General features: G+C 46.9%; 63 protein-coding genes and 2 pseudogenes (1 of these 65 running past the window's edge). 48 read left to right on the forward strand and 17 right to left on the reverse strand.

The features are described from left to right. On the forward strand, positions 1 to 310 hold a 310-nt coding region (locus tag KTG14_RS17875), incomplete at its 5' end, for a transposase (RefSeq protein ID WP_254178203.1). 76 nt (positions 311 to 386) lie between these two features. Here the strand turns inward: KTG14_RS17875 and KTG14_RS15355 are convergent. Next, complete coding sequence (locus KTG14_RS15355; RefSeq protein ID WP_216971716.1) at positions 387 to 1,031, reverse strand: SDR family oxidoreductase; 645 nt, start codon at positions 1,029 to 1,031, stop codon at positions 387 to 389. Positions 1,032 to 1,202: 171 nt separating this feature from the next. Here KTG14_RS15355 and KTG14_RS15360 point away from each other — a divergent pair, with 171 nt between their 5' ends. The 3 genes from KTG14_RS15360 to KTG14_RS15370 are packed head-to-tail and all read left to right on the forward strand — an operon-like array spanning position 1,203 to position 2,955. Further along, on the forward strand, positions 1,203 to 1,412 hold the full coding sequence (locus KTG14_RS15360) for a hypothetical protein (RefSeq protein WP_216971717.1): 210 nt from the start codon (positions 1,203 to 1,205) through the stop codon (positions 1,410 to 1,412). 12 nt (positions 1,413 to 1,424) lie between these two features. Then, positions 1,425 to 2,435 carry a S66 family peptidase gene (locus KTG14_RS15365; RefSeq protein WP_216971718.1) on the forward strand — a complete coding sequence of 337 codons (1,011 nt, stop codon included), beginning with the start codon at positions 1,425 to 1,427 and terminating at the stop codon, positions 2,433 to 2,435. A 16-nt stretch (positions 2,436 to 2,451) separates the two neighbouring features. Beyond that, positions 2,452 to 2,955: a GNAT family N-acetyltransferase gene (locus tag KTG14_RS15370; RefSeq protein WP_216971719.1), complete on the forward strand. Its 504-nt coding sequence runs from the start codon at positions 2,452 to 2,454 to the stop codon at positions 2,953 to 2,955. A gap of 35 nt (positions 2,956 to 2,990) precedes the next feature. On the opposite strand, the gene KTG14_RS15375 is transcribed toward KTG14_RS15370, so the two are convergent. The 5 genes from KTG14_RS15375 to KTG14_RS15395 form a co-directional block, all read right to left on the reverse strand. Continuing rightward, complete coding sequence (locus KTG14_RS15375) at positions 2,991 to 4,004, reverse strand: PQQ-dependent sugar dehydrogenase (RefSeq protein ID WP_254178204.1); 1,014 nt, start codon at positions 4,002 to 4,004, stop codon at positions 2,991 to 2,993. A gap of 247 nt (positions 4,005 to 4,251) precedes the next feature. After that, on the reverse strand, positions 4,252 to 4,578 hold the full coding sequence (locus KTG14_RS15380) for a hypothetical protein (RefSeq protein WP_216971720.1): 327 nt from the start codon (positions 4,576 to 4,578) through the stop codon (positions 4,252 to 4,254). Between the two features lie 18 nt (positions 4,579 to 4,596). Then, on the reverse strand, positions 4,597 to 4,809 hold the full coding sequence (locus KTG14_RS15385) for a hypothetical protein (protein WP_216971721.1): 213 nt from the start codon (positions 4,807 to 4,809) through the stop codon (positions 4,597 to 4,599). A gap of 102 nt (positions 4,810 to 4,911) precedes the next feature. Further along, positions 4,912 to 5,301 (reverse strand): ribonuclease HI family protein, encoded by a 390-nt coding sequence (locus KTG14_RS15390; RefSeq protein ID WP_216971722.1) that lies wholly within the window; start codon positions 5,299 to 5,301, stop codon positions 4,912 to 4,914. Next, positions 5,298 to 5,993 (reverse strand): queuosine precursor transporter, encoded by a 696-nt coding sequence (locus KTG14_RS15395; RefSeq protein WP_216971723.1) that lies wholly within the window; start codon positions 5,991 to 5,993, stop codon positions 5,298 to 5,300. Before KTG14_RS15395 ends, KTG14_RS15390 begins: the two co-directional genes overlap by 4 nt. Positions 5,994 to 6,135: 142 nt before the next feature. On the opposite strand from KTG14_RS15395, the gene KTG14_RS15400 reads away from it, so the two are divergent. The 3 genes from KTG14_RS15400 to KTG14_RS15410 all read left to right on the forward strand — a co-directional run bounded on the left by KTG14_RS15400 (position 6,136) and on the right by KTG14_RS15410 (position 9,713). Continuing rightward, on the forward strand, positions 6,136 to 6,333 hold the full coding sequence (locus KTG14_RS15400; RefSeq protein ID WP_216971724.1) for a zinc-finger domain-containing protein: 198 nt from the start codon (positions 6,136 to 6,138) through the stop codon (positions 6,331 to 6,333). A 170-nt stretch (positions 6,334 to 6,503) separates the two neighbouring features. Then, a complete protein-coding gene (locus tag KTG14_RS15405; protein WP_216971725.1) occupies positions 6,504 to 7,730 on the forward strand; it encodes an ATP-grasp domain-containing protein in 1,227 nt (408 codons plus the stop codon). Between the two features lie 18 nt (positions 7,731 to 7,748). Then, positions 7,749 to 9,713 (forward strand): hypothetical protein, encoded by a 1,965-nt coding sequence (locus KTG14_RS15410; RefSeq protein WP_216971726.1) that lies wholly within the window; start codon positions 7,749 to 7,751, stop codon positions 9,711 to 9,713. A 55-nt stretch (positions 9,714 to 9,768) separates the two neighbouring features. Here the strand turns inward: KTG14_RS15410 and KTG14_RS15415 are convergent, their stop codons facing one another. Then, complete coding sequence (locus KTG14_RS15415; RefSeq protein WP_112231757.1) at positions 9,769 to 9,975, reverse strand: cold-shock protein; 207 nt, start codon at positions 9,973 to 9,975, stop codon at positions 9,769 to 9,771. A gap of 162 nt (positions 9,976 to 10,137) precedes the next feature. Between KTG14_RS15415 and KTG14_RS15420 the strand changes: the two genes are divergently transcribed. The 4 genes from KTG14_RS15420 to KTG14_RS15435 all read left to right on the forward strand — a co-directional run bounded on the left by KTG14_RS15420 (position 10,138) and on the right by KTG14_RS15435 (position 14,428). Then, a complete protein-coding gene (locus tag KTG14_RS15420; RefSeq protein WP_216971727.1) occupies positions 10,138 to 10,773 on the forward strand; it encodes an HD domain-containing protein in 636 nt (211 codons plus the stop codon). Continuing rightward, positions 10,770 to 12,662 carry an ABC-F family ATP-binding cassette domain-containing protein gene (locus KTG14_RS15425; protein ID WP_216971728.1) on the forward strand — a complete coding sequence of 631 codons (1,893 nt, stop codon included), beginning with the start codon at positions 10,770 to 10,772 and terminating at the stop codon, positions 12,660 to 12,662. The genes KTG14_RS15420 and KTG14_RS15425 overlap by 4 nt, the downstream gene beginning before the upstream one ends. A 20-nt stretch (positions 12,663 to 12,682) precedes the next feature. Beyond that, positions 12,683 to 13,813, forward strand: coding sequence for a conserved virulence factor C family protein (locus KTG14_RS15430; protein ID WP_216971729.1), 1,131 nt, complete (start codon positions 12,683 to 12,685; stop codon positions 13,811 to 13,813). A 312-nt stretch (positions 13,814 to 14,125) separates the two neighbouring features. Next, complete coding sequence (locus KTG14_RS15435; RefSeq protein ID WP_216971730.1) at positions 14,126 to 14,428, forward strand: hypothetical protein; 303 nt, start codon at positions 14,126 to 14,128, stop codon at positions 14,426 to 14,428. 94 nt (positions 14,429 to 14,522) lie between these two features. On the opposite strand, the gene KTG14_RS15440 is transcribed toward KTG14_RS15435, so the two are convergent. Together KTG14_RS15440 and KTG14_RS15445 are read right to left on the reverse strand one after the other, a co-directional pair. Next, positions 14,523 to 15,221, reverse strand: a complete 699-nt coding sequence (locus KTG14_RS15440; RefSeq protein ID WP_216971731.1) for a potassium channel family protein — start codon at positions 15,219 to 15,221, stop codon at positions 14,523 to 14,525. A 29-nt stretch (positions 15,222 to 15,250) separates the two neighbouring features. Then, positions 15,251 to 15,673 carry a VOC family protein gene (locus tag KTG14_RS15445; RefSeq protein WP_216971732.1) on the reverse strand — a complete coding sequence of 141 codons (423 nt, stop codon included), beginning with the start codon at positions 15,671 to 15,673 and terminating at the stop codon, positions 15,251 to 15,253. 546 nt (positions 15,674 to 16,219) lie between these two features. Here KTG14_RS15445 and KTG14_RS15450 point away from each other — a divergent pair. Both KTG14_RS15450 and KTG14_RS15455 read left to right on the forward strand, forming a co-directional pair. After that, positions 16,220 to 16,933 carry a hypothetical protein gene (locus KTG14_RS15450; protein WP_216971733.1) on the forward strand — a complete coding sequence of 238 codons (714 nt, stop codon included), beginning with the start codon at positions 16,220 to 16,222 and terminating at the stop codon, positions 16,931 to 16,933. 31 nt (positions 16,934 to 16,964) lie between these two features. Further along, the gene (locus KTG14_RS15455) at positions 16,965 to 17,186 is read left to right on the forward strand and encodes a hypothetical protein (protein ID WP_216971734.1); all 222 of its coding nucleotides are present in this window, start codon (positions 16,965 to 16,967) and stop codon (positions 17,184 to 17,186) included. 70 nt (positions 17,187 to 17,256) lie between these two features. Here KTG14_RS15455 and KTG14_RS18115 read toward each other — a convergent pair. Beyond that, positions 17,257 to 17,399 (reverse strand): annotated as a pseudogene (locus tag KTG14_RS18115) (IS30 family transposase); the annotation flags it as partial. Positions 17,400 to 17,955: 556 nt separating this feature from the next. Here KTG14_RS18115 and KTG14_RS15460 point away from each other — a divergent pair. The 19 genes and pseudogenes from KTG14_RS15460 to KTG14_RS15555 all read left to right on the forward strand — a co-directional run bounded on the left by KTG14_RS15460 (position 17,956) and on the right by KTG14_RS15555 (position 32,120). Beyond that, on the forward strand, positions 17,956 to 18,942 hold the full coding sequence (locus KTG14_RS15460) for a HEPN domain-containing protein (RefSeq protein WP_216971735.1): 987 nt from the start codon (positions 17,956 to 17,958) through the stop codon (positions 18,940 to 18,942). Between the two features lie 72 nt (positions 18,943 to 19,014). Then, the gene (locus tag KTG14_RS15465; RefSeq protein ID WP_069575970.1) at positions 19,015 to 19,353 is read left to right on the forward strand and encodes a hypothetical protein; all 339 of its coding nucleotides are present in this window, start codon (positions 19,015 to 19,017) and stop codon (positions 19,351 to 19,353) included. 124 nt (positions 19,354 to 19,477) lie between these two features. Next, a pseudogene (locus KTG14_RS17880) lies at positions 19,478 to 19,906 on the forward strand (phage holin family protein). 461 nt (positions 19,907 to 20,367) lie between these two features. Then, positions 20,368 to 20,802: a BrxA/BrxB family bacilliredoxin gene (locus KTG14_RS15480; RefSeq protein ID WP_216971737.1), complete on the forward strand. Its 435-nt coding sequence runs from the start codon at positions 20,368 to 20,370 to the stop codon at positions 20,800 to 20,802. Further along, complete coding sequence (locus KTG14_RS15485; RefSeq protein WP_216971738.1) at positions 20,799 to 21,581, forward strand: class I SAM-dependent methyltransferase; 783 nt, start codon at positions 20,799 to 20,801, stop codon at positions 21,579 to 21,581. Before KTG14_RS15480 ends, KTG14_RS15485 begins: the two co-directional genes overlap by 4 nt. A gap of 517 nt (positions 21,582 to 22,098) precedes the next feature. Then, the gene (locus tag KTG14_RS15490; RefSeq protein ID WP_211654283.1) at positions 22,099 to 22,692 is read left to right on the forward strand and encodes a YpjP family protein; all 594 of its coding nucleotides are present in this window, start codon (positions 22,099 to 22,101) and stop codon (positions 22,690 to 22,692) included. Between the two features lie 123 nt (positions 22,693 to 22,815). Further along, positions 22,816 to 23,757, forward strand: coding sequence for a thymidylate synthase (locus tag KTG14_RS15495; protein ID WP_216971739.1), 942 nt, complete (start codon positions 22,816 to 22,818; stop codon positions 23,755 to 23,757). Positions 23,758 to 23,776: 19 nt separating this feature from the next. Then, entirely contained in the window at positions 23,777 to 24,274 is a 498-nt protein-coding gene (locus tag KTG14_RS15500) for a dihydrofolate reductase (protein WP_216971740.1), read from the forward strand. Then, positions 24,267 to 24,986, forward strand: a complete 720-nt coding sequence (locus KTG14_RS15505; protein WP_216971741.1) for a lysophospholipid acyltransferase family protein — start codon at positions 24,267 to 24,269, stop codon at positions 24,984 to 24,986. Before KTG14_RS15500 ends, KTG14_RS15505 begins: the two co-directional genes overlap by 8 nt. A 53-nt stretch (positions 24,987 to 25,039) precedes the next feature. Beyond that, positions 25,040 to 25,879 carry a DegV family protein gene (locus tag KTG14_RS15510; protein ID WP_216971742.1) on the forward strand — a complete coding sequence of 280 codons (840 nt, stop codon included), beginning with the start codon at positions 25,040 to 25,042 and terminating at the stop codon, positions 25,877 to 25,879. A 29-nt stretch (positions 25,880 to 25,908) separates the two neighbouring features. Continuing rightward, positions 25,909 to 26,706, forward strand: coding sequence for a GDSL-type esterase/lipase family protein (locus KTG14_RS15515; protein WP_216971743.1), 798 nt, complete (start codon positions 25,909 to 25,911; stop codon positions 26,704 to 26,706). A gap of 11 nt (positions 26,707 to 26,717) precedes the next feature. Beyond that, positions 26,718 to 27,293 carry a YpmS family protein gene (locus KTG14_RS15520; protein ID WP_216971744.1) on the forward strand — a complete coding sequence of 192 codons (576 nt, stop codon included), beginning with the start codon at positions 26,718 to 26,720 and terminating at the stop codon, positions 27,291 to 27,293. Positions 27,294 to 27,309: 16 nt separating this feature from the next. Next, positions 27,310 to 27,840 (forward strand): peptide-methionine (S)-S-oxide reductase MsrA, encoded by a 531-nt coding sequence (msrA, locus tag KTG14_RS15525; RefSeq protein ID WP_216971745.1) that lies wholly within the window; start codon positions 27,310 to 27,312, stop codon positions 27,838 to 27,840. Next, positions 27,837 to 28,262 carry a peptide-methionine (R)-S-oxide reductase MsrB gene (gene msrB, locus KTG14_RS15530; RefSeq protein ID WP_216971746.1) on the forward strand — a complete coding sequence of 142 codons (426 nt, stop codon included), beginning with the start codon at positions 27,837 to 27,839 and terminating at the stop codon, positions 28,260 to 28,262. The genes msrA (KTG14_RS15525) and msrB overlap by 4 nt, the downstream gene beginning before the upstream one ends. A 52-nt stretch (positions 28,263 to 28,314) precedes the next feature. Next, a complete protein-coding gene (locus tag KTG14_RS15535) occupies positions 28,315 to 28,530 on the forward strand; it encodes a YozE family protein (protein ID WP_216971747.1) in 216 nt (71 codons plus the stop codon). 69 nt (positions 28,531 to 28,599) lie between these two features. Further along, positions 28,600 to 29,304: a purine-nucleoside phosphorylase gene (gene deoD, locus KTG14_RS15540; RefSeq protein ID WP_068462501.1), complete on the forward strand. Its 705-nt coding sequence runs from the start codon at positions 28,600 to 28,602 to the stop codon at positions 29,302 to 29,304. Positions 29,305 to 29,407: 103 nt separating this feature from the next. Next, positions 29,408 to 30,940, forward strand: a complete 1,533-nt coding sequence (locus KTG14_RS15545) for a lmo1851 family serine protease (protein WP_216971748.1) — start codon at positions 29,408 to 29,410, stop codon at positions 30,938 to 30,940. A gap of 62 nt (positions 30,941 to 31,002) precedes the next feature. Then, complete coding sequence (locus KTG14_RS15550) at positions 31,003 to 31,884, forward strand: CobW family GTP-binding protein (protein WP_216971749.1); 882 nt, start codon at positions 31,003 to 31,005, stop codon at positions 31,882 to 31,884. Next, positions 31,881 to 32,120: a DUF4572 domain-containing protein gene (locus KTG14_RS15555; RefSeq protein ID WP_216971750.1), complete on the forward strand. Its 240-nt coding sequence runs from the start codon at positions 31,881 to 31,883 to the stop codon at positions 32,118 to 32,120. The genes KTG14_RS15550 and KTG14_RS15555 overlap by 4 nt, the downstream gene beginning before the upstream one ends. Here KTG14_RS15555 and KTG14_RS15560 read toward each other — a convergent pair. Continuing rightward, on the reverse strand, positions 32,114 to 33,463 hold the full coding sequence (locus KTG14_RS15560) for an MATE family efflux transporter (protein ID WP_216971751.1): 1,350 nt from the start codon (positions 33,461 to 33,463) through the stop codon (positions 32,114 to 32,116). The genes KTG14_RS15555 and KTG14_RS15560 overlap by 7 nt on opposite strands. A gap of 109 nt (positions 33,464 to 33,572) precedes the next feature. On the opposite strand from KTG14_RS15560, the gene KTG14_RS15565 reads away from it, so the two are divergent. From KTG14_RS15565 to KTG14_RS15605, 9 genes are all read left to right on the forward strand, one after another. After that, positions 33,573 to 34,649: an undecaprenyldiphospho-muramoylpentapeptide beta-N-acetylglucosaminyltransferase gene (locus KTG14_RS15565; RefSeq protein WP_216971752.1), complete on the forward strand. Its 1,077-nt coding sequence runs from the start codon at positions 33,573 to 33,575 to the stop codon at positions 34,647 to 34,649. 23 nt (positions 34,650 to 34,672) lie between these two features. After that, on the forward strand, positions 34,673 to 35,620 hold the full coding sequence (gene dapF / locus KTG14_RS15570) for a diaminopimelate epimerase (RefSeq protein ID WP_216971753.1): 948 nt from the start codon (positions 34,673 to 34,675) through the stop codon (positions 35,618 to 35,620). An 18-nt stretch (positions 35,621 to 35,638) separates the two neighbouring features. Continuing rightward, entirely contained in the window at positions 35,639 to 37,285 is a 1,647-nt protein-coding gene (locus KTG14_RS15575) for a diguanylate cyclase domain-containing protein (RefSeq protein ID WP_216971754.1), read from the forward strand. Between the two features lie 244 nt (positions 37,286 to 37,529). After that, positions 37,530 to 40,358, forward strand: a complete 2,829-nt coding sequence (locus KTG14_RS15580; protein ID WP_216971755.1) for a 2-oxoglutarate dehydrogenase E1 component — start codon at positions 37,530 to 37,532, stop codon at positions 40,356 to 40,358. A gap of 24 nt (positions 40,359 to 40,382) precedes the next feature. Continuing rightward, positions 40,383 to 41,669 (forward strand): 2-oxoglutarate dehydrogenase complex dihydrolipoyllysine-residue succinyltransferase, encoded by a 1,287-nt coding sequence (odhB, locus tag KTG14_RS15585; RefSeq protein WP_216971756.1) that lies wholly within the window; start codon positions 40,383 to 40,385, stop codon positions 41,667 to 41,669. Positions 41,670 to 41,748: 79 nt separating this feature from the next. Next, positions 41,749 to 42,348, forward strand: coding sequence for a DedA family protein (locus KTG14_RS15590; protein WP_216971757.1), 600 nt, complete (start codon positions 41,749 to 41,751; stop codon positions 42,346 to 42,348). Positions 42,349 to 42,423: 75 nt separating this feature from the next. Next, the gene (locus KTG14_RS15595; RefSeq protein WP_216971758.1) at positions 42,424 to 42,621 is read left to right on the forward strand and encodes a DUF6501 family protein; all 198 of its coding nucleotides are present in this window, start codon (positions 42,424 to 42,426) and stop codon (positions 42,619 to 42,621) included. Between the two features lie 54 nt (positions 42,622 to 42,675). Continuing rightward, positions 42,676 to 43,533 carry an AAA family ATPase gene (locus tag KTG14_RS15600; RefSeq protein ID WP_216971759.1) on the forward strand — a complete coding sequence of 286 codons (858 nt, stop codon included), beginning with the start codon at positions 42,676 to 42,678 and terminating at the stop codon, positions 43,531 to 43,533. Positions 43,534 to 43,542: 9 nt separating this feature from the next. Continuing rightward, positions 43,543 to 45,399, forward strand: coding sequence for a vWA domain-containing protein (locus KTG14_RS15605; protein WP_216971760.1), 1,857 nt, complete (start codon positions 43,543 to 43,545; stop codon positions 45,397 to 45,399). 401 nt (positions 45,400 to 45,800) lie between these two features. Here the strand turns inward: KTG14_RS15605 and KTG14_RS15610 are convergent, their stop codons facing one another. Both KTG14_RS15610 and KTG14_RS15615 read right to left on the reverse strand, forming a co-directional pair. Further along, positions 45,801 to 46,973, reverse strand: a complete 1,173-nt coding sequence (locus KTG14_RS15610; RefSeq protein ID WP_216971761.1) for a toxic anion resistance protein — start codon at positions 46,971 to 46,973, stop codon at positions 45,801 to 45,803. Then, complete coding sequence (locus KTG14_RS15615; RefSeq protein ID WP_216971762.1) at positions 46,948 to 47,652, reverse strand: 5-bromo-4-chloroindolyl phosphate hydrolysis family protein; 705 nt, start codon at positions 47,650 to 47,652, stop codon at positions 46,948 to 46,950. The genes KTG14_RS15610 and KTG14_RS15615 overlap by 26 nt, the downstream gene beginning before the upstream one ends. Positions 47,653 to 48,065: 413 nt before the next feature. Between KTG14_RS15615 and KTG14_RS15620 the strand changes: the two genes are divergently transcribed. From KTG14_RS15620 to KTG14_RS15630, 3 genes are all read left to right on the forward strand, one after another. Then, positions 48,066 to 48,266, forward strand: a complete 201-nt coding sequence (locus tag KTG14_RS15620) for a cold-shock protein (protein WP_033541967.1) — start codon at positions 48,066 to 48,068, stop codon at positions 48,264 to 48,266. Positions 48,267 to 48,402: 136 nt separating this feature from the next. After that, positions 48,403 to 48,609, forward strand: coding sequence for a cold-shock protein (locus KTG14_RS15625; RefSeq protein WP_216971763.1), 207 nt, complete (start codon positions 48,403 to 48,405; stop codon positions 48,607 to 48,609). Positions 48,610 to 48,633: 24 nt separating this feature from the next. Next, positions 48,634 to 49,110 (forward strand): YkvA family protein, encoded by a 477-nt coding sequence (locus KTG14_RS15630; RefSeq protein ID WP_216971764.1) that lies wholly within the window; start codon positions 48,634 to 48,636, stop codon positions 49,108 to 49,110. Positions 49,111 to 49,175: 65 nt separating this feature from the next. On the opposite strand, the gene KTG14_RS15635 is transcribed toward KTG14_RS15630, so the two are convergent. Together KTG14_RS15635 and KTG14_RS15640 are read right to left on the reverse strand one after the other, a co-directional pair. After that, a complete protein-coding gene (locus KTG14_RS15635) occupies positions 49,176 to 50,783 on the reverse strand; it encodes an ABC-F family ATP-binding cassette domain-containing protein (RefSeq protein ID WP_216971765.1) in 1,608 nt (535 codons plus the stop codon). 106 nt (positions 50,784 to 50,889) lie between these two features. Further along, positions 50,890 to 51,123, reverse strand: a complete 234-nt coding sequence (locus KTG14_RS15640) for a hypothetical protein (protein ID WP_068462468.1) — start codon at positions 51,121 to 51,123, stop codon at positions 50,890 to 50,892. A gap of 87 nt (positions 51,124 to 51,210) precedes the next feature. On the opposite strand from KTG14_RS15640, the gene KTG14_RS15645 reads away from it, so the two are divergent. After that, positions 51,211 to 52,380, forward strand: coding sequence for an MFS transporter (locus tag KTG14_RS15645; protein WP_216971766.1), 1,170 nt, complete (start codon positions 51,211 to 51,213; stop codon positions 52,378 to 52,380). On the opposite strand, the gene KTG14_RS15650 is transcribed toward KTG14_RS15645, so the two are convergent. Together KTG14_RS15650 and msrA (KTG14_RS15655) are read right to left on the reverse strand one after the other, a co-directional pair. After that, positions 52,356 to 52,664 (reverse strand): hypothetical protein, encoded by a 309-nt coding sequence (locus KTG14_RS15650; protein WP_216971767.1) that lies wholly within the window; start codon positions 52,662 to 52,664, stop codon positions 52,356 to 52,358. The genes KTG14_RS15645 and KTG14_RS15650 overlap by 25 nt on opposite strands. Before the next feature lie 167 nt (positions 52,665 to 52,831). Then, positions 52,832 to 53,362, reverse strand: a complete 531-nt coding sequence (gene msrA / locus KTG14_RS15655) for a peptide-methionine (S)-S-oxide reductase MsrA (protein WP_216971768.1) — start codon at positions 53,360 to 53,362, stop codon at positions 52,832 to 52,834. Positions 53,363 to 53,596: 234 nt separating this feature from the next. Between msrA (KTG14_RS15655) and KTG14_RS15660 the strand changes: the two genes are divergently transcribed. From KTG14_RS15660 to KTG14_RS15670, 3 genes are all read left to right on the forward strand, one after another. Beyond that, entirely contained in the window at positions 53,597 to 54,541 is a 945-nt protein-coding gene (locus tag KTG14_RS15660) for an LCP family protein (RefSeq protein WP_216971769.1), read from the forward strand. Positions 54,542 to 54,598: 57 nt separating this feature from the next. After that, the gene (locus tag KTG14_RS15665; RefSeq protein ID WP_216971770.1) at positions 54,599 to 55,789 is read left to right on the forward strand and encodes an AI-2E family transporter; all 1,191 of its coding nucleotides are present in this window, start codon (positions 54,599 to 54,601) and stop codon (positions 55,787 to 55,789) included. Between the two features lie 67 nt (positions 55,790 to 55,856). Continuing rightward, positions 55,857 to 56,264, forward strand: partial view of a sporulation protein gene (locus KTG14_RS15670; protein WP_216971771.1) — the 5' portion only. Its footprint extends 12 nt past the window's final position; the window shows 408 of its 420 coding nt (coding positions 1-408); it begins with the start codon at positions 55,857 to 55,859; its stop codon lies off the right edge, out of view.

Here is a 56,264-nt window from a genome sequence, read left to right on the forward strand (position 1 = left end):
GACACAAATCTACGCGCAACGCAAAATTGACGTAGAAAGTGTGTTCGGTCATATCAAGGGCAATCGGTCGTTCCGCCGATTTCTCCTCCGGGGCTTAGAAAAAGTGCATACAGAGTTCGGGATTGTGGCATTGGCCCACAACCTCCTGAAAGTAGCCAGCATGCGCCGGCTACTTTCAGTGTCTTCACCAACAAATGAAAAACAGACGGAGAAAAAGAATTTCTTTTTCTCCGTCTGTTTTATTTTAGGGGCTTATGGGACAGCCCCTAAAAATCAACTGGAAACCCATGTATTTCTGACTCGCCAATAGCCAGTCACATACAAAATGAGTTTCTCAACAAGCTGAAGCAGGTGAAGAGAAATTCTTCACCTGCTTTTGCGTTTTATCAAATATTTTTCAAGGCGTCTTCGATTTGGCTGTCTCCTGAAGTTAGTTGGAATACTTTGTCTGTGAGATCTGTGGATTCGAGACACGCGACGATGACAGCTGCGACGTCTTCTCGCGGAATGCTGCCGACATCGAGTTTCCCGCCTGCGGCAATTTGCCCTGTTCCCGGATCGTCTATCAATAAGCCGGGCCGGACGATTGTATACGCCAAGCTGCTCGATTGCAAGATGCGATCGGCGTGGTGTTTGGCGATATAGTACGGCGTCATTTCCTTGGTCCAATGGGAGCGGTCATCGGCATGGATGGCGCTGACCATGATGAAGCGATTGATGCCGGCTAATTCTGCGGCTTCAACCGCTTTTGCCGCGCCGTCCAAATCGACAGTCATCGTTTTGTCTGCACCGGTCGAAGCGCCGCTGCCAGCAGTGAAGACCACTGCATCGCAGTCAGCCATCGCTTTTTGCAGTTCTTCCACGCTTCCTTCGAGGCTTGCCACAACGGTTTCCGCTTTTAGCTCTTCAAAAAACGGGCGCTGCTCGGCTTTCCGGATCATCGCTTTCACAGTGTGCTCTGGATGTTTCGCAAGCTGGCGCACCAAGTGCTGTCCGATCTTGCCGTTTGCTCCGATTACGAGTGTTTTCATTTCAATTTCCTCCTTAAAATATGGCTACCTACACCCTATACCCGAAAAATCGGGCTATAGCCAAAATATAGGATATGATGCAAAAAACTAGCATGTTTTCTTGATACTGTTTTTAGTATACTTATAAAAGTGAAATAATTTAAAAATGTTAGATTATAGGGGTGTATATATATGAGCAAACAATACGAAGAAAATGACCTGTCCATACAGCAACGCAATTTGAAAGAAACACCGCCGGATTTTTCACAGTTCAAAGGCAAGCGTCTCGATAAGCAGCCGAATCTCTTGGTGGACGGATTGGTCCATGTCGTGTTGACCGGTTTTGGGGCTGCTTTACTGATGGGCATCGTTTATGTACTGTTCAACTACATCAATTGGTAAGGAGGAGAGACGATGATCCGTTATCCCGATCGACCGTTAAAAACCATCGGCGTCACTGCGCCTTCTTCAGGAGTGTCTGAAGAACTTCATCATTTGCTTGAAGGAGCGATTGCCCAATTGGAGCAGCAAGGCTTTGCTGTTAAGGCTACGCCAAACGCCTGGAGCCAAAAAGAAGCGAAGTCGTCGCCTGCAGCCATCCGCGCGAAAGAACTGATCAGCATTTGGCGGGACTCCACAGTCGACGCGATCATCCCGCCGTGGGGTGGGGAGCTATTATTGGAAGTGTTGGAACATGTGGATTTCCAGAAGTTCACGCCGAAATGGCTTCTTGGGTATTCGGATGTCAGCTTGCTGTCATTGGCAATCACTTTGAATACCGGGATTGCGACAGCACATGGCACCAATATCGTCGACTTGCGCGGCAGTGAAACCGATCCGACCACTGCGCGCTGGGTCGATGTGCTGTCTTCGACGAAAGGCATGGTCCTTAAGCAAGTTTCGTCAGACCATTACCAGAAAAATTGGGACCATGACAAGCCGACATCTCACGTCTTCAAATTGACCGAGCCGACCATTTGGAAAACTGTATCAGGACACGCGGAACGACTGGAAGGCCGTCTTCTCGGCGGATGCATCGATGTGATCCGCCACTTGATCGGTACGCCATATGGTGATGTGGGCGCCTTCCGGAAGAAATTCATTACGAGTGAACCAGTCGTCTGGTTTTTCGAAAACTGTGAAATGAATACACCAGATTTAAAGCGCAGTTTATTGCAGATGAAATATGCAGGCTGGTTCGATAATTGTTCAGGCATCATCTTCGGCAGAAGCGAAGCGAACGATGCTGTGCAAGGTTATACCGCAGAAATGGTGTATCAGGAACTGGCGGGACAATTAAAAGTCCCCATCGTTTATGATGCCGATATCGGCCATCAGCCGCCGCAAGTGACTCTGGTAAATGGGGTGCACGCGATTTTCCACGTTGACGATGGAAAAGGGCGTGTCGTCCAAGAATTCCGTTAAAGAAAGGATGAATGCCATGGACTATCGTCGATTAACACAAGATGATGCTGAACAGTACCGAAAACTTCGATTGACAGCATTGCAGACAGATGCCGATGCGTTTTCGACTGATTTTAATGAAGCAAGCCAAAGGCCGGTAAGTGCGACAGCTAAAAATCTTGCCAATCCTTCAGCCGTGACATTCGGCGCGTACAAAGAAGGCCGTTTGCTCGTGATGATGACATTGCTCAGATTGTCAGGGAAGAAGACCAGCCACAGAGCCGAAGTGCTTGCCGTATATGCAGCGGAAGAAACAAGAGGGACAGGGCTTGCGCCAAAACTTTTAGATCATTTGTTGGCGTATGCGAGAGAATGCGATGGGCTCGAGCAGCTCGAACTGGCCGTCAATTCCGCAAATCCGCGCGCCATCCGTTTTTACGAACGATCCGGCTTTCAGCGCATCGGCATCACACCGAATGCCCAAAAGGCAGAAGGCCGTTATATCGATGAATTGCTGATGGTGCTGAAGCTGCAAAAATGAAATAAAAAAAGCGGAGACCTCGGTCTCTGCTTTTTTTATTGCTCATTCAGAATATACAGTTTGTCGTCGCCTTCTGTCGGTGTGCCGCGGCCGTCGGTATTATTCGTAATGAAATACAAATCGTCACCGTCTGAATAGACGTCGCGGATGCGGCCATATCCTTCGATGGAATCAGTGATTTCTGCCGATTCAGGATCCAGCACTTTGATCGCCGTCCCGCGAAGCGCTGCGATATACAGTGCACCATCGTGAAAATCGATTCCGCTCGGCGCCCACGTATCATCGGCGCCGCTAGTTGCTAGAGGTGCTTCTAAGCCATCCGCCGTTTCTTCCCCTTCAATATCGGGCCAGCCATAATTGGCATCCTGTTCGATGACGTTGATTTCGTCGTTAGCGGATTGGCCATGTTCTGCGGCATACATCGTCTCCTCATCCCACGCCAAACCTTGTGGGTTGCGATGGCCGAGTGAGTAAATTTCAAATTCATCGAATTCATTGAGGCGGAGAATTTTCCCGTTGACTGAAGCAGGGTCCTGCGCGAGGTCCGGTTCGGATGCGTCTCCGATGGTCGCATAAAGCGTTCCGTCTTCACTGAATTCTAACCTGCCGCCGTGATGGACCTTGCCTGTCGGAATGCCTGACAAGAGTACGGCCGTTTCGGACCAACTGCCGCCGTCTAAACGGAATTCCGCAATTTTATTATAAGAATTGCCATTGTCTTCATAAACATAATAGCCGTAAGCTTCCTGTGAGTCATCAAAATCCGGCTTCAGCACGAATCCGAGAAATCCGGCTTCGGAAGCCGAGGACAAAGGCGAAGAGAAATCGACATCCTGGCGTTCCAACTTTCCTTCGGCATCGATATAAGCGACTGTGCCTGGACGTTCGGATATATAGAAAGCGTCTCCTTGCTTATTGATTGACCAAGGGGCTTCAAGGTCTGTGGCGATGACATCTGCAGGTGCGGTCGCTTCATCGGGATTCGCCGGCCCATTGCTGCATCCGGCAAGAGCTGCTGCGAGAATTCCGAAAAAAAGCCATTTTTTCAACTTGAAAACCTCCTTTTTATTCATCATAATCGAAGCAGGAAGCGATGGGAAATGAAATACAGCGAGGAGGACAAAAAATGCCGCTGCTAAAAGACGTCAAAGAACAAGAAGAGCTGCGCAAAAAACGCAATTTGGTGCGCATCATCACGTGGATCAGCATCGCAGTCGTGCTATTCATCCTGTGGTATGTCATTTAAATGTATAGGAAAACGCGAAGCCCAGGACTTGGGCTCCGCGTTTTTTTTAGTTATGCATTTGTCTTTTGTTGCGGTTTAGCAATAATCCATTCGACGATGACGAACACTGCCACAAGGACGATCATCAAATTGACCAGCCCGGCGTCCAAATACTTATCGCGGAAAATGATGGCGACCGTCAAAACGTAAAAGACGGCCTGTGTCACTTTTGCTGCGGGCGGTACTTTGTTTTTTGGATAGCGCAGCCGACCGAGCTGGAACGCCAGAAAAGCGAACAGCAGAACCAGGTATTGTGGCCAAGTGAAACTATCGGTGACTAGATTATTCATCAGTGCGTAAACGATTAATGGAATGAGATACAATAAAAGCGTTTTCAAGGGAGATCCTCATTTCTGCTATTTTTTGCGGGGAGTGCTATTTTGCCGTTCTTTCAACAGCTGGAGCAAATTGTAGACGGCGAAAGCGAGTGCGAGCCCGACGATGATCACCGATAATAACGGATAAAGCGATACGCCGTTTTGCATGATGTCCACGATGCGTGCGTAGATGATGAATGGGCCGATCAGAATGATGAAAATATCGAGTGCGGTTCCTAGTTTCGATCTCATATATAGCCTCCAGTAAATCAGTATGACACCATCATATCAGAATCGCCTGTACCTGGCATGCCCAAAGTAAAAAGCAACCGCTCAGTTGAACGGCTGCTTTCTTTATTTATGTTCTTTGAGTTTGTCGTTGGCAAGTGTATGGGCCGCCTTGTTTTGGGAATCCGGAATCCATTTGATGAAGCAATAGTCGAATCCGTCCGCAATCAACAAGCATTCCTCAAGCAGCTTTTTATAGACCGGATTTTTCACAAAGCGTTTTTCGAAAGCATCGACAACGAGTTTTGAATCTGATTTGATGGACACCATGCCGGTCGCGAGCGGGCGAGCGAGCTCAAGCCCTTTTAATAGCGCCGTGAATTCGGCTTGATGATTATCCATTTCGCCGACGTATTCACTCCATTTGATGGAATGTCCTTCGCCTCTCAAAAACACGCCGACCGCGCTGACTTTGGCGCTTCCGGCAGTCGATGCATCTACGAATAATTCGATCATCGTGCGGCCTCCTTTTCATCGAATGGCGTGATTTTTTTCGCTATATATCCAAATGGTGTATCAAGCACCGATACGATGAATTTCAAAACATAGGTCGAAATAAAGATTTGGATCCAGACGTCAAAAGGAAAGACGCCGAAAAATGCGATCGAGGTGAAGATCAAGGTATCGATTAATTGGCTAAGCAAGGTCGAGCCGTTATTGCGGATCCAAAACTGGCTGTCTTTTGGAAAGACTTTACGCAAGGCCGAAAAGACGATGACGTCGATATGCTGCGCAAGCAGGTAGGCAACCATACTGGCAATGGCGATCTGCGGCACCAATCCAAACACCGTTTGGAGTGCTTCATGCGCAAAATCACTGTCTGCTGGAATGAACTGAAGTCCGAATTGCATCGTGATGACCATGATCAGTAATGATGAGAATCCGAGCCATACTGCTTTTTTCGCTTCTTTTCTGCCATACTTTTCGTTGAGGATATCGGTTGCCAGAAAAGTCGAGGCATACAAGCTATTGCCGAGCGTCGCGGTCAAACCGATGATTTCAATTGTTTTTGTCACTTGAATATTCGCCAAGATCGTGGCGAATGCGACCCAAGCGAAAAGCCCGGTTTTGCCGAATACTTTATACATGATGAGCAATAACACAAAATTGAACAGGGCGAAGCCGAGCCCTAAAAATTCATTAAACAAACTGCTTCCTCCTTAGTTTTGGTAGAGCGGGAAGTTTCGAACCGCTGAAGGACGAAAATGTCCCAAGCCAGTATACCGATTGTTGCAGAAAAAAACAAATTCATAGTAGAATAATAGAATGACATTTTGCGGAGGGACCCGAATGAAAAAAGTATCCATCATCAACGAAATAGATGAAATACTCAATACCTATTGTGAAGGCTGCTTCGTCAAAGCCCAACTCCGCAAGGATGAAGGAAAAACAGCAGCGCATCGCTTTTGCATCAGTGAATGTACAGTCGGTACCCAATTGCAGTTTTTGGGTCAAGAGCTGAATAAAATTGGAACTGACAAAAAATAAAATTGTCAATCCGTGTGCAGAAATAGTCATTTTTGCGCACGGATTTTTTTGATTCTGCTCCATTATTTTCTTGCTAAATCCTGGAGGAATTCCATGCTTTAGTTTAACTCGGTTTGATTAGGTAATAATAAACTGTATAATAAAAATATTGAAACGAAAGGAGCAGATGTATGACTGATACAAACACGAACCAAAAAAAGACAGCTATTCTAGGCTGGAGCATTCCAGCAATTGAAGCGATGGACAAATTGAAACGTCCTTATGTAGTGGTGGGGCCACCAGATTTCATCAGCTTTGCAAAAGAACATGATATCCCGTTTATCCCTTGGGATTTTGATCGCTTGAATGAAGGTTCAGACCATCTATATGAGAAGTTGAGAGACATGGGCGTCAAGCTTTCCGTGCCGATTTACGAAGAGACGGTGGAATGGGCAGGTGTCTTGAATGCTAGGTTCTTTGACGATCCTCGTGTGTTCAACCGTTCACTCTTGCTCCGCGATAAAGGACTGATGAAACGTAAAGCGCAAATGTCGGGAATCAAAGTCGGTGTATTTGAAGAGGCTTATTCGAAAGACGACATTCACCGCTTCTTGAAACGCGTCAATGATGCATTGATCAAAATTGACGGAGACACCAATGACCCGATCCATATCAAACCGTTGAACAAGGCAGGCACAGTCGGGCATATGATGATCCAGGATGCCAACGACATCGATAAAATCGAAGTCCAGGAATTCCCTTATTTAATGGAAAGTCATTTGGACGGTCAGGAATTTTCTTGTGAAGTGTTCGTCCACGATGGGGAAATTAAATTCCTCAATATAACGGAATACGTCAAACTCGGGCATTCCAATTTTGTACCGGCTTCACCGGCTCTTGAAGAATGGCGTCCTCAAATTAAAGAACAGATTCAAAAGTTGATTGATTCATTCGAAATCAAATACGGTGTCATTCACCCGGAATATTTTATTTCCCATGATGGGACATTGAACTTCGGGGAAGTGGCAGCGCGCGTCCCTGGCGGACATATTTTCGATTTGATCGAACGTGCATATGGATTCAACGCTTTCCAAGCGCAAATCTTGTGCAGCGATCCCGATACAACTGCGGAAGAACTTGATGAGTTTTTCCCTGAAGAAGTTACTTCGGCGACAGGGTATGCTGGAAGTTTAATGGTTTACCCGCGGGTAAGACTGATTGAAAAATTGGACGTCCCAGGGGAATTGAAAACCGATTCCTATTTTGAAAAGCACGATTTGTTCATACCGGTCACATCCAAAGTGGCGGAACGTGTCGGATTCGGAAATCATTACGGGACATTGTTCTTTTTTGGGGACAATAGCGACCGCATGGAAGAGCTGCTGAAAACTTACGAGAATTATGATTTTTATCATTAAAAATTTGGGGGTATACCAATGGCGACTGAAGCATCTACTTTAAAAGAAAAATTTGGGCAAGCCCTCCGTACGCTAGAAGAGGCAAAGCCGTTTGCGAAAAGCATGTACCAAACGGAAGTTTTCCAGCTGGCTACGGAGCTTGCTGGAACTGATGAAGGATTGGAGATGCTTTACGAGTACGCGTCGGATTTCGATAAGGCCGGAGTGTTCAACGGTGGCCCTTGGACAGAAGCGGAAAATCTGGAACCCGCATTTGTCGGTGGCTCACTTCATGTGAAGGGCTTGAATTCAGTTGTGGAATTGATGAGCGAATTGCGCATGCTGTCAATTTCGGAGGGCCAATATACCCACGAAAAAGTGTCGCCTGAAGAAGCCTCCGCATTTTTAAACGAGGTTTTGGCCTTGAATTTGGATCTGTTGTTCCCAGCAGAGACAGAAGAAGCGCGTGTAGAAGGCGGAGGCGCCCATTTAGAGCGCGGAGAACGGTTATTCCGTTTCCTTGGAGGCAAGCTTTCTTATCAAGCGGTAGCGCACAAGCTCGTCGAAGAAATCGAGCGGCTGACGGTTCAGCGGCCAATCATGGTTGACCGAATTGTTTCCATGATTGATGCAGCAACCCAAATGGTCAGTGAAGAAATCGAAGATACGACGAGGGAAACATTGCATTATTTCGAAAAAGCAGTTACGGCCCCTACCGCATTAAGCGAACAGGAGCCTGATTTAAAGGCCTACCGTAAAAAGTTAGCAGAATCAGATGCGGAAACCTTGCAGCATGAAGCGCATCAATACGCAGAATCCATGAACAAGACCGGATTGGTCGCTCCGATTGCCGCTATTTACCTGCGCTATATCAATAGAAGCAATCCGGATTTGATTCCTGAATTTTTGGATCTATCCGAAATGGGAAGAGCCAGTTTCAATGCCAACCAAGCATTGGTCCAGGATATGGTCCAGTTTGCTATTTATCCTCAAACCAGCCGTGTCATCTATGGACTATCGCGCATGCTCGACCGCGGTGTCTTGACGCAGGAGCCGCTAATCCCCGGTATTCGCAGGCTGTTTGATATCGACATTCGACCGGAAGTGAAGAAACGCATTCTGCGCCCTGAATTCCGCAAAGGCGGTCTCACAGGCAATGGTGTACTGATTGGCGGCGTCATATCGGTTCTCGGACAACCGCTCGGAATCGGGCAAGGCTTGAATCCGACTTGCCAATCGGCTCGTGCCATCAGTTTATGGTCTCAACACGGAATTTCGCAGTTGTTGGATTATGTTGCGAGAGCGGTTCGAGAAAACGACATAGACATGATTTTTGAAGGGGAGGAAATCCACTCTAATGTCATTGAAGACGGCGTAGCGGCAGAGATCCATCATGAACTCGATCCTGTCTCCAGCGTCCTCGTGCCGCATCTCGATAAAATCTACAACGAAATGATGAAGAAAACCTTCCTGCGTGGGGAAGACGGCCATAAATGGGTCAATCCTGAATTTTACGGCGAATGGATACCGCGGGGCTTTGCGAATATCATCGATCCACTCACCGGTTTTGTGACGGATTATGATGCATTCGTCCGCCTGTTCTACGCGACGCACCATCCGGATTATAATGAAGGATATGAAATGATCTATCCGAATCCAGTCGGTATTTACATCACCAATGTGCATGGCAAACTGCTCGGGCTTCATGCAGTATCCATACAACGCGTTGCTGAGGATCCATATGATGAATACCGGATCTATTTCTATAACCCGAACAATGACAGTGGCCAAAATTGGGGCCAGGGGATAGAGACCAGCGTGTCAGGACATGGTGAACTGGAAGGAGAGTCATCCTTGCCGTTCCATCAGTTCGTTGCACGGATGTACGCATTCCATTACAATCCTTATGAACAAGGCGATACGTATATGGTAGAAGAAAGTGACGTCGACCAAGTCGAAAAATTAGCCCGTGAAAGCTGGGGCCAGACTTATACATGGTCGTGAATCCATAAAAAAGAAGACCCAGGAAAAATTCCTGGGTCTTTTGCTATTTCAATTTTTACGGTTGGTCCTGCGCAACGTTTGCTGCTTGTGGCCCGCGATTGCCATCGATGATATCGAACGAGACGGCTGCGCCTTCTTGCAGCGATCGGAAACCATCACCTTGGATGCCGGTAAAATGGACGAAAACATCATCACCGTTGTCACATTCAATAAAGCCATAGCCTTTTTCTGAATTGAACCATTTCACAATTCCGTGGTGCATGGACCTTCCCCCTAATATTCAGATTGTCGAACCCTCAGCCGTAAAGCCAATGGATGGCTTAACTATACATGATGGTGCATATAAGGTCAATACGGCGATGGGGCGCCGTTTCGACCCGTTTCACGTTATAATGGGAACAGAACACCTTAAAGGAGAGAATCCATGAATCCCCAAGTAATAGCGGACTGCCGCATGAAAGTAAAAATCATCTATGAACAGTTTGATGCGAGCCACGATTGGCAGCACATCGAGCGGGTGCTGGAAAACGCTCGCCATATCGGGCAAGCAGAAGGCGGCCACCAAGCGATAATCGAGCTTGCCGTGCTATTGCATGACGTCTCTGATCCGAAATACAAAAAACCAGGAGAAGATCCGGAACAAGAAATCCTTCAGAAGCTCGAGTTGACAGATACCGAGCGCGGCGAGATTCGCTCGATCATCCGGACCGTTTCCTTTAAAGGTGGAACGAATGATGAGCCAGAAACGCTTGAAGGCAGAATCGTCCGTGATGCCGACCGGCTTGATGCCATCGGCGCGATCGGCATCGCTAGAACTTTTGCTTATGGCGGGGCAAAAGGCCGTAAATTGTATGACCGAGACGAACAAGCACGCACCCAAATGACCGAAAGTGAATACCGGAGCGGCGATACGAGCAGCGTGACGCATTTTTATGAAAAACTTTTGCTGTTAAAAGAGCTCATGGTGACCGATAGCGGAAAGCAAATGGCTGAAGAACGCCACCGATTTATGCTATCCTTTCTAGAGCAACTACAAAACGAAACGGATGGGAAAAAATGAGCCACTTACACGTAACAAACTTAAGCAAATCAGTGGGGGTCAAAACCCTCTTCACCAATGTTGAATTTTCGCTGTACCCGGGAGAACGCGCCGGCTTGATCGGCGTCAACGGCACCGGCAAGTCGACCCTTTTGTCGATTTTAGCAGGAGATCTTGAATCCGACACGATGGAAATGGACCATCCGAAAAAATACCGGATTACTTATTTGATGCAGGAGCCTGAGTTCGATGAATCATTGACTGTTCTTGAGACTGTCTTCTCCGGCGACTCGCCGTTGCTTGCGCTCAATCGTTCGTATGAAAAAGCGCTGCAGAACATGATCGCCGACTCCGGATCTGAGCAATTGCAAGAAGAATTGATGAAAATCCAGGAAGGCATGGAACGTGAAAATGCCTGGGACATCAACGCTTTGGCCAAAACGGCGTTGACCAAGCTTGGCATCGATATGTACGATCAGCAAATCAGCGAATTGTCCGGCGGCCAGCGCAAACGAGTAGCGCTCGCGAAAGCCTTGATCGAACCGGCCGACTTGATTCTCTTGGATGAGCCGACCAACCATTTGGACGCAGGCTCTACTGAATGGCTGCAGGAAACGCTTCTGCGCATGAACAGCGCCATGCTGTTCGTGACGCATGACCGTTACTTCCTCGATGCCGTCTCGACGCATATCTTTGAGCTGGCGGATCAGACGATGTACACACACAAAGGAAACTACGGCGATTACCTGGAAGCGAGAGCCGTAAGAGAAGAAATGGCCGAAGCTACAAAACAGAAGATGCACAACCGTTTCCGCTCGGAGCTGAAATGGATCCGCCGCGGCGCGAAAGCCCGCAGCACGAAACAAAAAGCACGCATCCAGCGTTTTGACCAGTTATCGGAAGACCTTCAATCAACGTCGGATAACACGAGCCTTGAATTGTCGATGCAAAGCCAACGACTCGGCAAGAAAATCATTGAAGGGGAAAATTTGGCCGTTTCTTACGGCGATCGCGAGATTTTCCATTCCTTCGACTTTCTATTACAAGGCGGCGATCGCATCGGCATCGTCGGCCCGAACGGCGCAGGCAAATCGACATTGATGAAATTAATCGCCGGCGACTTGGAAGCGACAAGCGGCACACTGGACTACGGCAGCACCGTCAAGATCGCACATTTCACACAGCGCTTGCCGGAAATGGACGAATCCCAGCGCATGATCGAATATATCCAGGAAGTCTCGAGCGATTTTGAAGCGGAAAAAGGCGTACGTCTGTCTGCGACTCAAATGCTCGAACGATTCCTGTTTCCGTCGAATGCTCACGGCACCTTGATCGGCAAATTGTCAGGAGGCGAGCGCAAGCGCTTGTACTTGCTGAAATTGTTGATGGAAAAACCGAATATTTTGATGCTGGATGAGCCGACGAATGATTTGGATATCCAAACTTTATCCGTCCTAGAAGACTTTTTGGAGAATTTCCCGGGGGTCGTCTTAACCATTTCCCACGACCGCTTTTTCCTTGACCGGATCGCCAAAAAGCTATGGACGCTTGGCAGCGGAACGATCGACGAATACCAAGGACTCTATACGGACTGGCTGAAAGAAAAAAAGCCGGTAGTTGAGCCGCAAGCTGTTACTGCGGCAAATGATACAACGGCTGCAGACTCTGCACTGCAGGCACCCGAAAAAAAGAAGAAGATGAGTTTCCTCGAGAAAAAAGAGTATGATGGCATATTGGATGAAATTGCGGAAGTGGAAGAGAAAATCGAACAGACCGAAGCCCAAATGTCCAAGGCCGGCTCTGATTTTGATAAATTGCAGGAATTGACCGACCAAATCGATGCTTATACCGCCCGATACGATGAATTGATTGAACGGTGGAGCTATTTGCAGGAACTGGCAGAAGCGTAATTTATACAGGAGGGGTTATCTTGAAAATACTAGCGATTGAACCGACACCAAGCCCGAATACGATGAAAGTAATCATCGACCAGGAATTGCCGTTCGGGAAAAGCCATAATTACAAGAAAGACCAGCTTGAAGGAGCACCGAAAGAAGTGCAGGAAATCATGGCAATTGATGGCGTCAAAGGCGTCTATCATGTCGCGGATTTCCTTGCAGTCGAACGCAACGCGAAATCCGACTGGGAAGGCATTCTTGCGGATGTGCGCCGCGTCTTCGGCGAAGGCAATGGCTCCGAGGAAGAACTCGAGATCGATGAGCATTTCGGCGAAGTGTATGTTCATGTCCAGGAATTCAAAGGTATTCCGTTGCAAGTAAAAGTGTTCGATTCGCAATCGGAAGAGCGCTTTGCGATGCCGGAACGTTTTGTGCAGGCGATGAACAAAGTCATGGATCCAACCGATGAAAACTTCATTTTCCAGCGCAAATGGGCAGATTACGGCGTCCGCTACGGCGAGAAAGCAGAAATTGGCCAAAGCATCGTCGAAGAAATCGAAGCGGCTTACCCTGACGATCGCCTCGAATCCTTGACGAGCAAAACCGAATCGAATGAAGCGGCTGGCAAAATCAATAAACGCAGAGTGTCGCTGGAAGAATTCGACGCACCGGATTGGGAGACGCGCTTCCAATTGCTCGGCCAACTCGTCGAAGCAGATCTTGAGGATTTGCCGCTATTAGGCAAGGCATTGGAAGATGACAAGATGTCGATCCGCCGCCAAGCAGCCATCTACCTCGGCGACATCGATGACGAAGCGGTCGTTCCTTACGCAGAACAGGCGATGAGAGACAAATCATGGGCAGTCCGCCGCACAGCAGGCGACACCATCAGCGACCTTGGTTTCGAAGCGTTCGAACCGATCATGATCGAAACCTTGAAAGACAAGAACAAGCTCGTGCGCTGGCGTGCTGCGATGTTCTTGTATGAAACGGGGACAGAACGAGCGCTTCCGGCACTTAAGGAAGCGGAAAATGATCCTGAGTTCGAAGTGAAGCTCCAGATCAAGATGGCGATCGCCCGCATCGAACAAGGCGAAGAAGCGCGCGGTTCGGTATGGAAGCAAATGACCGAAGCCCGCCAGACGATGAAAGACAATAAGTGATTTAGACTCACAAGAAATTTATAAGCCTGTTTTCCGAAGCTTACCGCTCGCTTTCCGTGGGCTCGCGTCCAAGCCTCCTCAGTCGCTCTGCGCCTTGCGGGGTCTCGGCCGTCTCGCTGATCCACAGGAGTCGAGCGGACGCTTCTACAAACACTAAAATATTTCATTGATTGTTTTTGTTAAGGCTTCTGCTTTCTATGAATTCTTGAATGTGTCAGCGTTGTATCAATACACTAAGCGTGAAAGAAATGTTTCCCGCCTGCTTCCTTGAGGTAAAGAGCAATACGACGCTTTACTTGGAGGAGAGAGAATATGGCTGAAAAACAAGTGTATTCAATAGAAGTCCTATGCCGCGGCAAATACGAATCGTGGGAATTTGAAAAAGAAGAAGAGCGCGACAGGTTCTATGAGTCAGTGAAGAAAAAATTCGCTGATCATGCGTTCGAACAAGAACCGACAGATGTGGAAGATACGGAAATTCTGCAGCTGAGCGCCAATTCCATGCATATCGACGATGAAGGCGAAGTGGACCAGAAAATGCGCTATGACTGGTTCCATTACGATAGTTTCGGGGATATGCTGTCGTATATCAACGGACAATATAAGAACAAATAAGAAATGAATACGAATAAAAAAAGTCGGTCGCTTGTGGAATTCACAAGCGGCCGACTTTTTCTTATGCTTAGAGGTATAAGCTTCTAGAGGCATATCATTCCATTTTTTTCTTTAGATAGTTCTGGATGAGCTGGTGGTCTTCTGCAGTCAGTTTTTCGATTTTTTTGATCGAATTGACGATATCGAGCACGTGGTCTTCTTCCATTGCTCGCCTGCGGGAGGCGAAATAGGCAGAAATGGCGCTGGTAAACGTTCCGATAATACCAATTCCGACAAACATCAAAATAGCTGCCAGCAAGCGCCCGACACCGGTTTCTGGGGTGATATCGCCATATCCGACAGTCGTAATCGTCACGATCGCCCACCAGATGGCATCGGTGTAATTAACGATTTGGGGTTCGATTAGGATCATTGGGATTGGCACGAGAAAAATCAAAATGACCGCGAAAATCAGCAGCTTTTCCAAGCCATTCGTTTTTAAGACGGCATACACAGGCCTTAAAAAGCGGGGGAGGATGCCCCATAATTTCAACATCCGGAAAAACATGAAAAAGCGCGCCGCCTGATAAATCGCATCCAGCGGAATAATGGCGATTAATTCGAGCGGATGCGATTTAATAAAATACCATTTGCGTTCAGCGGCAAAAAAGCGGATGAAATAATCAACGAAGAAAATCCCCCAGATGATCCAATGAACCAAGGTGAAACGTTCATTGGAAACGAGCGCAATGATGACGGAAACGATTACCAGCACGAACAGAAAAGACTCATAAAATAAATTGCGTAATTTCATGTTAATCCCCCTTTAATTTAAAACAGGAATTATTCCACTTCTCCCCATGCAGGATTCCAGACAACTTCCCACAAATGGCCGTCTGGGTCTTGGAAATGGCCAGAGTAGCCGCCCCAAAAGGTATAGTGAGCCGGATCAGTTATAATGGCTCCAGCTTGTTCAGCCTGGGCAATTACCGCATCGACTTCGGCTTTGCTGTTGACGTTATGGCCGAGCGTGAATTCTGTAGGACTTGGCGGGCCCATCGATACTTTCGTTTCGTGGGCGATGTCTTGGCGTTTCCAAATGGCGAGTTTCAGCCCTGGCTGTAGATCGAAAAAGGCCACGGCTCCGTTATCGAACTCTTCCCCGACAATTCCTTCTGTCGGTAAGCCCAAGCCGTCCCGGTGAAATTCTAGCGCTCGCTCAAGATCGTCCACACCGATGGTAATGACAGAGATTCTTGGTTTCATACGATTCACTTCCTTTTCAGCTTCAGTTTACCAGAAGCTTTGGATGTGATTATAAGATTTTGAGAATTATTTTGGGAGCTATAGACAGTGATGAGAAGTTGGAGTTTGTAGGCAAATGAAAAGATTAGAATCGATATGTAGTGTTGAGTAGAAGTAAAAAACTTAAAGAAGCAGGAGAACTGTTACTGGTGACAAAGCCGAATTTCAAGAATGTAGTGATTGATAAAAATCCAGAGATTTTGTTACAGGAAAATAGTAAGCTATTTTATACGACGCTTAAGAAATTCTAAAGCACAACATCGAAGTCGTTATGCAGATTAATTGCTGTGTAAAAAGACAGAGGTCAGAGGAGACAATGAGTGTACAATAAATTGAGATTTGGGAGACAAAAATACTTGAATTGGATATAATGAAATTACTAGAACAATGTGTCATGAGCACCTTAGATAGGCGTGCAAGATTTGCTGCCTGATTGCACAATAGAAACGAAAATCAATACGACCAATGTAAAAGTGGTTCGGTTGCTCTTTGAAGAGGGGGAGGATTTTGAGCACTAGCAAACAAAATAGTATGATTTTATGGATAGTGATTGTTATTTTATTTTCAGTAATCTTTATTCTTATAACAGGAATGTTAAACGGAAGTTTTTACTTTGAATATAATGATGAGCTTATCGGAGCGATAGGAACTTTTGCAGGTGCACTTGTTGGTGCTACTTTAGCTGGGGGATTCACTCTATATTCCGTGCAAAAGCAAATAAGAAACGGAGAAACAAACACAAGAATAAACGAGCTTAATTCACACTTAAGAGTAAGTACGGACTATATAGCTAAGGTATATTTAATTGTGAATAGGGGGGATTTAATAAAGTCTGAAATTGATGATGATATAGCTAACGCGGAGGGAACGTATTTCAGACCAAAGACAATGTCCGCCATTAATAACTACATTCAAGAATTAAATGATTCAGCATTAGAGTTAAGTACGTTGAATTACTATTCCGTTCCATACGATTACTACAAAGTTTATGTAGATTCTATAAAAGTAATTGAAATATTAAAGGAGATTACTCCTACTTTAAAAGGAGAGTTAAGAACTACTTCAATACATAGAATTGATAACGCTGAATACTATAAATTATTTTTAGAAAATCATGATCGGTTAATATTTTCATTAAGTGTCATTCTTGATCTTAAAAAAAATGAAGAAATGGAATTAATTAGACTAAGGGAAGAGAAAATTAATTCTCTAATAAAATAGAGAAACCGTCTTTAAATAGAGAGGGAGGATTTTGAGCGCAGAAATTTCAAATGCATTATTAGTGCTATTAGGCATCATTTTAGGCGAAATCACACCTAGTGTAGGAAAATTTATAGACACGCAAATCAACCAATCATATAATCTTAAAGAAAAACACGAGTCTATCATCCGCACTTTGTTAAATGACTACTTTCCGGAAAGAATAACTCCTACCAGTCAACTGGAGGACACAGACAGTATAACGGCTGTTTAGTGTCCTCTTTTTTGTTAGTTTGTAAAATTAAGTACAACAGTTCTTCTTCAAAGGCTTCGGTGAAGATTTTCTACTTCAGACATTTTAGTGGATGGTGATTAATCAATTGAAGAGCTTCCGTCAACTGCGCTTCACTTACATCGGCAAAATCGGTTTTCTTCAGAAAGAATTCACGTTGATGTTTTCATTGCTTCCTCGCTGCCAGGACGAATGCAGTTGCTGATGTGACTTCCAATGAATTGCATCGGCATTCAGAAAGTCCACAATAAGCTAGAGCTTTCCATCTTCAATTAGACCAAGTGTGCAAATTCAGAGCAAGGCGTTTCCCATCTATTCAAAGTCAATAAGTCTCTGATACTGCGCCGCTATCCTTCCCTAACAGGTTTTTCAGGTCAAAATGGTAAGGAAACGAATGGGTAAAGGGCTGAGTAGCACTTGAGCCACAACTCGCCACTTCTCCGAAGTCGAAATCAATCTAGCGCAAGTCAGGACGTCAGGGATCGTGCTCACTTCGTAGGAGAATGCTTGGTGGTGGAGCAGCTGGTGTACACGTGATACTCAAATTCCTAATCTTTCTGAAATCATGATGGCAATGTTGATAGCACAACGTGTAATATTGAAAAAAATGATATTAATGAAAGTCCCAGCTATGCTGCAGCCACAGGTAAAAGTGATTCTTTTGAATAGCGGTATGCGTTTCGTTTTATGGCAGAGTAGCAGGATTCTTCCTCTCTTTGTAGAATAATGGACTTAGAGAGGAAGGATGATATTGAGGGCAGAAATAGTAGCTGTAATGCATCACTTGGTTTTACCTGAAGCATTTAAAAGAAAAAAACTTTCTGTGCCGAACTTTCCTGGCATCAGATTAGAGAAAAATGGTAGTCAATTGAACTTTATTGATAGTCATATGCATGAAGAATTAGGAAGCATGCAGGTTAAAGAAATCAACTCAAGTGTTTGCTTTTTTACATCAGCAACTCTCGAGGAGAAAGACTTAAGCTTCTTTGAACGAAAATTCATAGATTATATCGCTACTTTTATTGATGCTTTATGGCTCGTTAAAGATAATTCGGTGAGTTCTGACTTTGAACTTTGTAAGTTTGGTTATGGAAAATCCCATTTTACAAGGCGGGTTTTTATTCATAGTGACTCTCATTGTGACTATAAAGACATAGACTTTAGTAAAGACGAAATAGAAGAAGCGGTTAAGTGGTTTGATTTAATGGTTAAACCAAAGAATGTGGACTCTGCTAAAATCGCTCACAGTGAAACGTCTAGTGTTCCTGATGGGATTATTAATATGGATAAAGGGTTCCCTTATGCCACAACTAACCGATTTCAACGAGCACTTAGATTTGTTTCTGTAGCAAGAAAGCAGACAGAATTACAACCAAGAATTACTTACTATATATCGGCTCTGGAGTCTCTATTGTCCACTTCTGATAGTGCGTTAACAATGCAAGTATCAGATCGGGGCGCAAGAATTTTAGGCGAGGATTATGATGAGAAAGTAAAAATCAAAAAAATCATTAGTATTGCTTATTCTTTTAGATCCAAATATATCCATGGTGCAGTAAGCACAGAAAGAAGTATGAAAAAAAGTTTGAAATTCTTAGGGAGTGTTGAAGAACTTTCAGAAGAGATGGATGACATCCTAAGACGCCTCATAAAAGTGTACTTAACAGACCTGAGTCACGTACCTCTTCTTAGCGAGGAAGACTTCTCAATTTGGATAGATGAATTGCTCTATAAATAGGCTGAAGATTAGCTTGTTTGTCGATTTCTCCTAATCTGTAGCAAGTTATTTATTGACAAGGAGATGTTGTTAGTGAAATTATCGATTGAAGAAATTACCTATTCCAGAGGCAGAACTAACCATTACACTATTTACGATGTAAAAGGAGATATCCACCTAATATTCGGTTCATATTACCGGAAAGTTGTTGGGGGACCTCTATACGAGTCAACAATGTACTTCATAAAAGATAATTCTAAATGGAACCTTGCTCGTAAAAGAATTATTCAGAATCGCGACAAGGAAACAATAGAAGAAAGGGATAACTGGATTTACTTGAGTAGTGAATTAAAAGATTTTGTAATAGATGTTGAAGAACTATATTTAGATGGTATTAGAAAAAAGTTAAATTCTGTTGAAAAAATGAATTAATATCATTAGAGCCTCCATGGCGGGTGCTCTTTTTATATCCCCAAAAAGAGAGGTAAGGGGTATTGTGATATGAGAGAGGATGAAGCATATTCTCAGATGGAAGGTCGCGGCGGCCTAGGGAATCTTGGCTACAATCACAAGCTTTGCTGTTTATCTGGCAGGCTTGATTGATGCCGCCACCGTCGTACTATTATTTTTAATGTTTTCGGATATGGTCACCGGTCTGCTTCGAGCATGGATGACGAAATCGTTGAACAGTACACTTGGGCTGACCGGACTTATAAAGAAATTTGCAGTATTCGTTGTTTTGACCATGACGGCCGACATCGAATACTTTTTTATTCAAATGAGGTAAAACACTAACGGCCTTTTAATCTTAGGGGTCGCTAGTTTCTTGGTCGTGAATGAAGGGCTATCCATTTTAGAAAACTGCGCCCAGATGGGGTCACCCATTCCGCCAGTTCTTTATAATGCGCTCGCTAAGTTGAATAGAGATACAGGCGGCAAAGAACAGCAGCTACTAAGGGATTTAGTGCTTGAGCAAATTGACTAATCCGCATTGCTCAAGGAACTTCCCCAGGTACAGCAAGAAAACGCAAACGAGATAAAAAGAAGAAAACACAATGATAGCAAAACTATTTTTTTAATTCTTGTATCAATTATCAAGGATTTGTTAGTGGAAGTAAAAAGGTAACCAATAATCTGGTGAACTTCGTCTCTGTTTTGCGTTGATCGTCGCTTAGGTTATCGGTTTCACAGGAAAACCGACCACGGATCTTGATTATGTAAATCGGTTATGAAACGGAGGTTTTCTGGCCTTACAAGTTTTAGTTTATTTGAGGTCCTGAAGCAGAGAAAAGTCTTTACTGTAGAAAAAACCAAATCCTGAAATACTAACAAAAAATCACATCTCAAACCACAAGATATGAAAGTGTAAGAATTTACGTTATAGTAAACGGTGGATACTCCTTTTAAACTAAGCGGAAACATAAACTTATGAAAGTAGGCGAAAGCATGAACGCATACGATGAGTACATGAAAGGCATTGTCGTCCCAATGCGCAAAGAACTGACAGAATCCGGATTTACGGAGCTGACGACGGCAGAAGATGTCAACGAACATATGAGCAATTCACAAGGCGTGAGCCTCGTGATCATCAACTCAATCTGCGGATGCGCCGCAGGGCTTGCACGCCCAGCCGTACGCGAAGCGGTGGAATTGGCTGAGCACAAGCCTGACCATTTGGTGACAGTATTTGCAGGACAGGACAAGGAAGCGACAGCTCAGATGCGTCAGTATTTTGAGGAAGTGCCGCCATCGTCTCCTTCGATCGCGGTCGTAAAAGACGGCCAGCTTGCGCATTTCATTCCGCGCGAAGAAATCGAAGGCTTTGAAATGGAGCAAGTGCGTGATGCCGTGAAACAAGCAATCGAGGAAGCCGCGCAGTGAAGACGATCGTCACGACCGCTTACCGGCCGACTGATGCGACCAAGCGCCGTGCGCAAGAGACGGCACAGCTCCTTGGGTTGCAGGCAGTCGAGCGCAATAAGCGGCCGATCTACAAACTGCACGAAGAACTAGCTGCGGACGTCATCGTCTGCAAAAAAGAACGGCTCGAGCTTTATCCAGTCGGACAAAGCGAGCCGTTCTTTTTTCATCCCAATTCGGCGGCATTCCGCTCGAAGCGGCCGCTCGAAAACGATCCGCTCGTTGAAGTGTCAGGTCTCGAGCCGGGCGATGCCTATCTGGATTGCACGCTCGGTATGGCGAGTGATGCGCTCATTGCTTCGCTTGTCGTTGGGGATACGGGGCGAGTGGTTGGCTGTGAAAGCGACCCGGTCATCGCCCATGTCATCCGTGAAGGCTTAAAAAATTATCAGGACATGCCGAAACTGCACGATTCGATGAGGCGCATCCAAGTCGCCTCTCAAAATGCGGTCGATTATTTAAAAGGGCTTGATGATAATTCCTTCGATGTCGTTTATATGGATCCGATGTTCACGGAACAGATTGCCGAAGCATCGAACTTCGCGCCGCTTAGAAACAATGCAGACCACGGGCAATTGACGGAGGAATGGGTAGAGCAAGCGAAGCGCGTCGCAAGGAAAAGCGTCGTTTTGAAAGCACATTTCCGCTCGACTGATTTTGAGGCGTTCGGCTTCAATCGGCGCGTGCGCCCAAATACAAAATTTCATTTCGGCGTCATCCATCCGAACACTGATAAATAAAAAAATCTTCCAACGTGGGAGATTTTTTTCAAAGTGTTGAAGAAGTCTGTAATCCATTATAAATTAAACAAAGATTATCTTTTCCGCATTCAAAAATCAATGATCTGGTTAAGTATTTGGAGAAGCGTTCGCTCGACTCCAGTGGATCAGCGAGACGGCCGAGACCCCGCAAGGCGCAGAGCGGCTGAGGAGGCTTGGACGCGAGCCCACGGAAAGCGAGCGATAAGCTTCGGAAAATACGGTTTCTTACCATTCTCGACAAAATAAAAAATCTCCCAAAGCGGGAGATTTTTTTAGTCTGTGATGGATAGAGAAGTCAAATACACAAGCATGAACAATAGACCCAATCCGATCAATAATGAAGCGTCCATGAAAATTCCTCCTTTTTTAAAAAAACAAGGCGTACTTACTTGCTTTATTGTACAATGAAATGGAACAAGATGAAACCTTTCCACATACAAATCGTTTATTACTATAACTATCTTGACAAAATGTTCAAAATTGAGGGTGATGTTTAGTGAAGAGTTGGTGGCAGAAGTCCTTGATGGTTGCTGTAACGGTTCTGACGCTAGGTGCCATTACGCCAAACCATATGATTTGGGAGTCCTTGCTCGATGAAGAGGATGGGCCAAAAACACATGCAAGCCAAGGGCAAACAAAAGAATATACACTTGAATGGATCGATCCTGCAGAATATTATGTCACGGCAGACACAATTCTTGCCGATTTCCGCCAAGCCGCTGAAGAACAGTCCTACATGAAATTCGGTTCGCGTATCGGCCCGGTGATCGACTCGGAATTCCGTACGCGTATTTTGCCGACGATCCAGGATGTCATCGACACGGAACTGGCCGCTTATGGTAAAGACAGATTGCGCAATTTGGCAATTTCCGAAAAACCGTCCGGCGACCACGCCGAGAAAATCTTCCACGTTTACGACAAAGACAGCGGGCAAGATGAAATCCGCTTCCATGTCCGGACTGAGAAAAAGCCGCTTGAAGGCTATTCGTTCAATTTCCATTACCATTTGGCAAGTGACGAGTACCAGCGCCACATCAGCATCGGGGACATCTACTGGTCGAAAGACACTCCGCCCAAATGGCTTTCCTGAAACCGTTATCATCATAACGGTTTTTTTTAATGCCCTCATTTTTCCTTAAAAATATGGTATTGTTAAAGTTTTTCTTATTCGAGTTGTTTTTGTTATGATGTTACTAATAATGGAGGGAATTGCATGAAACAATATTTAGCGTTGTGTGAACATATTTTGGATCAGGGAGCCAAAAAAGAAGACCGTACGGGAACCGGGACGCTAAGCGTATTCGGTCATCAAATGCGCTTTGATTTGGCGAAGGGCTTTCCGCTCATGACCACCAAGAAAACGGCGTTCCGCTTGATCGTCTCCGAACTTCTTTGGTTTATCAAAGGCGATACGAATGTCCAGGCTTTATTGAAGGATAATAATCACATCTGGGACGAATGGGCATTTGCGCAGTGGGTCGAAAGCGATGAATACGACGGGCCAGACATGGATGATTTCGGCCGTCGGGCACAGCGCGATCCGGAATTTGCGGCACTTTACAAAGACCAAATGGCGCTGTTCCAGGAAAAAGTATTGGCAGATGACGAGTTTGCGAAAAAATACGGTGATTTAGGGCCGGTCTACGGCAAGCAATGGCGATCGTGGGCCGCGACTGACGGCAGCCAGATCGACCAGCTGAAAAATGTTATCGAATCGATCAAGCACAATCCGGACTCGCGCCGCCATTTGGTGACGGCATGGAATCCGGAGTTCATCGATGACATGGCGCTGCCGCCTTGCCACATCATGTTCCAGTTTTACGTAGCGGATGGCAAATTATCGTGCCAGCTGTACCAAAGAAGCGCGGACGTCTTTCTCGGTGTGCCGTTCAATATCGCGTCCTACGCACTTTTGACGCATCTTGTCGCACAGGAATGCGGGCTCGAGCCCGGGGAATTTATCCATACGACCGGTGATACGCATCTTTATGTGAATCATTTGGAGCAAGTGCAGGAGCAATTGGGCAGAGCACCAAAAGCTTTGCCGACGTTAAAATTAACAGAAGGTAAATCGATGTTCGAAATGAACATGGATGACATTCAAATTGAGGGCTACGACCCGCATCCGCGGATCAAAGCGCCTGTTGCTGTATAAAGGCCAAGGAGGAAAACTGATGATTTCATTAATGGTGGCACACGACCCGGATCACGTAATTGGCAAAGACAATCAATTGCCGTGGCATATTCCGGAAGATTTGGCCTATTTTAAAAAACATACTTTAGGAAAAGGCATGGTGATGGGGCGCAATACCTTCGAATCGATCGGCCGCCCTTTGCCGAAGCGGCGCAATATCATCGTGACGCGAAACACTGAGTATACGGCACAAGGCGCCGATATCACGCACAACCTGGAAGATGCAATCGAATTGGCCAGAGAGCAGCACGACGAAGTGATGGTCATCGGCGGCGAGCAGATTTTCCGTGAAGCCTTGCCGATTGCAGACAGGCTCTATATTACATTGGTACACCAAGCATTTGAGGGAGATACGTTTTTTCCTGAATACGGAAGGGAATGGAAATTAGTATCGGAGTCTGAACGCCATCAATCAGGCGGCATCCCGTATTCTTATTTGGTCTACGAACGCGATACAGGAGGACAATCAGGTGCTTAAGTCTGCACGAACATTTTCTTATCTATTCGGCTATTTGCCGATTGCCGCGACCAATCTGGCGAAGTTCAAAAAGCGCAAGGCGGGTATGAGCCAGGAGGAATACAGCAAGTTGATCCATAGCGAACCCCAGAAATGGGCGTCTGGCATCATGAAGCGCACCGGCAGCCAAGTCGACGTGAGCGGTCTCGAACACTTGCCGGAAGGGCCTGTCTTATTTGTCAGCAATCACGAAGGCAATTTCGATATTCCGGTACTGTTGTCATCGATCCCGAAACCGTTCGGCTTTATTTCCAAAGAAGAAGTGAGGAAATTTCCGATCATCCCGACTTATATGGAAGAGATGAACTGTGTGTTCCTTGACCGCACCGACCGCCGCAGTGCTTTTAAATCCATCACCGATACCATCGGAAAGCTTCACGAAGGCCATTCGATTTTGATTTTTCCGGAAGGCACGAGAAGCAAAGGGCAGGGACTCAAGGAGTTTAAAGCTGGATTCATGCGCATCGCGAAAGAAGCCGGCGTGCCGGTTGTGCCGATTGCGATTGAAGGTACATCGCGTATAATGGAAAAAAACAACAACAAGATTCACCCTGCCCATGTAACGGTTCAAGTGCTCGAACCGTTCACTCCAGAAGAATTGGCCTTAGCTGGGGTGAAGGCTGCGCAAGTGGTGAAAAGCCGCATCGAGCAGGCGCTGGCTGTCGTTCAGTAAATTTGTTGCAAGAAGAGAAACATCCTATAAGCTGATGAAATGGAAGTGAGCGAATGTCGAAAATTCACATTGTAACGGACTCGACTGCTGATTTGAAAGCAGAAGAAATAGCAGCATACGGGCTTCATGTCGTTCCGTTGTCGATCCAGATTGGGGGCAAAACCTATCTGGATCGCGTTGATTTGGAACCGGAAGCTTTTCTGGAACTGATGAAAAATTCAGATGAATTCCCGAAGAGTTCCCAGCCGGCGCCAGGTGTTTTTAAAGAACTGTATGACGAACTTGGCAAGGACGGAAGCCAAATCATTTCCATCCATATGACCGGTGGCATGAGCGGTACCGTAGAATCCGCGCGCACAGCTGCCGAATTGACGGATTCCGATGTTACGGTCATCGATTCCCGTTATATTTCACATGCCTTAACGTTCCAAGTGTTTGAAGCCGCCAAAATGGCACTCGATGGCAAGCCGTTGGAAGAAATTGTCGAACGCGTAGAGCAGGTGCGGCGCAATACAAAACTGTATGTCGTCGTCGATACGCTCGATAACTTAGTCAAAGGCGGGCGCATCGGCAAAGGCCGTGCGATGATCGGGTCGTTTCTGAAGATCAAGCCGATTGCTTCTCTTGACGACGGTGAATACACGCCTGTTGCCAAAATGCGCAGCCATAAACAAGTAGTGGATTATTTGGTGAAAGATTTTGCAGAACGCACGAAGGGCAAAGTGGTCAAAGGCGTCGGCATTGCTCAGGCTAATGGCCAGGCCATGGCTGAGCCGCTGCGCGAAAAAATCAAACAAACCGGATTTACGGATATCCGCTATGATTTTACGACTCCGGTCATTTCTACGCATACTGGAATCGGTGCTATCGGTTTCATGTATTACACGGAGTAAACGAAAATATTCATGAAGGAGAGACGGACGTGAAACGCATCCTGTATATTGTCATTGCCTTATCGATCGTGCTTGCGGGATGTGCTTCGACGTTCAATTTCGGTAAAGAAGAAGCGGCGCCGCGTTTGCCGGTGGAGTTCGCCCCCTACACGGTCCCGCCGAACTTCATCCCGCAGACTGTGATCATCACCGCACTTGGGGATTCCTTATCCCAAGGTGTGGGCGATACGGAAAACCGTGGGGGATATGTCGGCCGTTTGGCGCTCGAAATGGCGGAATGGCCTGGGATAGAAGGCATCGCCCTTGAAAATACAGCGAAACGCGGCAGGAGAAGCGACCAATTATTGGCGCTGTTCCAGCAAGGCAAGTTGTCCGGCCCGCTGCTCGCTTCCGATTATATCTTCATGACGATCGGTGGCAATGACGTCATGCGCATCGTCAAACGGGATTTGTTTTCGTTGAATATCGAAGCGTTCAGCGAAGAGTTGATTCTCTACCAGAACCGCTTCGAGACCATCTACTCATCCATCCGCTCGCTGAATCCGTCTGCGCCGCTCATCGTTGTCGGCCTGTACAACCCGTTTTCACTAGTAACGGATGAAGTAGAGGAATTCGATCAAATCATCGACTCCTATAATGGAGTCATGCAAGATACAGTGGAAGGAGATCCGCACGCCTGTTTCGTGCCCGTCAGCGATTTATTCGTCGGCAATGAGAATTTGGTATATCATACCGATTTCTTCCATCCGAACAGCAAAGGCTATGACCTGATGGCTGAGCGAGTATCGGAAACGATGGAACAATGCGGTATCAGCTTCCAGGAATAGGAGGTGGAAAAATGAAGAAATGGCGTTTTGCATTCTTAGTGCTGTTGGTGTTGAACCTTGTTGCCGTCATTGGATTTTTCCTGTTCATTACGACACCATCCGATAATTTTAGAGCCTATCAGGCAGAAAGCAGCCCCCCACCTGAAGGCAATACAGTCGTCGTCAATGCGACTAAAGCCGACTTTGAGGGGATTGCGAATACCTATATCGCAGAGGCGATGGAAGGCCAGCCGATTCCGTTGCGACTCGCTGTGACCGATCATGTCAGCTTGTCTACCGAATTGACCATATTTGGAGTGACCTTACCGATCCTGTTGACGTTCGACCCAGTTGTGCTGCCAGATGGCAATTTGCTTCTGGAGCAACGTTCGGTTGAAGTCGGTCAGCTCGACATACCACCGGAATCAGCGTTAAAATTACTTCGAGACTCTGTGGATCTTCCAGAATTTATGGAAGTGATGCCGAAAGAAGAGGAAGTTTTGCTGAATCTCACAGAAATTCCCATCAACGGCGGTGTTTCAGTACGTGCCGCATCGTTCGATCTTGAAGAAGATGACATTCGTCTTTTGGTCACCATTCAGCCATAATATGAGGAGGGGTAAGATGAAGACAGAAAAAGCGACATTTGCCGGCGGTTGTTTTTGGTGCATGGTGCAGCCATTTGATTCACTCGAGGGCATCGAAGCGGTCGTCAGCGGTTATACAGGCGGCGATTTGCCAAATCCAACATATGAACAAGTGTGTACGAATGCGACTGGCCACCGGGAGGCTGTTGAAATCACGTTCCAACCTGAACTTTATCCTTATGAGCGATTGCTTGAAGTGTATTGGTCCCAGATCGACCCGACCGATGCGGGCGGACAGTTTTTCGACCGCGGCGATTCTTATAAAACAGCCATTTATTACCACACGGAAGAACAGCGGATCGCTGCCGAAAAATCCAAACAGCAATTGGAGCAGTCTGGCAAGTTCACTAAGCCGATTGCCACGGATATTCTGGAAGCGAAAGAATTCTATCCAGCCGAAACCTATCATCAAGATTATTACCAGAAAAACCCAACGCATTATAACCGGTATGCAACAGGATCCGGTCGCAAGGCGTTTATCCAAAATCACTGGGGGGAATCGAAATGAAAGATGATTTGAAAGCGAAATTGACGCCGATGCAATACCACGTCACGCAAGAAAACGGTACTGAACCGCCGTTCCAAGGCGAATTCGACCAGCATTTCGAGGATGGCATTTATGTCGACATCGTCTCGGGCAAGCCTTTGTTCAGCTCGAAAGACAAATTTGATGCTCATTGCGGCTGGCCGAGTTTTGCCAAGCCTATTGAAGGCGAAGAAGTGAAGGAAAGCTTCGATACGAGCCATGGTATGAGACGGACTGAAGTGCGCTCTGCTTCTGCTGATTCGCATCTCGGGCATTTGTTCCCGGACGGCCCATCTGAACTTGGCGGCTTGCGCTATTGCATCAACTCCGCGGCATTGCGTTTTGTCCCGAAAGACCAATTGGAACAGCAAGGCTATAGCGAATACTTGCAACTATTCGAATAAAAGGAAAGCCTGGACTCCGGTCCGGGCTTTTTGCTGAAAGGAGGAGCTTCTTATGGAGCGCTCATTTTATCAATTTGCATTGAAATACCGCGGCAAGCTTATACAGGATGAATATTCCCAGTTTGCTGAGGCGATGTTTTTGGATCACAGTTTTCCAAAAACGAGTACAGATTTCCAGGAACTCTCCCAATATGTTGAAGAAAAGGCGCATCCAGTTCTCCAAGCTTCCACATTCGACCGAATGTGGGAAGAATACGCGGGAGCTTGAGGCTCTTCATTGCACTTGGCGATAAAAAACAGTATGATTAAATCGACTAAAATAAAGTGAGGTTTTATGATGAGTGTCCACATTAATGCTAAAAAAGGCGATATCGCCGATACTATTCTACTTCCTGGAGATCCACTTCGCGCGAAGTACATCGCGGAAACATTCCTTGAAGACGTAACATTGTATAACGAAGTCCGCAATATGTTCGGCTACACGGGTACATACAAAGGCAAACGCATCTCCGTTCAAGGAACGGGCATGGGTGTCCCGTCGATCTCGATCTATGTGACGGAATTGATGCAAGAATACGACGTGCAGAAATTGATCCGCGTCGGTACATGCGGCTCGATCCATAAGGACGTCAAAGTGCGCGATGTTATCCTTGCGCAGGCAGCATCAACGGATTCAAAAATGAACGATATCATCTTCAACGGCATCACGTATGCGCCAATCGCCGATTTCGGCCTGTTGCAAAAGGCTTATGCAGCCGGACAGGAAAAAGGCTTGAACTTGCGCGTCGGGAACGTATTCACTGAAGACGTATTCTACAACGAGCACGCAGAACACGAAAAATGGGCGCAGTACGGAATTCTCGGACTTGAAATGGAATCTTCCGCATTGTATACGCTGGCAGCGAAATTCGGCCGCAAAGCACTATCGATTTTGACAGTCAGCGACCATTTGTTGACGGGTGAAGTAACATCTGCAGAAGAACGCCAAACAACTTTCAACGATATGATTGTTGTGGCATTGGACGCAGCGATTCAAGACTAACAGGAAAAAGACTGTCGAGGCAGTCTTTTTCTTTTAAGCCTGCCAAGTTTTGGGTGAATTTTCGAAACTTGCTGTCAGGTGAATGAAGAAAGTGGTGAAACATATGGACGACAAGCAACCGGGCGAAGAACAGCAACCCGAAGCGCAGGCGGCAGAGGAACCAAAGCCGCATTTTATTCGAATGAAGACCTTCTATTTCATCATGCTTGTCTTTTTCTTGATCATTGCGACCGCAGGCATTACAGTTTTCGCTTTAACGTTCGGAGAAGATAAAGCAGTGGAAGTAAACAGTCCTGAACGCCAGGAATTCCAGAAATTATATTCTGCTTACGATCAAATAGAAGCACAGTATTTTGAGGAAATAGAACAAGAAGATTTGATTAACGGTGCCATCAATGGCATGGTTGATGCACTTGGCGACCCCTATTCCGACTATATGGATGAAAACGAAGCTGCCCAGTTCATGGAAGGCATTTCATCTAGTTTTGAAGGAATCGGTGCAGAAGTCCAGGAGCGCAATGGTTACGTAACAGTGGTTTCACCTATCAAGAATTCGCCGGCGGAAAAAGCAGGCGTCTTGCCGAATGACCAGATATTGGAAGTTGACGGTGAAAGCATCCAAGGATTCTCTACGACCGAAGCGGTCATGTTGATCCGTGGGGAAAAAGGAACCGAAGTGACATTGACGATTTTGCGCGGTGAAAATACTGACCCGATCGAGATTACGATCGTCCGTGACGAGATTCCGATCGAAACCGTGTATGCGGAAATGGTCAATGATCAAGTCGCCCACATCAATATCACCAGTTTCTCGGAAAACACTTACGATGAATTGCAGGATGCCATTGCTGAAATGGAAGAACAAGGCATGGAAGCGGCAGTCCTTGATGTACGCCAGAATCCAGGCGGCTTGTTGAATACGGCGCTTGATATTTCCAACCTCTTCATTGAAGAAGGCAAGGAAATGTTCGAAGTGCAGGCAAAAGGCGAAGAGCCGGAAGTGTATTTGGCTACAGACGGCGATAAATTGGAGATCCCGGTCACTTTATTGATCGATGGAGGCAGTGCATCGGCTTCTGAGATTTTAGCAGGAGCGATGAGCGAATCCGCTGATGTGACCTTGGTCGGCGAAAAAACCTTCGGGAAAGGGACCGTCCAAACGGCGAATGACTTGTCGGATGGCTCGAACTTGAAGTTCACGACCGCTAAATGGCTGACGCCGGATGGCAATTGGATCCACGAAGAAGGCATCGAGCCGGATGAAGTGGTTCCATATCCGGAATATGCATCTCTGCCATTCCTCGACCCGTCTGTCGAATTGAAAGATGGCAGCATATCCGAACAAGTGCAAACTGCTGAGAAAATGCTGGATGCACTCGGTTATGAAGTCGGTGAAATCGATGGCGTGTTTGAAGAAGAGATGGAGCAGGCCGTTATGGAGTTCCAGGAAGCGAATGATCTTGAAGCGGATGGTGTATTGACCGAAGATACCGTATATGCGGTCATGGACCAATTGCGTGAAAAGATCAATACCGAAGATCCACAGCTCCAGGAAGCAACAGATATCTTGATGGAACAAGCAGGCTTAACAACTGAAGAACCGGCTGATGATGAAGAAGCCGATACAGAAGAATAAGTTAGCTGAAAAGGCCCGCTTCCGGCGGGCCTTTTCTTTCATAGCAGAGAAAGGATGAGTTGATGGTTGATGTGTATTTGTTCAGCGGATTTCTTGGCAGCGGGAAAACGACTTTGCTGAAAAAGATGATTGCGGAATTTAAGGAAAAAGGCTTGAAGCCGGCAGTGTTCATGAATGAACTCGGATCAATGAATTTCGATTCGGAAGAAGTCGGGGACGGGGTGCCCCTCAAGGAAATACTGGATGGCTGCATTTGCTGCAGCGGTTCGGAAAAATCGGAAGCGCAGATCCAGACTTTGCTCGCGGAGTCTGAATTTGATGTGTTGCTGATCGAAACAACAGGAGCGGCACATCCCGTAGAAGCGCTCGATGCAATTTTTTCGCCGCTGTTCGCAGAGCGTTTGAATTTCCGCGGCATTGTCACCGTCGCGGACAGTAAACGCTTCTTGGAGCGCCAGCAATTATCACCCCAGATCCGTTCTTTATTCATCGAACAGATCCGCCACGCCGATTTATTATTGGCGAATAAAACGGATTTGCTGAGCGAATCGGAACAAAGCCAGGCGATTTTTGAAATTCAGCAAATCAATCCGACGGCGCGAATCGTCCAGACGGTCCATGCCAAAGTGCCTTTGAAACTGCTTGAATCCGTAAGCCCCGCACAGCGTGGGCCGATTGAACAAGCACCGGTGTCGAAATTGAATTTGCAGACGAAGATCGTGTCATTTGATGAACCGATCGAGCGGGAAGCATTTGAAGAATGGCTGCGCAATTTGCCGGATACTGTTTACCGCATTAAAGGCTATATCACGCTTTCAGGCCATAGCTATCCGCATTCTTTCCAGTACGCTTACGGTATGGTGCAGTGGCTGCCGGAATACATGAAGCTGCGCAACCAGATTGTGCTGATCGGTGAAAACCTTGAGGAATTGGTTCTGCCATGATCGAGGCGTATAAACGATTATGGCCGGACCGGCAAGGGGTGCAGCGTATCAAGACTCAAGATGAGTTGGAGAAAAGTATACTTGTCGAACTGAATGACGAACTGACTCATCCGCGCGTCCGCAAATCAATGAACGAAAAGCTGGAGTTGGCGATCGTACGGGTTGAGGAGTCAGCACTTGCAGAAGATGAAAAAATAGAATTGATCCAGCTATATAAAAAACTTGCGGCTCAATGAGCCGCAAGTTTTTTTTGAATGATCAATAGCCGAATCGATAAGGTGATGGCGCCTGCCGTAAGCCCCACAATCAAACCGACCCAGTAGCCGAATGCGCCAAGATCGGTAAACGTAGCGAACAAATAACCTGAAGGCAGCCCGATCACCCAATAGGAAATGAGTGCCATGATAAACGTGATGTTGACGTCCTTATAGCCTCGCAATGCCCCTTGTACAGGTGCTTGGACAGCGTCTGATACTTGGAACAAGGCCGCGAAGATAAGGAACTGTACGGCGAGCCCGATGACCTCAAGGTCGGATGAGTACAATTGGGCGATTGGTTCCCGCAGGAAATACAGGATGCCGGATGAGATGACACTGAGCGTCACGGCTGCACCGACGCCTAGCCAGCTGTATTGCTTCGCATGGGACGCGCGCTTGGCCCCGACTTCAAACCCGACTAGTATTGTCGCGCCCATCGAGATGCTGAGCGGCAGCATATAGAGCAGCGATGCAAAGTTCAAGGCGATCTGGTGGGCGGCGATGGTGATCGTCCCGTACACAGACATCATAAACGTCACTGCAGAAAAGATGCTCGTTTCGGCGAAGATCGAAATGCCGATCGGCACACCAATGCCTGTGATTTCCTTCCATCTGGTTAAGGAAGGGCGCGCCCATTTGCGGAAAACCCCGAATGACTTGAACGGCTCGTTCGTATGGATAATGAACGCGGCGATGGCAAGCACTAGCCAATACGTGATCGCAGAAGCCATCCCGGCACCCGGGCCGCCGAGTTCAGGGAAGCCGAAGTTTCCGAAGATCAGCAAATAATTGAAGAACACATTGATCGGTGCCGACATCAACGTGATGAACATCGTCACGCGCGTGGCGCCGAGCGCATCGATATAAGATCTCAGCGCATTATAAGCGAACAGCGGCACCAGCCCTAAGCTCATGGCAAAAATATAGCGGCTGGCTACGTCGTTGACGCCGGGTTCGAGATCCATGAAGCCAAGCATCCAGTCGATGCCAAAGAAAAAGAAACTGAAGACGATCGCGGCCAAAATGATAGCCAAATAAATCCCTTGCTGCACGGCGTCTTTCACGCCAACTTTTTTCTTGGCCCCCATCAATTGTGCTACAATTGGAGTAATGGACATGAGGATGCCGGCAAGTCCGATATAGACTGGAACCCAAAAAGAGGATCCGATCGACACGCCGGCAAGATCCTCGGTCCCGTAGCGGGCGGTCATGTAAATATCGAAAAAAGTCACCATATACATAGCGACTTGGGTGATGAGAATCGGCAGGACGATTTTCGTTAACAATTTGAGTTTTTCTTGTGTCGTTTCTGTTTCGTACATATTCATAGCCTCCCAATACACTTGCAATACCAAATAAAACGAGTATATCACACAAACCGTGCAAAGTGACGAAGACACATATGCGCAAAGTAGGAGAGTAGGACAACAGATGGAAAACAAGACAATCATTTTAACAGGCGGCGGAACAGCCGGCCATGTTTCATTAAATCAAGCAATCATTCCGGAACTGGAAAAACTCGGGTTCCGTGTTGAATATATCGGCTCAAAAGAAGGCATCGAAAACGAATTGATCCGCGATTCCTATCCAGAGATTACCTATCACCCCATTTCAAGCGGCAAGTTGCGCCGTTATTTCTCGACCAAAAACTTTACGGATCCGTTCCGTGTCGGGGCGGGATTAACGCAAGCCTTGAACATCATCCGCAAAGTGAAACCAGTCGCAATTTTTTCAAAAGGCGGTTTCGTCTCGGTGCCGGTCGCCATGGCGGGGCGTTTGACAGGAGTGCCGGTCATCATCCACGAATCTGATGTCACGCCGGGCCTTGCTAATAAATTGGCGATTCCTTTTGCCGACCATATTTTTACGGTTTTCAAGGAAACGATGACCCATGTGCCGAAAGAGAAGTCGACGTGTACAGGGTCGGTCATCCGTAGCGAACTGCTCGACGGCTCAGCCGCAAGCGGCAGGGAATTATGCCATTTCGACAACAGCCATAAAGTATTGATGGTCATGGGCGGCAGCCAAGGGTCTGCACTCATCAACGATGCGGTACGCGAAAACCTGGATACCTTGACCAAGCAATTCAACATCATCCATTTATGCGGTAAAGGCAATATCGATGAGCGCTTAGAAGGGCACGAGCAGTATTGCCAGTTTGAATATGTGACGCACGAATTGTCGCATCTTTTGCATTTGACGGACCTGGTCGTCTCGCGCGCTGGATCGAATTCGATATTTGAATTTTTGGCATTGAAAAAGCCGATGCTGCTCATTCCTTTGTCGAAGCAAAAAAGCCGTGGGGACCAGATTTTAAATGCTAATTTGTTCGAAACGCAAGGCTTTGCCCATGTGCTTGAAGAAGAGCAATTGAATCCACAAAGCTTTATGGCGGCGATTGAGCGCTTGGTAGCGGAAGAAGAGCAATTGATCCACGCAATGACAGAAGCAGAACCGCCGAAAACCGCATATGAAATGGCGAAATTAGTGGCTGCCCACACAAAATAAACTCCAGCTGAAGAGGTGTCGTTATGGAATTACTGAAAGTACATGGTTCAATGAATACATTTTTCCTCTATGAAGGAACCGACCGCGAGGATTTTCCGCAATTAACCAAGCGGCTGGCGGCACTGGATCCGGAAATAGACGGCCTCTTGACCGTCTCCCCGTCCGAAAGCGCTGATGCGAAAATGCGCGTTTTCAATACGGACGGCTCTGAAGCTTCTATGTGCGGCAACGGCTTACGCTGTGTGGCACGCTTTGTATGCGAGCGGGAAGGCATCGATCAAGCCGTAATCGAAACGATGAAAGCGGGTTTAGCTGTGCAGCAAGAACCGCAGATCGACGCTGGCGTGAGCATGTACGGCGTGGAAATTTCACCGGTATCTTTTCAGCTAGCCGATTTGCCGATGGTATACGATCAGCAGACGGAATGGCGCCAGCAAGCGCTGCCGTTCATCGATGCTGACATTCCGTTTACGGCAGTTGCCGTGCCGAACCCTCATTTAATCGGGATCGTCGGCAAGGATCTGCAGAAAGATCCTTCCCATCAGGAAAAATGGGCGGCATATTTTAACGGCGATAACCCCTATTTTTCGGATGGGGTCAATTTAAGCTATGTGACGCCATTAAAAGACGGGATTTTTGTACGGACTTATGAAAGAGGCGTCGGCTTTACGGACGCCTGCGGTACGGCCATGACGGCATCGGCTTTGGTCAGCTGTCTCGCGGGGCTGGTACCGTTCGGAGACGTTTCCGTCTTTAACCCAGGTGGTATGGTTAACTGTTCGGTGAAATCCGAGGACGGCCATTATCGATTGAAGTTGAGCGGCAATGCAACATATTTGGGTTCTTATCGCTTCCATGCCGGTGCTGCTTCAGCAACTGGCGAACTGGAACTGGTGAGACAGACGGATGAGCAGTTAGCTTATGAAAAATTCATTGAAAAAATCAGCGGCGCGACAGCAGAGCTGAGATAACAGAAAGCGGTGGATTCGATGTCGGGACCTTTTACGAAAGAGCAAATGGATATGCTGTACGGGAAAGCCGCCGACCCGGTCTATTGCATGCAACAGCAGGGCAACGGCTTTACTTATGTTTGGGTCAACCCGGTCTGCCAGAAGATTTTCGGGATGGATCTAACGGGCCGCACCGTAGAAGAATGCATGCCAAGGGAATTGGCGCTTGAAATTCACAAGCAATACCGGATTGCGATCAAGCGCAATGAACGTCATCTGTACAGGGACTATAGCTTGTTCTCTGACCGCGGAACCGCGATGGAAACCGAGCTGACGCCATTTAAACATGAGAATGTGCAATACGTGCTAGCCACCACGAAAGATGTGACCGAACAAAAGAAAATCGAAGAAGATTATCTTTTCTATCAATCGCTTGTCCAAAACTCAGTCGACCCGATGTTGATGATTTCAGCAGATTTTACGATCCTCGATATGAACCCAGCTTACGAAAAAACCTTTGGCGTGCACCGCAAGGAATGGCTTGGCCGAAGTTACGAAGACATTCCCCAAGATAAGCAAAAATTCTTTGAAATGGGTAAACTTCTGCTTGAAACCAGCACAAGCACCCATAAAGTGAGCTCGATTTTCCTGAGCCGCATTAAAAGCGATGGACGCGAGGCGAAGTTTTCTGCCAGCTATTCATTGATTAAAGAAGATGGAATTATACGAGCTTTTCATGTGGTGTTCCGTGAGCTGACCAATGAATTGTTATTGAAGCATGAACTGAAACAGACGGAGAATATTCTGGAAAGCTACAAAGATGCACTAAATTACGCAGCACTTGTACTAATTTGGGATATCTCCGGTATGATTGAATTTGCCAATGAAAATTTCAAGAAGTTGACTGGCTTTGATAGCAGTGAATTGACGGGAATGAATATCCAGTCGATCGGCCAAGCCATCATGTCCAGCCAGCAACTTGTCCACCTCCAGTCAGTCTTGAAAAAAGGCGAAATCTGGCGTGGGCAAGTGCGCAGCTTAAAGAAAAATGGCGAGTCTTTTTGGGTAGATGCGACAATTATTCCGCTATTTGATGTAGAAGGGCGCATTTATCAAATGCTGTCGATCTTATTCGACATCACCGACCGTAAAGAAATGGAAGAGCAATTGCATCACATGGCGTATCACGATCCGTTGACGAATTTGCCGAACCGCCGGATGATGGTCAAGCATTTCCGTGAAATGGAGGCCAAGAGCATCCGGACGGGTGACCAAGTCGCTGTTTTGTACATAGATGGCGATAAGTTTAAGGAAATCAACGATCTGCATGGCCATGAAATCGGTGATGAATTCATCCACCAATTCGCCCGCGCACTTGAGCGCAGCATCCGAAAGCACGATGTAGCGGCTCGCATTGGCGGAGACGAATTCCTAATCTTGCTACCGGGCATATCCGCGATCAATAGCAAGAAACAGATCGAGAACATCATCTCTCGTATCCAGCAGACTTTGAAAGATGGATGGGTCATTGATGGCCGGCAATTCTCCCCAACCTGTTCAATTGGCAGCGCCTTGTATCCCGATAACGGAAGTGAGTTTGAGGAGCTGATCCAAAAAGCCGATCATGCGCTCTATGAAGCAAAGAAAAAAGGCGGCGGCATCGTTTGTTTTCATGGGGAATTATAAGTTTCTTCCATTAGAAGATGGGAATTCTGCTGCCTTAGATGCATGTAAGCGCTTCAATGCCTTTTAGCTGAATCTTTTCAATCAAAAGCATTGTTTTTTTCACTGGAAGTAGTAAGATTGATATGGAAATTCGTTCAGTACTGCTACAGCCCTGCCGCTTTAAGTCGGGCAAGGGGCGTGCTAAAATAGAAAAGACCTATAAATAAAAGTGAATGCCATAAGGCAAATAGTTGGAGGTTATTCAATGTCTACCAATCAACCGGACACAAAGTCCCCGTGGAATTCCATCACCGGCCCGAACTTGGGCTATGTGATGGAGATGTACGACCTTTACCAGGATTCCCCTGAATTGATCGACCCTGAGTTTGCAGAGCTATTCAAACAATACGGCCCGCCTTCAGAGCAGCCTGCCGTTCAGACAGGCGATGCCACTGGCGCTGCATCTGGTGTGGCAGTCGAACCGAATCGTTTTGAAAAAGTGCTCGCAGCGGTTAATTTGGCGGAAGCCATCCGTTCGCACGGCCATTTGGCTTCGGATATCTACCCGTTGCAAGACCAGCCTCGTGATACGGAAAGACTGGAGATTTCAAAGTATGGCTTGACTGAAGCTGATTTAAAAGATGTCCCAGTATCCCTGATCCTGGAAAACGCTCCAGCCGAAGTGAAAAACGGCCTCGATGCAATCAATTACCTGAAGTCACTTTACACGGATAAAATCGCTTACGAGTTCGCGCATGTCATCCAGCCGCAGGAACGCAGCTGGATCCAAACGAAAATCGAAGCTGGCGATATGAAGCCCAAACTCGATGCCGACAAGAAAAAACAGGTATTGGATCTTTTGACACGCGTTGAAGGGTTTGAGAAGTTTGTCCATCGCACATTTGTTGGGCAAAAACGCTTTTCTATCGAAGGTGTCGATTCACTTGTCGTCTTGATGGATGAATTGGTACGCATGTCTGAATCTGCCGGCACGGAAAACATCATGATTGGCATGGCCCATCGTGGTCGTTTGAATGTCTTGACGCACATTCTCCATAAACCATATGAAATGATGTTCGCAGGATTCGCACATGTCGGAGATGAAGCGTTTCTTCCAGAAGATGGGTCGCTTGAAATCACCAAAGGCTGGTTTGGCGATGTGAAATACCACATGGGCGCTACACACAGTTCCAAGGCGGGAACCAAGATCAAGCTTGCCTACAACCCATCCCACCTGGAAGTCGTGAGTCCGATCGTAACAGGGCAAACACGCGCTGCGCAGGAAATGACTGCACAGAGCGGCTTGGCACCACAAGACGCGAATAAAGCCTATTCGATCCTCGTTCACGGCGACGCCGCGTTCCCAGGGCAAGGCATCGTGACGGAAACTTTGAACTTCAGCCGCATCAAAGGCTATCAAACGGGTGGATCGATCCACATCATCGCCAATAACCTGATCGGTTTCACGACGGAACAGCACGATTCCCGCTCAACGCATTATTCATCTGACCCGGCAAAAGGCTTTGAAGTTCCGGTACTGCATGTCAATGCGGACGAGCCGGAAGCTGTCGTAGCCGTTGCACGCTTGGCTTTTGAATACCGCGAGAAATTCGGCAAAGACATCCTGATTGACCTGATTGGCTATCGCCGCTACGGCCATAATGAAATGGATGAGCCGTTAGTGACGAACCCGATGATGTACCACGGCGTTCATCAGCACGATACAGTCCGTGAATTGTACGGTAAACAATTATCTTCTGAGAGCGTGCTTTCTGAAGATGAAGTTAAAACACTTGATTCTGACATTCAAAAAGTGATGCAGGAAGCGTATGACAAAGTAAAAGAAAATAAATCCGATGATCATCCGAAATTAGAGATGCCGGAAGCTGTCCTGAACGGTTTCCCGGAAATCGAAACAGGCGTCGGCAAAGATATTCTTGAAAAATTGAACGAAGAACTGTTGTCGTGGCCACAAGACTTTTCTGCGTTCGGCAAATTGGCGCGTATCCTGAAACGCCGCGAAGAGCCATTCAAAGGAAAAGGCAAAATCGATTGGGCCCATGCAGAAACATTGGCGTTCGGTGCCATTTTGCAAGAAGGCAACCCAATCCGTTTGACAGGGCAAGATGCACAGCGTGGAACCTTTGCACACCGCCATCTTGTGCTGCATGATGAGAAGAACGGCAACGAACTTGTTCCGCTTCACCACATTTCCGACTCGAAAGCATCATTCGTCGTCTACAACAGCCCGCTAAGTGAAGCTTCTATCCTTGGCTTCGAATACGGCTACAATGTAGAGAATGACAAAGCATTGGTCATTTGGGAAGCTCAATATGGAGATTTCGCCAATATGGCACAAGTCATGTTCGACCAATTCATTTCGTCCGGCCGCGCAAAATGGGGCCAAAAATCCGGTTTGGTCATGCTGCTTCCGCACGGCTATGAAGGGCAAGGCCCGGAACACTCCAGTGCACGTCTCGAGCGTCATTTGCAAATGGCTGGAGAAAACAACTGGACAGTCGCAAACCTATCCAGCGCAGCGAACTATTTCCACATTCTGCGCCGCCAGGCAAAAATGCTAGGAGAAGAAGCCATCCGCCCATTAATTATCGTGTCGCCGAAGTCGCTTCTAAGACACCCGCTTGTCGGGGCTGAAGTCGGTCAATTGGCAGAAGGCAAGTTCGAGACAGTCATCGAACAGCCGGGCATGGGGCAGGATGCGAAGAAAGTGAAACGCCTGCTATTTGCTAGCGGTAAGATGGCCATCGATTTGGCGGAACGCGTTAAAGACGGAAAAGGCTACGAGTGGGCGCATATTGTCCGCGTCGAGCAACTGTATCCGTTCCCAGCTGAAAAAATCAAAGCGATCGTCGACCGCTACCCGAACGCCAAGGAATTGGCTTGGGTACAGGAAGAGCCGCAAAATATGGGGTCTTGGTCATTTGCCGACCCTTACTTGCGCGAACTCGCAGATGGCAAAGAAGTGAAATACTACGGACGCATGAAGCGCCAAAGCCCTGCAGAAGGCGACGGCGAGTCACATAAAGTCGAACAGGCACGCATCATCGATGAAGCTTTAGCTAAATTGAAATGATGAACTTTTAAGGAGGAATTAATTGTGGCAGAGATCAAAGTACCGGAATTAGCAGAATCGATTACAGAAGGAACAATCGCCCAGTGGCTGAAACAGCCGGGCGATACAGTAGAAAAAGGTGAATTCATCGTTGAACTGGAAACTGATAAAGTCAACGTGGAAGTCATCTCTGAAGAAGCGGGCGTTGTTCAGGAACTGCTTGCCGAAGAAGGCGATACGGTTGAAGTCGGCCAAGTAATCGCGACAGTCGGCGAAGGCTCTGGCGAAGCGGCAGCTTCGGCGCCGAAAGAAGACGCTAAAAAAGAAGAAGCACCAAAAGAAGACCTAGCTAAAGAAGAAGCAAAACAAGAAGCGCCAGCAGACCAGGAAGCTGCGCCTACAGAAGAAGACAGCAGTTCTTCCGACCGTACAATCGCAAGCCCGGCAGCGCGCAAATTAGCGCGTGAAAAAGGCATTGACCTGGCTTCTATCACGCCAGTAGACCCAATGGGCCGCGTACGCGTCCAAGACGTTGAAGCACATGGTTCAAAACCGGCAGCGACTCCAGCTCCAGCTAAGCAGGAGGCACCGAAAGCTTCCGCATCTGCAGCCCCTTCTTCTGATGAAGAAAGCGGCCGCATCGTGCGTCAAAAAATGACTAGACGCCGCCAGACCATTGCCAAGCGTTTGCTTGAAGTGAAGCAATCGACAGCTATGTTGACGACGTTCAATGAAATCGACATGACCAATGTAATGGAACTGCGCAAGCGCAAGAAAGACAAATTCCAACAAGACCATGACGTCAAGCTTGGATTTATGTCCTTCTTCACTAAAGCAGTAACAGCTGCATTGAAAAAATATCCATACGTTAACGCTGAAATCGATGGCACAGACGTGCTCTTGAAGCAGTTCTATGATGTAGGGATCGCTGTATCGACTGAAGAAGGCCTTGTGGTGCCGATCGTACGCGATACGGATAAAAAGAACTTTGCAGAAATCGAAGCGTCGATTGGTGAATTGGCGACTAAAGCGCGTGACAAGAAACTATCAATCGGCGATATGACCGGTGGATCGTTCACGATCACAAACGGCGGTGTCTTCGGTTCACTCTTGTCTACACCGATCTTGAACGGTACACAAGTAGGGATTCTCGGCATGCACACGATCCAGAAGCGCCCGATCGCAGTGGGCGACAATGTGGAAATCCGTCCGATGATGTATGTAGCGCTATCGTATGACCACCGTGTCATCGATGGCAGCGACTCTGTCGGCTTCTTGAAAACAGTGAAAGAATTGATTGAGAACCCAGAAGACCTATTGCTCGAATCTTAAGACTACACTCCAGAAGGCAGCTCCATTGCGGGGCTGCCTTTTATTATGGGATAATGTGGCATAGAGACGGGGGATTTGGATGGAGCTGGATTTTTTATGGGAAATGGCGATGGAATACGGCTATTTGAGTATGTTCTTGGTGAATTGGCTATTGCTGTTTGGCCTGCCGATCCCCAATGAATTTGCTGCAGCGTTTTCAGGCGTCGTGACAGAAACGAGCGACTTCAAACCGCTTCCTGCCTTTTTGTCAGCTTACAGCGGGCTGATTACGAGCAATTTATTCGCCTATGGGCTAGGGTGGCTGTTCGGTCATCGCTTGATCGGTTGGCTTCAGACGACGTTTCTGCAAAGCGGCATTGAACGGTTCCGGCAGTTTTTGTCCCATAAAGGCAATTGGGCAATCGCATTCAGTTTTTTCCTTCCCGGCGTGCGCTGGGCGATGCCTTACGTTGTAGGCGCAGACCGCTTTCCGCTTGGGCGCTATTTGCTGTTCGCGATGCCTGCCGGATTTGTCTGGACATTCGCCTATTTCACATTGGGCCGTAGTTTTCCATATGCCTATGAAGCGATTCTCGGGCATCTGCAATGGTTTTTAATCGTTTTATCGAGTATGGCGGTCATTGGGTTGATAGTGTATCTGGCCGTCGGGCGAAAAGGCGGCAAGGGAGGACAAGTTTGAATTCCCAAGCAATTTTCCTTATACTGAATAAAGTAGCAGAATATTAATTTACACAGACAGAAAAGGATGATCGAGATGATACATACCAATTGGCTGGAAAAAGAAACCGTTCGTACCGTTACGTGCAAACACACCGATGCCGACAAGTTCTTAGTGTCGAATGTACTAACAGCAGGACAGCAATACGACGTAAAAAATGAAACGGATGAATTTTTGTTTGTAGTCGACAACACAGGGAAAATCGGAGGCTATTACAAAACTTATTTCGAGTGATGAACAAAACCGATGAATCCATCGGTTTTTTCTATGGAGACAGGAGTGAGGCAAATGACGATTATTGATGAAGAAATCAAAAAACGGACGCAGCGGGACCACGCAGAAGTTTCGAACTTGATAGGGGAAGGCGGTTATATCTCGCCTGATGAAAATTTATGGAACGATATCCTGACAGCAGTCGTGCTGAAAAAGCCGGTGCTATTGAAAGGGCCGACGGGAGCCGGGAAAACGAAACTCGCCGAAAGCATTTCCGGGCTGTTCGGGCAACCGATTCAAAGCATCAACTGTTCTGTCGATTTGGATGCGGAAGCCTTGCTCGGCTTTAAGACGCTGGTGCAGCGCGACGGCCAAAGCGCGATCGAATTCGTGGAAGGCCCTGTTGTAACCGCTATGAAACAAGGCCACATCCTATACATCGATGAGATTAATATGGCGAAAGCCGAAACCTTGCCAATTCTTCACAGTGCACTCGACTACCGAAGAATGATGACCAACCCATTCACGGGCGAAGTGATTGAGGCGCACCCTGATTTTTCAGTGGTGGCAGCCATCAACGAAGGCTATATCGGCACTTCGCCAATGAACGAAGCGCTGAAAAACCGATTTATTTCCTATCCGGTCCCTTATTTGTCCGGAGAACAGTTGCGAGGCCTATGGGACAGGGAATTTCCGGATGCCGACCCGAAACTGAAAAATTTCATGTTAAATTTGGCGTCGGATTTGATGAAGCAAGTAGAGACGGGCCTCATGTCGGAAGAAGCGGCTTCGATCCGCAGTTTATTGGATGCGACGGCACTCGCTCTGCATATCGATCCGCTGCGTGCTGTCCGCTACGCTATAGCGGAGAAACTGGACGACGAAAGTGAGCGGGAGCTGCTGATGGATTTGGCAAATACGTGGCGAAAGTAGGGGAGCAGGATGACTTCAATCAATCGCTTTATCCAATTTAATAACGAAACGGTTGATACAAGGCTCCTTAACCGGATGGAACAGCTTGCAAGAGCACTATCATCCGCCCCTTATCTTCGGCTGACAACACGAAAGCTATGGGAATTCAGGCCATCTGAAGGCGCGGTTTCCATGAGTGTGTTTTGGCGCCATCGGCCAAAAGAAATCGAGCAGGCTGGGTACCTTTCGGATATTTATTTGGTAAGTGCTGGTTTTTGGAGCCATTTCAGCATGGGTTCTTGGCGTCGTTTCGAACAATCAGAGACGAGTTTACCGGAACTGGCAGTGCAATTGCTCTTGATGGCGGAAGAATTCCGTTTGAGTGACCGCATCGTATCGGAACGTCCGGGAACGAAGCATGCATTTGAAGTCAGGGAGAAAATTGTCTCCGGTTTTCATGCCGATCAGCTGGAACAGAACCGCAAGAAAGGTTTTTGGGCCGACGCTTTCTTAAATGCAGCCTATTTAAAATTACGTGGCAAAGATGTTTCGTTAAGTGATGAACTGGATCCGTTATTTTTGACGTGGACGGAATTATTCAGTTCCAATTCCACTGAAGATTCAGCACATATCATCCTCAAGGTGTTGCCGAGGCTGGAATATTTACTGGAGTCAGATGTCCTCCATACGTATTATACGTTCGGAGAACCGGCTGAAAAAACACCACCTCCAAGGTATCATGAAGGCATTGAAGCAGAGCAATCCGAAGAGGAAGAAGAAATCGAAACGATTGAAGAATGGTTTCAATCGTGGCATCGCGAAACTGAATTGAACGATGCGGCAGCTCTGGAATATGAACTCGAACGCGGCGATTCAAAGCTTGCTGATGGCGGCAGGGAAGAAGACGGTGCCGGGGAAGTCGAACAAACTGGAACGGGAGAGTCCCAAGGCGAACACCGTGAAGACAATCTGGCTGATGAACAGAGGAAAGATGAAAAGAAACCGAAAAAAGCAAACGGCCGTTTCGGCTCTGCGAATGATGGTGTGGTCTATTATGAATCACGCATCGAAGCTCTGCCCTACGACCGCCAGCAGCTGCAGCATTGGCGTAGTGAACAAGCACCATTTGTGCGCGCATTGCTGAAGGAAATGCAAAAACGCATGCAGCAGCGCATTGAAAGTGAACGGACGAATTTGCATGCCGGCCGTTTGTCGAAAAATCTATTGCCGCTCCTTACCGATGAACGGCCAAAGCCTTTCTACCGGAAAACCGCACCATCGAAACAATTGGATGCGGTGTTCAGTTTGATGATTGACGGATCCGCTTCGATGATCGACAAGCTTGACGAAACGAAGCAGGCGGTGCTGTTGTTCCACGATGTGCTCAGGGCTCTTAAAATTCCGCATGAAATTGCTGTTTTTTACGAAGATGCCTATGAGGCAGGGGATGATCAACAGCCCAATTATTTTGAATGGATGCACAAATTCACTGACGGCACAGCTGATCATGCAGCGGAGATCCTTTCGCTAGATGCCCATGAAGACAACCGCGATGGGTTTGCGATTCGCTGGATGGCCGAACGCCTGAAACAGCGGCCGGAGAAGCATCGCTTTATGCTGGTCTTTTCGGATGGTGAGCCCTCTGCCTACAATTATGCGGATAATGGCATTATCGATACCGCTCAAGCTGTATCGGAAACCGAAAAGATGGGCATTGAAGTGATGCACTTGTTCTTGAGTGGAGAATCGACAAGCGAGGAACAAGCTGCATTCTACCGGATGCTTTATGGCAATAAATCGGTCAGTGCCGATTCACTGGAGCAATTTGTCGAGCACACGTTGCGCTTATTGAAACGCACCTTGCATTTGGTCGTTCAGGCTTTGTAATGGACAATCTAAAAACCCCTTCGCAAAAAAATGCGAAGGGGTTTTTTCAGGCTGTCGAGAAACTCAGGAAACCGTATTTTTCGAAGCTTATCGTTCGCTTTCCGTGGGGCGGGAATCGAGCCTCCTCGACCGTTGCCGCAGTCTCCTGGGTCTCTCAAACCCGTCGCTTCGCTGCTCCTACAGGAAAGATAAGGTCGAAATACGTGTGAACTTATCTTTGCGAAGTAATGCGCAGCATTATTGAACAGAAGGTTTTACGAACGAACGCTTCTCCAAATACTTAGATAGTACATTGATTTTTGAATGTAGAAATGGTGATTTCCTTTTTAGTTCATGGCGGATTATAGACTTCTTCAACACTCTGTAAAACCCCCTTCGCAAAAAATGCGAAGGGGGTTTTGTCAGTTCTTTTCCTGGCCATCGTGGATGGCGAGCAGGCGTTGTTTCAAATCTTCTTCCATGCGGCCGATTTCAAGTTCTGCCGCTTTACGGTTGCGGCGGCCTTCTGCCTGGATTTTTAAGGTTTCTTCAATCGTTTCAAGCAAATTTTCCTGCGTTTGCTTCAAGGTCTCGATCTCGACAATGCCGCGTTCGTTTTCACGTGCGGTTTCGATTGAGTTCATCTTGAGCATTTCCGAGTTTTTCAATAGCAGGTCGTTCGTGGTCGCGGTCACTTGTTTTTGCGCTTCCACCGCTTTCATTTGTTTGTTTAAGGTCAGTGCGATGGCGATCTGGTTTTTCCATAGCGGAATGGACGTCATGATCGATGATTGGATTTTTTCTGCGAGCGTTTGGTTGGTTTGTTGGATCATGCGGATTTGCGGCGCGCTTTGGATGGTGATTTGGCGCGACAGTTGCAGGTCATACAGGCGTTTTTCCAAGCGGTCGACATACTGAACCATATCGTTTACTTCCTGATAGGCCATCTGGTCGTTAGAAGCTTCGGCTTTTTTGCGCAAGGCGGGTATTGTTTCATTCATGATTTCATCCCGCTTGATTTCCGCTGCTGCGATGTAGACGTTCAAGGCCTGGAAGTAGGTCTTGTTCTGGTCGTATAATTGCTCCAGCATCTGGACATCATCCAACAATCCGCGTTTTGAATGGTCTAGCTGGACGCTGATGCGGTCGACTTGTGTGCTTAACTTTTGGTATTTGCTCATCATTTCCTGCACTGAATACTTCGCGCGGTTAAATACTTTGCGCAGCCCTTTTTGCTTTTTCTGCGTCAGTTCTTCCGGATTTAGCTGTTCGAGCTTTTTCATGAGGTCATGGAGCACATCACCGACAGGGCCGATGTCTTTTCGCTGGACATGATCGAGCATTTTATGCGAAAACTGGCTCAACTGGTTTTGGGCATTGGCGCCGTATGTGAGGATAGCTTCACGGTTGCCAGTCGGAATCTGTTTGGCCAATTCGCGTGCTTTCTCCTGTTCTTCGGCACTCAGGCGCTCGAGCAGTGCAACAGGCTGTCCTTCCGTCTGCGCCAATTGCGTTTGCTGGGATGATGTTCCCTCCATGCCAAACGGGGTCCCAAGAAGCTCATCCAACTCATTTCTCGTCTGATTGTTGGTCATTTTCCATGTCTCCTTTATGTTCGATTTGCTGTTGCTGATCGATTGTTCTCGTATTGTGCTGGTCAACAGTGAGGCGCGCATAATCGAGTTCCATCCGCAATTGCTCCACGTCCATTGACAGCACGCGCTTCAGGTCAGCTTCCATTACTTGCTGCAATGAACGCAGCATTTCACGAGTTTCCTGGAGCGCAATGCGCATCTCCATGTCTTTGACCGGTTGCCCGACCAATAATGTATATTTGGCGGTCAATTCGATGGCAGAATCCAGGTGCGAATAGAAGAACGGTTCTGCCAAGTAGAATTTACGCGGGTTTTGCTGGACGATTGCCAGGATCTTAGTGGCGATTTTGACCATATCCATCAATTGCTTAAATGATGAAATGGACCGCACTTTATAGTATTGGCTTTGCAAGGTTTTAATTTTTTCTTTGCCTTCCTTGATTTGCACGCGGATATTCCGGTATTCGCTTCTGGTCATGCCGAGCTGTTTGGAATCGCTCGACAGCTGATATTGCTTCATCGATGTATTGCTGGCAAAATAAGTGCCGGCTGCAACAGCACCTGAAGCAAGCAGCCCGATTTCCGCTCCTAAATAGAGAATCGGGAACATAGCGGACACGAGAGGGAGGCTGACCGATTGTCTTTTGATGAAGTTTTCGATCGGCTTAATGGGTTTCATGCTTTAACCTCCTTAACGGCTACTAAACTATACGTGTGGCGCAGGAAAAAGTTTCATGGTGCGCGTCTCTATCCCTTATTTTACGTGAACGGGAGAGCCAATACAAACTTCAGGACCGCTAGCGGGCTGACACATTAACGCTTTACAAATTCCCATAAATTTGGCATAATACTTATAAGGATTTATTAGAGAGTTAAAAAAAGTTTGGAAAACATTCAGAAAGTTTTTAGATTTGTTTGACTTTTATAGTCAATTTGATATAATTAAGGTAATTCAACATACGAACTTCCGCAACAGCTATTCACATATTCCCAAAAGTGATCAGCAAGTGTCGGTACTTTTGGGAATATGTGAATTTTTTTATGAAAGTTCGCATATTGAAAAATTTTGTTTACCACAGGAGGTAATTTAACATGCAAGAAGGTACAGTAAAATGGTTTAACTCAGAAAAAGGTTTTGGCTTCATCGAAGTTGAAGGCGGCGACGACGTATTCGTACACTTCTCAGCGATTCAAGGCGAAGGCTTTAAAACGCTTGACGAAGGACAGCGCGTAGAATTTGAAGTAGAGGAAGGCAACCGCGGACCTCAAGCTACTAACGTAACTAAACTTTAATTCTCCCATCCAAGAACTGCCATTACGGCAGTTCTTTTTTGATGGGTTTTTTCTTATAGTTACCATTGTTTAATATTCCCGCTTATTTGGGTATATCTAAAGTAGATTGCCAAGAATACTGGAGGGGGATTTATCCATGCAGGGAAAAGTGAAAGAGTTTAATGACGATAAAGGATTCGGCTATATCGAAGGCGATACGGGCGAACTGTTCTATTTCGAAACGATCAACATTAATGAAGAGGGCTTCCGCCGCTTCGTGCCAAACCAGCATGTTGAATTTACTATTTATGACGGGGCTCCCGATAAAGAACGGGTAGCGACCAATGTCACATTAGTCTTCTAATTGCCGGATGAAAGGGGAACGCATATGGAGAACGAATATTTGAAAAAGCCATTGCCAAGTGAAGAAAAACAGCGTGATTTCTATCAAAAGCTGCGTTTCAGGGTGCATAATTGGCTCGAGGGCAAATCGTCAAAACTGGATTCCGCAGGCCAGTTTGTCTTATTTGCACCGGACCTTTTCCACTTATTAACCCGTTTGCTACTTGATAGCCGCATCGATAAAAAGAGCAAAGCTTACGTTGGGGCTGGCGTGCTGTATTTCATGGCGCCAATCGATTTTCTTCCGGAAATTCTAGTCGGGCCCGCCGGATTCATGGACGATGTCATCGTCGCAGTCTACGTCATCAACACGGTCTTGAACCGCTTCCCGAAAGAAGTTGTGACAGAACATTGGGCAGGAGACGAAGATCTGTTGAAAGTGCTCAGCAAACTGGCGAGTTCCGGAGACCGATGGGCAGCAAAATTACCGGCTGGAAAAGCCGTGAAACGCTTCCTGAAATAAATTCAAAGCATATAAAAACCCCTCAGAAATTTGATATTTCTGAGGGGTTTTCGTGTGGCAAAAAATTATTTGGCGATGCCTTGTGTTTCTTTCCATTCTAAGAATTCATCGTAGGTCAATTGCTTATCGAGAATCGAGCCATCTTCCTGAATTTCGATGACACGGTTGGCAACGGTCTGGATAAACTGATGGTCATGGGAAGTGAAGACCATGGCGCCTTTAAAGGCGATCATGCCATTGTTCAAGGCTTGGATCGATTCGAGGTCCAAGTGGTTGGTCGGTTCGTCCAATAGCAGCACGTTGGCATGCGACAGCATCATTTTCGATAGCATGCAGCGTACTTTTTCACCACCAGATAAAACAGAAGGTTTCTTTTTCACTTCTTCACCGGAGAACAGCATTCTGCCGAGGAATCCACGAAGGAAAGTTTCGCTTTCATCTTCTGGAGAGTACTGGCGAAGCCAATCCACCAAAGAAGTCTCGCTGCCTTCGAAGTATTCAGTATTGTCGATCGGCAAATAGGCACGTGAAGTCGTAACACCCCAACGGGCTGAACCTGAAGCCGGTTCGTCTTCTTCAGCAAGTACACGAAGGAGCGCAGATTTCGCCAATGGGTCACCCATCAAAACGATCTTGTCATCTTTATTCATATTAAAGCTGATGTTGTTCAATAATTGATTGCCATCAACGGTTTGGCTTAAGTCTTTCACTGTCAATACATCATTGCCGATTTCACGGCCGATGGTGAAGTTGACAAACGGATATTTACGGGAAGATGGACGGATATCGTCCAACTCGATTTTATCGAGCATTTTCTTCCGTGAAGTCGCTTGCTTCGATTTCGAGGCATTGGCGGAGAAGCGGGCTATAAAGGCTTGAAGCTCTTTGATCTTTTCTTCTTTTTTCGAATTCTGATCAGATGCCAAACGCGTAGCCAACTGGCTGGACTCATACCAGAAGTCGTAGTTTCCGACATATAGCTGAATTTTTCCAAAATCGAGATCGGCGATATGCGTACAAACTTTGTTCAGGAAGTGGCGGTCATGCGAAACAACGATAACGGTATTGTCAAAGTTGATCAAAAATTCTTCCAGCCATTGGATGGCTTTCAAGTCCAAGTGGTTGGTCGGCTCATCCAATAGAAGAACATCGGGTTTGCCGAATAGAGCTTGTGCCAAAAGCACTTTAACTTTATCGGATCCGGATAGTTCTGACATTTTCTTGTCGTGAAGAGCCTCAGTAATACCAAGTCCTTGCAACAGGATGGCAGCCTCCGATTCGGCTTCCCAACCGTTTAGTTCCGCGAATTCGCCTTCGAGTTCCGCAGCACGCATGCCGTCCTCATCAGAGAAATCTTCTTTCATATAAATGGCATTCTTCTCAGACATGACTTCGTAAAGTTTTTTATGGCCCATGATGACGGTCTCAAGAACCGCATGCTCCTCATATTCAAAATGGTTCTGCTTCAATACGGCGAGGCGTTCGCCAGAGCCCATGGAAACATTTCCGGATTGTGCTTCAAGTTCACCAGCAAGAATCTTGATGAATGTCGATTTGCCGGCACCGTTAGCACCGATTAAGCCGTAGCAATTGCCGGGGTTGAACTGGATGTTGACATCTTCAAATAATTTGCGGTCGCCAAAACGCAAGGATACATCGTTTACTGCTATCATTATTATTCGTCCTCCTAAAATTCACAATATGAATAGTATAACACGAATACACCCTAAACCGGTAGCGTTCAAAGCCTGCGTCAGCTAAACTAATAGAGGACAAGCGTTACCGGCTTTTTCGCTGCAGGTAAGCATCCAATTGGCCGAATTCTTTGTTCAGAAGATACTCCATCTGTACATACTCACGCCTGCCCGGTATATGTTCTGGCGTCAGGCCTTTCATCGAATAAATAAAGTAATATCCGCCGATTTGGCGGAATAGCACAACTACATGCGGAAATTCATCAAAAGTGGCTTTGATATTATATCGTTTTGCGTAGCTCCAATTTATGAGCTTCATCCAGCAACCCGCCTTTCGAGTCTTATTTTAAGGCAAACGGCGTCAGGAACACAAGTTTGGGATGCGGGATAAGGAGAGAGGGAAAGTATGAGAAAAGCAGGGGAAAAATCAGCTTTGACCGGCGTCATTTTTGCCATTCTATTAGTGGCGCTCAATTTACGGCCGGCCATTTCTTCGATCGGCCCGATGCTTGAGCCGATTCGCACAGATTTGTCGCTGACGAATGGTCAAGTCAGTTTATTGACCGCCGTTCCCGTGCTGTGCATGGGGGTGTTTGCACCGTTTGCGATTATTTTCAACCGCCGCTTCGGCTTGAAGCGTTCCATTGGTTTTTTACTGGCCGTTATCGGCGTGTTTACTTTGGGGCGCGGCTTTTGGCCGAGTTATTTCAATTTATTGCTCAGTTCATTTTTCATCGGCATAGCGATTGCCATCATTGGGCCGATGCTATCTGCGATGATTAAACGGGATTTCCCAACGCGAACTGCTTCTTTAATCGGCGTCTATTCGTTCGGCATGGGGCTCGGTGCGACACTCGCCGCTGGATTGACGAGTGTCGTCTATGCAGCTTCCGGGTGGTCGACGGGCCTTGCAGTTTGGTCGGCCTTAGCACTCGCTGCCCTCATCGTATGGCTGAGAATGCCAGAGTCGCCTTCACAAGGTGAAGCCGTGGCGGACAAACCGCTGATTAGCAGCAGCCCTTGGAAAGATTTAAAAGCATGGTATATGCTGTTGTTCTTTGGCTTCCAATCGGCTTTCTTTTTTTCAATGTTGACATGGCTGGCGCCTATCGCGATCGACAAAGGCTTGAGTGTGCTGTCGGCAGGAGCAGTCGTCACCGTCATGACGGCGGTGCAGATTGTCTGCAATATTTCAATCCCAATGCTATTCAGCCGTTATCCGAACCGCTTTCTATGGGTGTTGGCTATATTGGCGTTCGGCACTGCCGGCATCCTATTGTTGATGTTTGCCGGAACGTGGGCGGTGTGGGTTGCCGCCGCTTTGATAGGTGTTGCGCTCGGGGGCTTGTTTCCGATCGCGTTGCTGTTGCCGCTCGATGCAACAGAGTCTGCAGACGAAGCAAATAGCTGGGCTGCGATGACCCAATCCGGCGGCTATTTGATTTCGGCATTCATGCCGTTTATCATCGGAGTGGTTTATGACCAGACTGGCAACCATGATATTACTTTATGGATGTTCTTGGCATTTGTCTTGTTGATGATTCTTTTTGCTTATTTGCTCCATCGAAAATCTTGACGGTGTTGTTTAAGACACGGCGCAAGGGCCATCCAGGAGAAGTAAAGCGATAGGAGCGGAAACAGGATCGCCCATGAAACAATCATCATGGAAGGAATATCCGCTTCCGGCAGTATAGTTGAAAAATACCAGTAATTCAGTTCGAGCGATGCTATAAGCGTGATGAGCGGTCCGATGAAAATCCTGCTCGCCAGTATCGCCGCTGCAACGCCTAGTGAAATAACAAATGGTGGAAAAAGGATTAATTGCACGAAAAAGATATCCAATGTGCTGAGCCATTGCATAATAATGCCTCCTGTTTAGCGCATTTTGCGAGAAGACTCGAGTATACTGATTTTAAACTAAAAGAATAGCATGTCAATTGAAAAGTGTGTGAAAAAGTTTAACATTGATCAATGGGCAATAGAGTCGCTCTTTTTGCAGGTTTTCAGCTATAGAAAAAGCCGGCGCATTAAGCGTCGGCTTTCTTCCACGCACTATCCAAAAACTCATCGCGCCCGGACTCGGCACGATCTTGTGCGTAATGATCTGGATTTTTCAAGTAGAAATCCTGGTGGTAATCTTCAGCCGGATAGAAAGGCTTGGCATCTTGGATCTCGGTGATGACCGGTTTATCGAAGCGGCCGCTTTCAGCGAGTTGTTTTTTGGAAGCAAGCGCCAACTTCCGCTGCTCTTCATTATGCACAAAGATCGCAGGGCGATAGGAAGCACCACGGTCCTGGAATTGCCCGTCGTTATCGGTCGGGTCGATTTGCTGCCAAAAGATATCCAGCAATTGTTCGTATGGGAAGACTGCTGGATTAAACGTGATTTCAACCGCTTCCAGATGACCGGAATGTCCACCTTTTACTTGTTCATAGGACGGATTCGCCAAATGGCCTCCAGTGTATCCGGAAATCACAGACTCAATTCCATCGAATTGATCGAATGGCTTGACCATGCACCAAAAACAGCCGCCAGCGAATGTTGCTTTTTCTAACATTGGATTGCCTCCTTCTATTATATAGGCCATCATCTTTACTTTTATATAAAGGTGTCCTCGGTTTTGGACAGGTGCCTCAACGTCTCCATAGCGGCACAATGGCGTATCTGAGAATAAGAAGAATTTTACCACTCCGGTAAGGCACAGACAATAAAAACGTATTATGCAAGGAAACCTCCATCTGTTCATATGCGTCTAAACAAATGGTACAGCTCAGAAAGGAATGTAATCATCATGGAAGAACAATACGAAACAAGAAAGACCAGAAAACGCAGACGATTCCGCCCGAGCGGCAAGCTTTTCTTATTATTGATCATTTTATTGCTCGGGGCCGGAATTTACTTTTTCATCCAATATCAACAAGGCCAGGACATAGCTGGCGAAACCGAAATCGAACCGGAACCCTTTGCAGGAGATGAAGACAATAGCGGATACCAAAATATCCTCGTGCTCGGAGTGGATTCGCGCGGGGAAGCTCAATCCCGTACGGATACGATGATGATGGTGACCCACGACCGTGAAAACAATGAAGTGAAGATCACGTCGTTTATGCGTGATATTTATGCAGATATTCCTGGTTATCAATCCTATAAATTGAACACGGCCTATTATTTGGGAGGCGTCGATTTATTAGCATCGACTTTGCGTGAAATGTTTGGTGTTGAAATCCACAATTACGCACTTGTCGACTTTAAGAGCTTTGAAACGCTTGTCGATATCGCAGCGCCGAGTGGTGTCGAAATCGATGTAGAAAAGGAAATGTCCGAGAAAATCGGCGTAACTTTGTCTCCGGGTGTCCAGAATTTGAATGGCCAGGAGTTGCTGGGCTACGCGCGTTTCCGTTCAGATAATGAAGGCGACTTTGGCCGTGTACGCCGCCAGCAGCAAGTAATCGCCGCATTGAAGGATGAATTGATCAGCGTATCGTCTATCCCGAAACTGCCGAAACTGGCTGGAGCGGCTCAAGGCTACGTGCAGACCGATATGCCTTTGGTCGACCAGATCAAACTGGCGACACAGCTTGGAACCGGTGGCGGCGGTGAGATCGAACGCTTGACGATTCCGATAGAAGGCGGGTACAGCTATGCGAATTACCCACAGGCCGGCTCGGTTCTTGAAATTGATATACAACAAAATCGCCGTGCGCTGGAAGAATTTTTGTCCCAGCCACTCAACTAATTTTTCAGATAATATGGTAAACTACAGGTAGAAGCCTATAAAAAGAAGGGGATTACCATGCCGCCAGATGACAATAGACCGCCGTTTTTCGCTACCAACTATATCCGCTTCCTGGGCGGGAGGAATACACTCTTTACCCTATTGATCTTGATTTTAATTGGGCTTGTCGTGTTCATCTTCAGGGAAGTGTCGTTCATCTTCAATCCGCTCAATGTATTCATGAAAACGGTCGTCTTGCCGGTCGTCTTGGCGCTTATTTTTTACTATTTGCTGCGGCCGGTGTTGCGTCTATTGGAACGCTTCAAAATCCCGAGAATCTGGGGCATCCTCATTATTTTCCTTGGGGGCATTGGGCTCTTGACTTTATTGAGCGTCCTGGTGTTTCCTTTTTTGAGAGGCGAGTTCCAGAACTTGGTGGAGGAGTTTCCGGATTATTTCATGCGTTTGATGAACAACACCGACCAATTCTTGAGAAATTCCATTTTCGGTAATTATTACAGGGATTCAAATTTCAATATTGAAGCATTGATGACCACATTGCCATCAGGCATCGCCGATACGCTTCAGTCGACTGTGACGGGAATCATTACGCGCGTCACCAGCTGGATTTCGACTATTACCGGCGTCATACTGTCGATTGTCATCGTGCCGTTCATCCTGTTTTATTTATTGAAAGACGGCGATAAGCTTCCGGGCTATTTCCTGAAGTTGCTGCCGCCAAGGTTTCGAGACGATACAAGAGAAGTTTTAAAGGATGCTGACAAGCAATTGGGTGCTTATATCCAAGGACAGCTCATCGTCGCTTTCTGTATTGGCGTAATGGTCTATATCGGCTTCTTGATCATTGGTATGGATTATGCGCTGCTGCTCGGCGCACTGGCGATGGTGACTAGCATCGTGCCGTATATCGGTCCAGCTATCGCGATCACGCCCGCTGCCATTATCGCACTCGTCACTTCACCGTTCATGCTTGTGAAACTGGCGATTGTGTGGACTGTCGTGCAGCTGGTGGAAGGCAATTTGATTTCGCCGCAAGTAATGGGCAAGACAATGTATATCCACCCTGTCACGATTATTTTCGTCTTGTTGACGGCCGGCTCTTTGTTTGGCGTGGTGGGGGTCATTTTAGGGATTCCGATGTACGCGTTGCTGCGGGTTATCGTCAGCCATCTGTACAAGCTGTTCAAACGGCGTTATAACCGTTACGAAACAAACTTGGATAACCAATACGACTACACCGAGCTTTAAGCGTGCTGTTTATAAGGAGCAAGAAAGTGGTATAGAGAACTATCAAAATTTGGGGGTATAGATTTTTATGAAATTCAAAGACTTTTTATCTTCGATCGGCATCGGTTCGGTCAAAGTGGACACTGTAGTGGAGAGGCCGCATCTTGAAGAAGGTGAAACCTTGAACGGTACGGTGTACTTGGACGGTGGAAGCGGCGATCAGGAAATCGATTATATCGAACTGCAAGTAATTCGCTTAGTGGAAGATTACCGGGAAGACAGTGATTTCGATTTTTATGAAACGCCCGTTGCCAAGCAGAGCTTAGAATTTGCGGGATCCGTAAAATCGAAAAATACCGTCATGCAGCAATTTGAGATTGTGCCTGACGAGCGGTGGGAGCTGGAGAACGTCAATGCTAAATTGATTTTGAGAACCATTGTCCATGTCAAAAATGGCGTTGATGTGCAAGATGAAGATGAAATTACTTACGGTAAA

Origin of the sequence: Planococcus sp. CP5-4_YE (genome assembly GCF_019042655.1) — a bacterium.
Lineage (GTDB): Bacteria > Bacillota > Bacilli > Bacillales_A > Planococcaceae > Planococcus.

Excerpts from the sequence above, each read along its gene's own strand:
- KTG14_RS15595 (WP_216971758.1), top strand. The coding sequence starts at position 42,424 with ATGATACATACCAATTGGCTGGAAAAAGAAACCGTTCGTACCGTTACG.
- KTG14_RS15545 (WP_216971748.1), top strand. The coding sequence starts at position 29,408 with ATGGACGACAAGCAACCGGGCGAAGAACAGCAACCCGAAGCGCAGGCG.
- KTG14_RS15370 (WP_216971719.1), top strand. The coding sequence starts at position 2,452 with ATGGACTATCGTCGATTAACACAAGATGATGCTGAACAGTACCGAAAA.
- KTG14_RS15600 (WP_216971759.1), top strand. The coding sequence starts at position 42,676 with ATGACGATTATTGATGAAGAAATCAAAAAACGGACGCAGCGGGACCAC.
- KTG14_RS15425 (WP_216971728.1), top strand. The coding sequence starts at position 10,770 with ATGAGCCACTTACACGTAACAAACTTAAGCAAATCAGTGGGGGTCAAA.
- KTG14_RS15355 (WP_216971716.1), bottom strand. The coding sequence starts at position 1,031 with ATGAAAACACTCGTAATCGGAGCAAACGGCAAGATCGGACAGCACTTG.
- KTG14_RS15590 (WP_216971757.1), top strand. The coding sequence starts at position 41,749 with ATGGAGCTGGATTTTTTATGGGAAATGGCGATGGAATACGGCTATTTG.
- KTG14_RS15555 (WP_216971750.1), top strand. The coding sequence starts at position 31,881 with ATGATCGAGGCGTATAAACGATTATGGCCGGACCGGCAAGGGGTGCAG.
- KTG14_RS15660 (WP_216971769.1), top strand. The coding sequence starts at position 53,597 with ATGGAAGAACAATACGAAACAAGAAAGACCAGAAAACGCAGACGATTC.
- KTG14_RS15365 (WP_216971718.1), top strand. The coding sequence starts at position 1,425 with ATGATCCGTTATCCCGATCGACCGTTAAAAACCATCGGCGTCACTGCG.
- KTG14_RS15415 (WP_112231757.1), bottom strand. The coding sequence starts at position 9,975 with ATGCACCACGGAATTGTGAAATGGTTCAATTCAGAAAAAGGCTATGGC.
- KTG14_RS15420 (WP_216971727.1), top strand. The coding sequence starts at position 10,138 with ATGAATCCCCAAGTAATAGCGGACTGCCGCATGAAAGTAAAAATCATC.
- KTG14_RS15620 (WP_033541967.1), top strand. The coding sequence starts at position 48,066 with ATGCAAGAAGGTACAGTAAAATGGTTTAACTCAGAAAAAGGTTTTGGC.
- KTG14_RS15410 (WP_216971726.1), top strand. The coding sequence starts at position 7,749 with ATGGCGACTGAAGCATCTACTTTAAAAGAAAAATTTGGGCAAGCCCTC.
- KTG14_RS15520 (WP_216971744.1), top strand. The coding sequence starts at position 26,718 with ATGAAGAAATGGCGTTTTGCATTCTTAGTGCTGTTGGTGTTGAACCTT.
- KTG14_RS15385 (WP_216971721.1), bottom strand. The coding sequence starts at position 4,809 with ATGAGATCGAAACTAGGAACCGCACTCGATATTTTCATCATTCTGATC.
- KTG14_RS15610 (WP_216971761.1), bottom strand. The coding sequence starts at position 46,973 with ATGACCAACAATCAGACGAGAAATGAGTTGGATGAGCTTCTTGGGACC.
- KTG14_RS15630 (WP_216971764.1), top strand. The coding sequence starts at position 48,634 with ATGGAGAACGAATATTTGAAAAAGCCATTGCCAAGTGAAGAAAAACAG.
- KTG14_RS15645 (WP_216971766.1), top strand. The coding sequence starts at position 51,211 with ATGAGAAAAGCAGGGGAAAAATCAGCTTTGACCGGCGTCATTTTTGCC.
- KTG14_RS15635 (WP_216971765.1), bottom strand. The coding sequence starts at position 50,783 with ATGATAGCAGTAAACGATGTATCCTTGCGTTTTGGCGACCGCAAATTA.
- KTG14_RS15510 (WP_216971742.1), top strand. The coding sequence starts at position 25,040 with ATGTCGAAAATTCACATTGTAACGGACTCGACTGCTGATTTGAAAGCA.
- KTG14_RS15665 (WP_216971770.1), top strand. The coding sequence starts at position 54,599 with ATGCCGCCAGATGACAATAGACCGCCGTTTTTCGCTACCAACTATATC.
- KTG14_RS15360 (WP_216971717.1), top strand. The coding sequence starts at position 1,203 with ATGAGCAAACAATACGAAGAAAATGACCTGTCCATACAGCAACGCAAT.
- KTG14_RS15560 (WP_216971751.1), bottom strand. The coding sequence starts at position 33,463 with ATGTACGAAACAGAAACGACACAAGAAAAACTCAAATTGTTAACGAAA.
- KTG14_RS15580 (WP_216971755.1), top strand. The coding sequence starts at position 37,530 with ATGTCTACCAATCAACCGGACACAAAGTCCCCGTGGAATTCCATCACC.
- msrA (WP_216971768.1), bottom strand. The coding sequence starts at position 53,362 with ATGTTAGAAAAAGCAACATTCGCTGGCGGCTGTTTTTGGTGCATGGTC.
- KTG14_RS15495 (WP_216971739.1), top strand. The coding sequence starts at position 22,816 with ATGAAACAATATTTAGCGTTGTGTGAACATATTTTGGATCAGGGAGCC.
- KTG14_RS15500 (WP_216971740.1), top strand. The coding sequence starts at position 23,777 with ATGATTTCATTAATGGTGGCACACGACCCGGATCACGTAATTGGCAAA.
- KTG14_RS15565 (WP_216971752.1), top strand. The coding sequence starts at position 33,573 with ATGGAAAACAAGACAATCATTTTAACAGGCGGCGGAACAGCCGGCCAT.
- KTG14_RS15445 (WP_216971732.1), bottom strand. The coding sequence starts at position 15,673 with ATGAAACCAAGAATCTCTGTCATTACCATCGGTGTGGACGATCTTGAG.
- KTG14_RS15405 (WP_216971725.1), top strand. The coding sequence starts at position 6,504 with ATGACTGATACAAACACGAACCAAAAAAAGACAGCTATTCTAGGCTGG.
- KTG14_RS15625 (WP_216971763.1), top strand. The coding sequence starts at position 48,403 with ATGCAGGGAAAAGTGAAAGAGTTTAATGACGATAAAGGATTCGGCTAT.
- KTG14_RS15435 (WP_216971730.1), top strand. The coding sequence starts at position 14,126 with ATGGCTGAAAAACAAGTGTATTCAATAGAAGTCCTATGCCGCGGCAAA.
- KTG14_RS15535 (WP_216971747.1), top strand. The coding sequence starts at position 28,315 with ATGGAGCGCTCATTTTATCAATTTGCATTGAAATACCGCGGCAAGCTT.
- KTG14_RS15575 (WP_216971754.1), top strand. The coding sequence starts at position 35,639 with ATGTCGGGACCTTTTACGAAAGAGCAAATGGATATGCTGTACGGGAAA.
- KTG14_RS15390 (WP_216971722.1), bottom strand. The coding sequence starts at position 5,301 with ATGATCGAATTATTCGTAGATGCATCGACTGCCGGAAGCGCCAAAGTC.
- KTG14_RS15615 (WP_216971762.1), bottom strand. The coding sequence starts at position 47,652 with ATGAAACCCATTAAGCCGATCGAAAACTTCATCAAAAGACAATCGGTC.
- msrB (WP_216971746.1), top strand. The coding sequence starts at position 27,837 with ATGAAAGATGATTTGAAAGCGAAATTGACGCCGATGCAATACCACGTC.
- KTG14_RS15440 (WP_216971731.1), bottom strand. The coding sequence starts at position 15,221 with ATGAAATTACGCAATTTATTTTATGAGTCTTTTCTGTTCGTGCTGGTA.
- KTG14_RS15640 (WP_068462468.1), bottom strand. The coding sequence starts at position 51,123 with ATGAAGCTCATAAATTGGAGCTACGCAAAACGATATAATATCAAAGCC.
- KTG14_RS15480 (WP_216971737.1), top strand. The coding sequence starts at position 20,368 with ATGAACGCATACGATGAGTACATGAAAGGCATTGTCGTCCCAATGCGC.
- KTG14_RS15400 (WP_216971724.1), top strand. The coding sequence starts at position 6,136 with ATGAAAAAAGTATCCATCATCAACGAAATAGATGAAATACTCAATACC.
- msrA (WP_216971745.1), top strand. The coding sequence starts at position 27,310 with ATGAAGACAGAAAAAGCGACATTTGCCGGCGGTTGTTTTTGGTGCATG.
- dapF (WP_216971753.1), top strand. The coding sequence starts at position 34,673 with ATGGAATTACTGAAAGTACATGGTTCAATGAATACATTTTTCCTCTAT.
- KTG14_RS15550 (WP_216971749.1), top strand. The coding sequence starts at position 31,003 with ATGGTTGATGTGTATTTGTTCAGCGGATTTCTTGGCAGCGGGAAAACG.
- deoD (WP_068462501.1), top strand. The coding sequence starts at position 28,600 with ATGAGTGTCCACATTAATGCTAAAAAAGGCGATATCGCCGATACTATT.
- KTG14_RS15605 (WP_216971760.1), top strand. The coding sequence starts at position 43,543 with ATGACTTCAATCAATCGCTTTATCCAATTTAATAACGAAACGGTTGAT.
- KTG14_RS15650 (WP_216971767.1), bottom strand. The coding sequence starts at position 52,664 with ATGCAATGGCTCAGCACATTGGATATCTTTTTCGTGCAATTAATCCTT.